This window comes from Ketobacter sp. GenoA1, from assembly GCF_003671475.1.
Classification (GTDB): domain Bacteria; phylum Pseudomonadota; class Gammaproteobacteria; order Pseudomonadales; family Ketobacteraceae; genus Ketobacter.
In genome coordinates this window covers 461,372-518,448 of record NZ_RCHM01000045.1, presented here as the reverse complement: position 1 = coordinate 518,448, position 57,077 = coordinate 461,372, and the positions used below count along the sequence as shown (strand labels likewise).

Annotated in this window: 53 protein-coding genes (2 of these 53 running past the window's edge); 24 read left to right on the top strand and 29 right to left on the bottom strand. The window is 54.8% G+C overall.

The window, feature by feature from the left end:
* The 3 genes from D9N13_RS22775 to D9N13_RS22765 form a co-directional block, all read right to left on the bottom strand.
* Positions 1-349, bottom strand: the 5' portion of a protein-coding gene (locus tag D9N13_RS22775) for an SDR family oxidoreductase (RefSeq protein WP_290594289.1). The gene continues 206 nt to the left of window position 1, outside the view; 349 of the gene's 555 nt are visible here — the first part of the coding sequence; its start codon is at positions 347-349; its stop codon lies off the left edge, out of view.
* Positions 350-527: 178 nt separating this feature from the next.
* Positions 528-1,841 carry an IS1380 family transposase gene (locus tag D9N13_RS22770; RefSeq protein WP_290594278.1) on the bottom strand — a complete coding sequence of 438 codons (1,314 nt, stop codon included), beginning with the start codon at positions 1,839-1,841 and terminating at the stop codon, positions 528-530.
* A gap of 70 nt (positions 1,842-1,911) precedes the next feature.
* A complete protein-coding gene (locus tag D9N13_RS22765) occupies positions 1,912-2,124 on the bottom strand; it encodes an SDR family NAD(P)-dependent oxidoreductase (protein ID WP_290594277.1) in 213 nt (70 codons plus the stop codon).
* A 205-nt stretch (positions 2,125-2,329) separates the two neighbouring features.
* Between D9N13_RS22765 and D9N13_RS22760 the strand changes: the two genes are divergently transcribed.
* Together D9N13_RS22760 and D9N13_RS22755 are read left to right on the top strand one after the other, a co-directional pair.
* The gene (locus D9N13_RS22760) at positions 2,330-2,842 is read left to right on the top strand and encodes a porin family protein (RefSeq protein ID WP_290594276.1); all 513 of its coding nucleotides are present in this window, start codon (positions 2,330-2,332) and stop codon (positions 2,840-2,842) included.
* A gap of 109 nt (positions 2,843-2,951) precedes the next feature.
* On the top strand, positions 2,952-4,085 hold the full coding sequence (locus tag D9N13_RS22755) for an HD domain-containing phosphohydrolase (protein WP_290594275.1): 1,134 nt from the start codon (positions 2,952-2,954) through the stop codon (positions 4,083-4,085).
* On the opposite strand, the gene D9N13_RS22750 is transcribed toward D9N13_RS22755, so the two are convergent.
* The 3 genes from D9N13_RS22750 to guaD all read right to left on the bottom strand — a co-directional run bounded on the left by D9N13_RS22750 (position 4,065) and on the right by guaD (position 7,805).
* Positions 4,065-4,379 (bottom strand): DUF2007 domain-containing protein, encoded by a 315-nt coding sequence (locus D9N13_RS22750; RefSeq protein WP_290594274.1) that lies wholly within the window; start codon positions 4,377-4,379, stop codon positions 4,065-4,067. The genes D9N13_RS22755 and D9N13_RS22750 overlap by 21 nt on opposite strands.
* Before the next feature lie 2 nt (positions 4,380-4,381).
* Positions 4,382-6,364 carry a sensor domain-containing diguanylate cyclase gene (locus D9N13_RS22745; protein WP_290594273.1) on the bottom strand — a complete coding sequence of 661 codons (1,983 nt, stop codon included), beginning with the start codon at positions 6,362-6,364 and terminating at the stop codon, positions 4,382-4,384.
* A gap of 106 nt (positions 6,365-6,470) precedes the next feature.
* On the bottom strand, positions 6,471-7,805 hold the full coding sequence (guaD, locus tag D9N13_RS22740; protein ID WP_290594272.1) for a guanine deaminase: 1,335 nt from the start codon (positions 7,803-7,805) through the stop codon (positions 6,471-6,473).
* Positions 7,806-7,980: 175 nt separating this feature from the next.
* On the opposite strand from guaD, the gene D9N13_RS22735 reads away from it, so the two are divergent.
* Complete coding sequence (locus D9N13_RS22735) at positions 7,981-8,691, top strand: outer membrane protein OmpK (protein WP_290594271.1); 711 nt, start codon at positions 7,981-7,983, stop codon at positions 8,689-8,691.
* A 71-nt stretch (positions 8,692-8,762) separates the two neighbouring features.
* Positions 8,763-9,524, top strand: coding sequence for a TIGR01458 family HAD-type hydrolase (locus tag D9N13_RS22730; protein ID WP_290594270.1), 762 nt, complete (start codon positions 8,763-8,765; stop codon positions 9,522-9,524).
* On the opposite strand, the gene D9N13_RS22725 is transcribed toward D9N13_RS22730, so the two are convergent.
* The 5 genes from D9N13_RS22725 to D9N13_RS22705 all read right to left on the bottom strand — a co-directional run bounded on the left by D9N13_RS22725 (position 9,440) and on the right by D9N13_RS22705 (position 16,437).
* Positions 9,440-12,535: an efflux RND transporter permease subunit gene (locus D9N13_RS22725; RefSeq protein ID WP_290594269.1), complete on the bottom strand. Its 3,096-nt coding sequence runs from the start codon at positions 12,533-12,535 to the stop codon at positions 9,440-9,442. The two genes, D9N13_RS22730 and D9N13_RS22725, sit on opposite strands and share 85 nt — an antisense overlap.
* Positions 12,535-13,710 carry an efflux RND transporter periplasmic adaptor subunit gene (locus tag D9N13_RS22720; protein WP_290594268.1) on the bottom strand — a complete coding sequence of 392 codons (1,176 nt, stop codon included), beginning with the start codon at positions 13,708-13,710 and terminating at the stop codon, positions 12,535-12,537. The genes D9N13_RS22725 and D9N13_RS22720 overlap by 1 nt, the downstream gene beginning before the upstream one ends.
* Positions 13,711-13,741: 31 nt before the next feature.
* The gene (locus tag D9N13_RS22715; protein ID WP_290594267.1) at positions 13,742-14,467 is read right to left on the bottom strand and encodes a TetR/AcrR family transcriptional regulator; all 726 of its coding nucleotides are present in this window, start codon (positions 14,465-14,467) and stop codon (positions 13,742-13,744) included.
* A 72-nt stretch (positions 14,468-14,539) separates the two neighbouring features.
* Positions 14,540-15,697 carry an iron-containing alcohol dehydrogenase gene (locus D9N13_RS22710; RefSeq protein WP_290594266.1) on the bottom strand — a complete coding sequence of 386 codons (1,158 nt, stop codon included), beginning with the start codon at positions 15,695-15,697 and terminating at the stop codon, positions 14,540-14,542.
* Between the two features lie 41 nt (positions 15,698-15,738).
* Entirely contained in the window at positions 15,739-16,437 is a 699-nt protein-coding gene (locus D9N13_RS22705; RefSeq protein ID WP_290594265.1) for a TetR family transcriptional regulator, read from the bottom strand.
* 225 nt (positions 16,438-16,662) lie between these two features.
* Here D9N13_RS22705 and D9N13_RS22700 point away from each other — a divergent pair, with 225 nt between their 5' ends.
* The 4 genes from D9N13_RS22700 (at position 16,663) to D9N13_RS22685 (ending at position 21,795) form a co-directional block, all read left to right on the top strand.
* Positions 16,663-18,183 (top strand): flavin-containing monooxygenase, encoded by a 1,521-nt coding sequence (locus tag D9N13_RS22700; protein ID WP_290594264.1) that lies wholly within the window; start codon positions 16,663-16,665, stop codon positions 18,181-18,183.
* On the top strand, positions 18,180-19,022 hold the full coding sequence (locus tag D9N13_RS22695) for an SDR family NAD(P)-dependent oxidoreductase (RefSeq protein WP_290594263.1): 843 nt from the start codon (positions 18,180-18,182) through the stop codon (positions 19,020-19,022). Before D9N13_RS22700 ends, D9N13_RS22695 begins: the two co-directional genes overlap by 4 nt.
* 103 nt (positions 19,023-19,125) lie before the next feature.
* Positions 19,126-20,742: a long-chain-fatty-acid--CoA ligase gene (locus D9N13_RS22690; protein WP_290594262.1), complete on the top strand. Its 1,617-nt coding sequence runs from the start codon at positions 19,126-19,128 to the stop codon at positions 20,740-20,742.
* A gap of 135 nt (positions 20,743-20,877) precedes the next feature.
* On the top strand, positions 20,878-21,795 hold the full coding sequence (locus D9N13_RS22685) for a metal-dependent hydrolase (protein ID WP_290594261.1): 918 nt from the start codon (positions 20,878-20,880) through the stop codon (positions 21,793-21,795).
* Between the two features lie 12 nt (positions 21,796-21,807).
* On the opposite strand, the gene D9N13_RS22680 is transcribed toward D9N13_RS22685, so the two are convergent.
* Positions 21,808-22,788, bottom strand: coding sequence for an NAD(P)H-dependent flavin oxidoreductase (locus tag D9N13_RS22680; protein ID WP_290594260.1), 981 nt, complete (start codon positions 22,786-22,788; stop codon positions 21,808-21,810).
* Positions 22,789-22,882: 94 nt separating this feature from the next.
* Here D9N13_RS22680 and D9N13_RS22675 point away from each other — a divergent pair, with 94 nt between their 5' ends.
* Entirely contained in the window at positions 22,883-23,689 is an 807-nt protein-coding gene (locus D9N13_RS22675) for a spermidine synthase (protein ID WP_290594259.1), read from the top strand.
* On the opposite strand, the gene D9N13_RS22670 is transcribed toward D9N13_RS22675, so the two are convergent.
* Positions 23,673-24,710 carry a class I SAM-dependent methyltransferase gene (locus tag D9N13_RS22670; protein WP_290594258.1) on the bottom strand — a complete coding sequence of 346 codons (1,038 nt, stop codon included), beginning with the start codon at positions 24,708-24,710 and terminating at the stop codon, positions 23,673-23,675. The genes D9N13_RS22675 and D9N13_RS22670 overlap by 17 nt on opposite strands.
* A complete protein-coding gene (rsuA, locus tag D9N13_RS22665) occupies positions 24,707-25,402 on the bottom strand; it encodes a 16S rRNA pseudouridine(516) synthase RsuA (RefSeq protein WP_290594257.1) in 696 nt (231 codons plus the stop codon). Before rsuA ends, D9N13_RS22670 begins: the two co-directional genes overlap by 4 nt.
* A 356-nt stretch (positions 25,403-25,758) precedes the next feature.
* Between rsuA and D9N13_RS22660 the strand changes: the two genes are divergently transcribed.
* Positions 25,759-25,911 carry a hypothetical protein gene (locus D9N13_RS22660; protein ID WP_290594256.1) on the top strand — a complete coding sequence of 51 codons (153 nt, stop codon included), beginning with the start codon at positions 25,759-25,761 and terminating at the stop codon, positions 25,909-25,911.
* 55 nt (positions 25,912-25,966) lie between these two features.
* On the opposite strand, the gene D9N13_RS22655 is transcribed toward D9N13_RS22660, so the two are convergent.
* A complete protein-coding gene (locus tag D9N13_RS22655; RefSeq protein ID WP_290594255.1) occupies positions 25,967-27,067 on the bottom strand; it encodes a choice-of-anchor H family protein in 1,101 nt (366 codons plus the stop codon).
* A 152-nt stretch (positions 27,068-27,219) separates the two neighbouring features.
* Between D9N13_RS22655 and D9N13_RS22650 the strand changes: the two genes are divergently transcribed.
* Positions 27,220-27,636, top strand: coding sequence for a hypothetical protein (locus D9N13_RS22650; protein WP_290594254.1), 417 nt, complete (start codon positions 27,220-27,222; stop codon positions 27,634-27,636).
* Between the two features lie 218 nt (positions 27,637-27,854).
* Here D9N13_RS22650 and D9N13_RS22645 read toward each other — a convergent pair whose 3' ends face one another.
* The gene (locus tag D9N13_RS22645; protein ID WP_290594253.1) at positions 27,855-29,816 is read right to left on the bottom strand and encodes an ATP-dependent helicase; all 1,962 of its coding nucleotides are present in this window, start codon (positions 29,814-29,816) and stop codon (positions 27,855-27,857) included.
* Positions 29,817-29,967: 151 nt separating this feature from the next.
* On the opposite strand from D9N13_RS22645, the gene D9N13_RS22640 reads away from it, so the two are divergent.
* Both D9N13_RS22640 and D9N13_RS22635 read left to right on the top strand, forming a co-directional pair.
* A complete protein-coding gene (locus D9N13_RS22640) occupies positions 29,968-30,876 on the top strand; it encodes a cation diffusion facilitator family transporter (protein WP_290594252.1) in 909 nt (302 codons plus the stop codon).
* A gap of 138 nt (positions 30,877-31,014) precedes the next feature.
* Positions 31,015-31,782 (top strand): TetR/AcrR family transcriptional regulator, encoded by a 768-nt coding sequence (locus D9N13_RS22635; RefSeq protein ID WP_290594251.1) that lies wholly within the window; start codon positions 31,015-31,017, stop codon positions 31,780-31,782.
* A gap of 73 nt (positions 31,783-31,855) precedes the next feature.
* On the opposite strand, the gene D9N13_RS22630 is transcribed toward D9N13_RS22635, so the two are convergent.
* Both D9N13_RS22630 and D9N13_RS22625 read right to left on the bottom strand, forming a co-directional pair.
* Positions 31,856-33,457 carry a phosphopantetheine-binding protein gene (locus tag D9N13_RS22630; protein ID WP_290594250.1) on the bottom strand — a complete coding sequence of 534 codons (1,602 nt, stop codon included), beginning with the start codon at positions 33,455-33,457 and terminating at the stop codon, positions 31,856-31,858.
* A 410-nt stretch (positions 33,458-33,867) separates the two neighbouring features.
* Positions 33,868-35,691: an acyl-CoA dehydrogenase C-terminal domain-containing protein gene (locus D9N13_RS22625; RefSeq protein WP_290594249.1), complete on the bottom strand. Its 1,824-nt coding sequence runs from the start codon at positions 35,689-35,691 to the stop codon at positions 33,868-33,870.
* Positions 35,692-35,938: 247 nt separating this feature from the next.
* Between D9N13_RS22625 and D9N13_RS22620 the strand changes: the two genes are divergently transcribed.
* Positions 35,939-36,271 (top strand): 4a-hydroxytetrahydrobiopterin dehydratase, encoded by a 333-nt coding sequence (locus D9N13_RS22620; protein ID WP_290594248.1) that lies wholly within the window; start codon positions 35,939-35,941, stop codon positions 36,269-36,271.
* On the opposite strand, the gene D9N13_RS22615 is transcribed toward D9N13_RS22620, so the two are convergent.
* From D9N13_RS22615 to sufB, 9 genes are all read right to left on the bottom strand, one after another.
* Positions 36,272-38,902 carry an EAL domain-containing protein gene (locus D9N13_RS22615; RefSeq protein WP_290594247.1) on the bottom strand — a complete coding sequence of 877 codons (2,631 nt, stop codon included), beginning with the start codon at positions 38,900-38,902 and terminating at the stop codon, positions 36,272-36,274. It abuts the gene before it with no gap.
* A gap of 243 nt (positions 38,903-39,145) precedes the next feature.
* The gene (locus D9N13_RS22610) at positions 39,146-39,691 is read right to left on the bottom strand and encodes a hypothetical protein (protein WP_290594246.1); all 546 of its coding nucleotides are present in this window, start codon (positions 39,689-39,691) and stop codon (positions 39,146-39,148) included.
* A 107-nt stretch (positions 39,692-39,798) separates the two neighbouring features.
* Entirely contained in the window at positions 39,799-40,233 is a 435-nt protein-coding gene (locus tag D9N13_RS22605) for a SufE family protein (protein ID WP_290594245.1), read from the bottom strand.
* A 31-nt stretch (positions 40,234-40,264) separates the two neighbouring features.
* A complete protein-coding gene (gene sufT / locus D9N13_RS22600; RefSeq protein ID WP_290594244.1) occupies positions 40,265-40,819 on the bottom strand; it encodes a putative Fe-S cluster assembly protein SufT in 555 nt (184 codons plus the stop codon).
* Complete coding sequence (locus D9N13_RS22595; protein WP_290594243.1) at positions 40,819-41,178, bottom strand: HesB/IscA family protein; 360 nt, start codon at positions 41,176-41,178, stop codon at positions 40,819-40,821. Before D9N13_RS22595 ends, sufT begins: the two co-directional genes overlap by 1 nt.
* Before the next feature lie 30 nt (positions 41,179-41,208).
* Entirely contained in the window at positions 41,209-42,432 is a 1,224-nt protein-coding gene (locus D9N13_RS22590) for an aminotransferase class V-fold PLP-dependent enzyme (protein ID WP_290594242.1), read from the bottom strand.
* A gap of 5 nt (positions 42,433-42,437) precedes the next feature.
* Positions 42,438-43,766, bottom strand: a complete 1,329-nt coding sequence (gene sufD, locus D9N13_RS22585) for a Fe-S cluster assembly protein SufD (protein WP_290594241.1) — start codon at positions 43,764-43,766, stop codon at positions 42,438-42,440.
* 12 nt (positions 43,767-43,778) lie between these two features.
* Complete coding sequence (gene sufC / locus D9N13_RS22580) at positions 43,779-44,531, bottom strand: Fe-S cluster assembly ATPase SufC (protein ID WP_290594240.1); 753 nt, start codon at positions 44,529-44,531, stop codon at positions 43,779-43,781.
* A 2-nt stretch (positions 44,532-44,533) separates the two neighbouring features.
* On the bottom strand, positions 44,534-45,973 hold the full coding sequence (sufB, locus tag D9N13_RS22575; RefSeq protein ID WP_290594239.1) for a Fe-S cluster assembly protein SufB: 1,440 nt from the start codon (positions 45,971-45,973) through the stop codon (positions 44,534-44,536).
* Between the two features lie 216 nt (positions 45,974-46,189).
* Between sufB and D9N13_RS22570 the strand changes: the two genes are divergently transcribed.
* The 3 genes from D9N13_RS22570 (at position 46,190) to D9N13_RS22560 (ending at position 48,870) form a co-directional block, all read left to right on the top strand.
* Positions 46,190-46,663: an SUF system Fe-S cluster assembly regulator gene (locus D9N13_RS22570; RefSeq protein WP_290594238.1), complete on the top strand. Its 474-nt coding sequence runs from the start codon at positions 46,190-46,192 to the stop codon at positions 46,661-46,663.
* A 147-nt stretch (positions 46,664-46,810) separates the two neighbouring features.
* Positions 46,811-47,563 (top strand): M48 family metallopeptidase, encoded by a 753-nt coding sequence (locus D9N13_RS22565; protein WP_290594237.1) that lies wholly within the window; start codon positions 46,811-46,813, stop codon positions 47,561-47,563.
* 83 nt (positions 47,564-47,646) lie between these two features.
* Positions 47,647-48,870, top strand: a complete 1,224-nt coding sequence (locus D9N13_RS22560; RefSeq protein WP_290594236.1) for an alpha/beta hydrolase family protein — start codon at positions 47,647-47,649, stop codon at positions 48,868-48,870.
* A gap of 49 nt (positions 48,871-48,919) precedes the next feature.
* On the opposite strand, the gene D9N13_RS22555 is transcribed toward D9N13_RS22560, so the two are convergent.
* Together D9N13_RS22555 and D9N13_RS22550 are read right to left on the bottom strand one after the other, a co-directional pair.
* The gene (locus D9N13_RS22555) at positions 48,920-49,051 is read right to left on the bottom strand and encodes a hypothetical protein (protein WP_290594235.1); all 132 of its coding nucleotides are present in this window, start codon (positions 49,049-49,051) and stop codon (positions 48,920-48,922) included.
* A gap of 151 nt (positions 49,052-49,202) precedes the next feature.
* Positions 49,203-49,508 (bottom strand): hypothetical protein, encoded by a 306-nt coding sequence (locus D9N13_RS22550; protein WP_290594234.1) that lies wholly within the window; start codon positions 49,506-49,508, stop codon positions 49,203-49,205.
* Positions 49,509-49,775: 267 nt separating this feature from the next.
* On the opposite strand from D9N13_RS22550, the gene D9N13_RS22545 reads away from it, so the two are divergent.
* From D9N13_RS22545 to D9N13_RS22515, 7 genes are all read left to right on the top strand, one after another.
* The gene (locus D9N13_RS22545) at positions 49,776-50,261 is read left to right on the top strand and encodes a YfiR family protein (protein WP_290594233.1); all 486 of its coding nucleotides are present in this window, start codon (positions 49,776-49,778) and stop codon (positions 50,259-50,261) included.
* A 2-nt stretch (positions 50,262-50,263) separates the two neighbouring features.
* Entirely contained in the window at positions 50,264-51,706 is a 1,443-nt protein-coding gene (locus D9N13_RS22540) for an ATP-binding protein (protein WP_290594232.1), read from the top strand.
* A gap of 114 nt (positions 51,707-51,820) precedes the next feature.
* Positions 51,821-52,261: a response regulator gene (locus tag D9N13_RS22535; RefSeq protein WP_290594231.1), complete on the top strand. Its 441-nt coding sequence runs from the start codon at positions 51,821-51,823 to the stop codon at positions 52,259-52,261.
* Positions 52,262-52,287: 26 nt separating this feature from the next.
* Positions 52,288-54,000: a GGDEF domain-containing response regulator gene (locus tag D9N13_RS22530; protein ID WP_290594230.1), complete on the top strand. Its 1,713-nt coding sequence runs from the start codon at positions 52,288-52,290 to the stop codon at positions 53,998-54,000.
* 124 nt (positions 54,001-54,124) lie between these two features.
* Positions 54,125-55,153 carry a hypothetical protein gene (locus D9N13_RS22525; RefSeq protein ID WP_290594229.1) on the top strand — a complete coding sequence of 343 codons (1,029 nt, stop codon included), beginning with the start codon at positions 54,125-54,127 and terminating at the stop codon, positions 55,151-55,153.
* Between the two features lie 129 nt (positions 55,154-55,282).
* Positions 55,283-56,227, top strand: a complete 945-nt coding sequence (locus D9N13_RS22520) for an ABC transporter substrate-binding protein (RefSeq protein ID WP_290594228.1) — start codon at positions 55,283-55,285, stop codon at positions 56,225-56,227.
* On the top strand, positions 56,224-57,077 hold the beginning of the coding sequence (locus tag D9N13_RS22515) for an EAL domain-containing protein (protein WP_290594227.1). Its footprint extends 2,008 nt past the window's final position; 854 of the gene's 2,862 nt are visible here — the first part of the coding sequence; its start codon is at positions 56,224-56,226; the stop codon falls past the right edge of the window. The genes D9N13_RS22520 and D9N13_RS22515 overlap by 4 nt, the downstream gene beginning before the upstream one ends.

The window sequence follows — 57,077 nt, the reverse complement described above, 5'->3', positions numbered from 1 at the left end:
GGGTGTTAACAGGCCCGGGGTTGACTGCGTTGACACGAATATTTCTGGGGGCCAGTTCAGTGGCGGCCGTACGTGTAAGAGAATTTAGTGCGGCCTTACTCGCAGCGTAGACAGCCGTATTTTGCATGCCGGTGTAAGCGTTGATTGAGCCAAGATTGATCACTGATGCTCCGTCATTTAATACCGGCAGAAATTTCTGTAACGTAAAAAATGCGCCTCTGAAATTGATATTCATAATGTCATCGAATTGGGCTTCCGTAAATTGCTCGATGGGAGCAAAAGCCGAAATGCCGGCGTTGATGAACAAAATATCAATACCTCCATGCCTGGATTTAACTTGCGTAGCCAGGCTTTCTAGCCTGCATATTTCACCAAACCATTTGAATGGTCAAGTTCATAGCTAATTGAATCTCTGACCCCTATAGATCGAGCGAATTGTCTGTAAAACATTCAAAGCGCGCGCTCAAGGCGCAACTTTCCCTTACCCCGTTATTTTTCAGCGTGCCGGGGACAGCACTCTCCATGCATCAGCTGCTATCGAGTATCGTTGCCGCATGAACAAACAGGGACTGATGAGGATAGGCTCTGCTGAGCATTATCTTTACGCGGCGCGTATTTCGCAGCACTACGCCACCGATCTTGAATAGCTTTAACCGGATCGTATTGACTTGCGCTTTCGCCAATGATGTATCGCGGAGTGCCAGGCTTCGCAAACGCTCCACCAGGGTATAGGCATAGCCGGACAGCAAAAGACGAAATTGATTGGGCCACCACTCATGACATGACGTTCGTCCCGAAAATAGTAGCTGCTGTTCCTTGATCCGGTTTTCCATATCACCGCGAGCACAGTACATCTTTGTGTAGATGTGCCTGGCGCTTTGCTGCAAGCTGGTGACGACAAATCGTGGATTGGCTCCTTGCACCCCGTGCTCTGCCTTGATCACAATGCGACGTTTACGACGCTTCCAGCTACGTGCCGAATAATGAAATTCATTGAATAGTCGCTGCTTCTCGCCAGTTAGCTCAAAAAAAGTTTCAGCGGCCGACCGGGTGCTTTCTGACAGGCTTAGTAAACGGCTGTTTTTGGCGATTCCTACGACGTAATCGACGTTATTGCGGTCACACCAGGCCAAAATCATCGGCTTGCAAAAGCCTGAATCACCCCGGAAAATAATCCGGATCTTTGGCCAAGCCTGCCGAAGCCGTTTGACTAACAAGGCCAATATGGCGCCCGCATGGTGTGCCGCTCCGCACGACGCCGGCCGCAAGTAACTAACCAACAATTGATGATCGCAAAAGACATACAAAGGCAAAAAGCAGTAGCCATCGTAAAAGCCATTGAAATATTTTCCAACCTGGTCGCCATGAACCGGGTTGTCAGTGGCGTCGAAGTCCAGAATCAACTGCTTCGGTGATTCCTCAAAACTGTTGATGAACTGATCCACCAGAATCTCGTGCATGGCGACCGCTGTGGCCCGATCTGCTCGTTGTTCCAGTCGGCACAATGTCGGGGCGCTACTGAGAGGTTGATCGTTCTCGGTAGCCGTCTGGAAGACGGTATCCCCGGATAATGCGCCGTGATCATTCAGATCTTCGTAGCCTGCCGCCATGGCGTAAATTCGCTGACGCAAAAGGCTCAACTGGCTATGCTCACAACGACCCTGAACGCGAGGGTCTTCGATAGCGCGATCCAGAGCCTTGGTCAATCCAATTTGGCGATCAACGCTCCGTAACAGCAACATTCCACCGTCCGAGGTGACTTCCCCGCCCTCAAAATTAACTTCAATCTTACGGCGTTTAACGCGTGGAAATTCCAGGCTGCTCTGGTAACATTCTGTCATGGCGGGATCGTCCTTATTCTTTGGCTTTAGCACCTAAATTATAAGGGTTAAACGGTTCCGCCTCCTTCTTTTAATGAAATATCCGGGCTAGATCGCTGACCTTTGCCTGATCGGCAAATATTGCATGCACACCTAGTTCGGATGCAACCTTATCCAGGGCCTCTCGATTGCGGCCAGTGACTGTGACATCTGCACCTAATTTTTTGAGCACTCCGGCTGTTGTATAACCAATGCCACTGGTTCCACCCGTGATAAGCGCTATTTTTCCGGTCAAATCAATCATCGTGATACGTCCTCTAGGTAATGTGTGTTTACACTAGAGGGTTAGATAAAATGGGGCGACCCGAATGTTGCTAATCGAACACTAAAAATTGGCTGCTTGCGTATTTTGTTGTGCCTGGCCGGCAAGAAACCAAGATCAGTCTGTTTTTTTACCCTCGTCTGTCTCTGTACATGAAACAAATCCGTTACAGAACAGGGCGTTTACTATGCATTATCGTATTGTGTTTGGGGCATTACTTATTTCATTGGGTTCCACTGCTTTTGCCAATCCCTATCTGGGGGGCACCGCCGGAAAGGTGGATTATTCCGACGACGAACTGAATAGTCCCACCGGCTTTGAGATCAAGCTGGGAGGCCGCGTTCACAGAAATCTGGCATTGGAATTATCTTACATCGATTTCGGGGATGCCGAAGATGATTTGGAACCGGTGTGGGAATACAGCATTGATGCGGTGGCGCTGGCCGCGCTGGCCGTGTATCCATTGAGTGAGGTGTTTGAGCTGAATATACGGGTGGGTGGCCACCACTGGGATACCCAGGTGCATGAGGCGGGCTTTGGCAAGGTCGCTGATTTGAGCGGTACCGATTTACACTATGGGGTGGGAATGGGGTTCAAACCCAGTGAGCACCTTCAGCTTGGTTTGAATTACATCCGTTATGAGGTAAAGACCGGGGATATCAATTATCCCAACGCCAGCTTTAATTATTATTTCAAATAGTTTAGGCGTATCAGGAACGCGCCTTATAGCAATAGAATCTATCAACGTACTCAAAACCGGCTGCCGTAATTTATACTGTAGTGATGATAGATCGGCTGAGAGGTTGAGCATGTTTGATCTGGAAGTGCTGCATCGAAGCAAGATATTGTTGGTGGATGACGATGCGACCAGTTTGCAGATTTTGCAGGTGATTCTGAAAAAGGATGGTTATCACAATGTGACTGCCCTGGATGACCCGACCCGGGTGGCATTGGAGTATGGCCAGCATGCCTATGATTTGATTGCCCTGGACATCCATATGCCGGTTATGAACGGGTTTGATGTGATGGCGGCATTGTCGGATTCCTTTGCTGGTGAGTTCATCCCCATCGTGGTGTTGACCGCCGATGAAGATCACTACACCCGTGATCTGGCGTTGGCCAGCGGTGCCCGGGATTTTATTCAAAAGCCGTTCAATCATCGTGAGGTGTTGCTGCGGTTTCGCAATTTACTGGAAACCGTGCACCTGCAGAAAGCGTTACGGCACCAGAACGAATTGCTGGAGGTAAAGGTGCAGGAACGCACCCGGCAATTGCATTATTCTCAGGTGAAACTGATTGAATGCCTGGGGCGGGCGGCTGAGTTTAAAGATAACGAAACCGGCGCCCATGTGATGCGCATCAGTAAGATGACCGGAATTGTGGCGCGGGCGCTTGGTTTACAGCCTCGGGATGTGGAGTTGGTTGAGCAGGCCAGCCCCATGCACGATATTGGTAAAATCGGGATTCCTGATCGGGTGTTACTGAAGCCAGGTAAGCTTGAAGGTGAGGAATGGAGCACCATGCAAACCCATGTTTCCCTGGGGGCACACATCCTGAGCGGCGATCATAACGATTCAGAGTTGTTGCGGGTGGCTGCGGAGATTGCCCTGAATCACCATGAGCGTTGGGATGGTACCGGCTATCCAAATGGTTTGAAAGGTGAGGAAATTCCACTGTTTACCCGCATCACCAGTGTGTGCGATGTGTTCGATGCGCTGACCTCCCGGCGCCCCTATAAAGCGCCCTGGCCGGTGGAAGAGGCCATTAAGTTCATTGATGATCAGGGTGGGCGGGCTTTTGACCCGACGATTGTCGCCTGTTTCAAGTCGCAGTTACACAAACTGCTGGCGGTGAAAGAGGCGTTTCCGGACCTGGATTCAGTGGGTGTTGTTCCGCAACCGTATCCCAAGCAGTCTGAATCCCTAACTGACAAGCATCACTAGCAGGAACGCTGATACCAGAAACAGAGCCATGATCAGCAGTGGTGAGGGTGGGTTTGAAGAGTGTGAATGTACCGGATTTTCGCCCCGGTTGCTTTCATAATCCAGCACCAGTTTGCGTGCTTTCTCCACATCCTCATCGGCTACCCGCACCAGGGCAAAATCGGCCATGCCGATCTCGCCGATTGCACCTTGCAAATAGTGTCCATCCACGTGGCTGTCCACACCCTGGGCGCGTAAATAACCGGAAAGAATATGAGCCTCAGCAATGTCTTTGGCACGATAGATGATCTGCATTATCAGTTTTTCTGTTGGCCGCTGTATAAGTAATAGTGGGTGTCTGGTTTGCCTTTGGCTGCGTACATGGCGATGTCTGCGGCACGGATCAATTCAACATCGTCCTTGCCGTCGATGGGGTACACCGCAATGCCGATACTGCAACCAACGGTAATAGGTTGCTCGTTTACCGTAAAGGGTTGTTGCAGTTGATGGGCAATTTTCTCTGCAATCTGGGTAGCGTAGTCAGGATCGTTCAGGTCTTCTACAATCATGACGAACTCATCGCCCCCCAGCCTGCCGACGGTATCACTCTCGCGGCTTGAACTGCTTAAACGCAGCGCCACCTGCTTCAGTAACTCATCGCCGATGGCGTGGCCGTATTGATCATTCACCGGCTTGAACTTATCCAGATCAATAAACAGCAGGGCGCATTGCGTTTTATGCCGATGAGCCCGGCTGATGGCGGTGCAAAGTCGATCCGAGAACAGGATGCGATTGGCCAGTCCGGTCAGGTGATCAAAGTGCGCCATGTTCTTCAGGTTTTCTTCCAGGTCTCTACGCGCGCTGATATCCGAAAACACGGCCACGTAATGACTGAATTGCCCGTCGTCTCCGGTAACAGTGGCTATGCTGGCCCGTACCGGTAGCAGATTGCCGTTCGCCAGTGGAATCTCCGTGTCATCCTGCCAGTAGTGGCGCTGTTGCAGTTTGGATTCAATCTTCTGTGCTTCGTCCTGGTCACTGGTGCGGTAGAAACAGGCCTTGGTGCCCACCAGTTCAGTGTTGGTAAAACCGGTCATTTTCCGGTAGGAGGCATTGGTGGTGATGATGTTGCGCTGTTGATTACAAATCAGTATGCCATCGCGGCTGGCTTCCAGTACGGTGGCGGATAACTGTATCTGTGCCTCCATTTTCTTCTCACTGGTTCGATCCACCATAAAGGCAAGCCCGCGATCCTGCTCGCCATGGAGCAGCGCTCCGCCTACGCAAACAGGGGTGCGTCTACCGGTTTTATGAAAGAATTCTTTTTCAAACGGCAGGCAATAGCCTTGTTCGGCAATTTGTTGCAAGGCATGGTCGTCAGAGGACTGGAATTCTGCCGGGGTCAGGTCACGCCAGTTGAGCAGGCCCTGCTGCAGTTCAGCCCTGGTGTAGCCAAGGATATCGAGGAACTGGTCGTTGGCATCATAGATCTCACCGTTTTCACGCCAGATCAGGATGCCGATGATGTTGGAGTCGTAGAGCGTTTTGAAGCGGGTTTCGCTGTCCCGCAGTTTGCTTTCAGCGTCGTCGATTTCTGCCAGCACACGGCGTGATATAAACCAGACCAGCAACAGCATTGTCATCAACATGCTCAAATTTACCAGAAGCAAGGTGCGTTTTAGCCAGCGCGCACCTTCGCTCAGCTCGCTGGAAAAATCGATTTCCAGTTTGTTCAGTCTGAGATCCAGTTGTTCGAGTTCCTGTTTGAAGCGGGAGAGGTCTGCATTGGAGGCGTGAAAATGTGCCTCGCGGATTCGATACGCCAGAGATCTCAACTGATCGATTTCAGCGTCGGCTGCGGTCCAGATAGCAATGGCGTTCTTCATGTGTTTGATGTTCTGAAACCAGACAAACAGATAAATCATGTTATCGATATCGTCGGGATGATTGCCGCCGGCGAGAAAGCCCTGGCGGGCATCAGCATAATTTGGATTTTTTTTCTGTAGTGCCAGCCGGGCAATGCGGTCGTTCAGGTTAATCTGGAGGGCGCGCTCAAAGCCTTCAAACAGGTAGTCTGAAGGGTTTTCAAGGTAGCGATACAGCAGCAGAACGGAATCCTTCTGCGCCTTGGCCCACAGGCCTTCGCCACGAACGTAGGCGCGCACGCCGCTCATCAGTTGTGCCTGTAAGGTACCGAGAACAAGAATAAGTAGGCTGACGGCAAGCAGCAGCCAAATAATGTGCTTGACCCGGCGCCTGATCAGCGGCGGGCTGCTGGCCGTGGTGTCCCGAATCTGCAAATGGAAAATCCCTGTATATGATCAGGTTATAGAGTGTCCGATGTCTTAATATGGCCGATTTGTACCGTAATGCAAGTGTTGCCCTTTTACTGCGAACGCAAACCATTTACTTATCTCTGGCATGGAGTTTCGATTCAGCCTGATGCACACAGCGGCCAAGGGAATAGGTCCTAGCCACCGCACGGTCGTCGCCCAGGGTGTTCAATGCAAACAGAACGTCCCGCGGTGTGTGGCAGTGTTGCATGCGAAAGGCCAGCAATGGGGTGGCATGCAGGTCCAGAATACAAAAGTCGGCTTCATAGCCCGGTTGCAGGCTGCCGATGGTGTGCTCCAGGTCGAGCGCTCTGGCACCGCCCAGGGTGGCCAGATAGAGGGCTTGAAACGGGTCCAGGCTGGCCCCCTGAAGTTGTTGGACTTTATAGGCCTCATCCAGTGTGCGCAGCAGGGAAAAACTGGTACCACCCCCCACGTCGGTACCCAGGCCAATGTGGACACCCCATTGCTGCAGTTTGTCCAGTGGAAACAGTCCGGACCCCAGGAATAAATTGGAGGTAGGGCAGTGGGCAATGGCGCCGCCGGTGGCGGCCAGACGCTGGCATTCGTCGTCACACAGGTGAATGCCGTGGGCAAATACACTGCGGCGGGTGAGCAATCCGGCTTGCTCATACACATCCAGGTAGTGTCGGGATTGGGGAAACAACGCCTTAACCCAGGCCACTTCTTCCTGGTTTTCAGACAGATGAGTATGCAGGTAGACGCCGGGGTGTTCCCGCAGTAGTTGTCCCGCCTTGTTGAGTTGCTCCTGGCTGCTGCAGGGAGCAAAGCGCGGGCTGACCGCGTACTGGAGGCGGTCCACACCATGCCAGCGCTCAATCAACATCTTGCTGTCCAGGTAGCTTTGCTGTGCCGTATCACAAAGCTCCTGGGGCGCATGCCGATCCATCATGACTTTGCCGGCAATCATGCGCAGGTTGCGTTGCTGGGCGGCCTGGAACAATGCGTCCACCGACTCCGGGTATACAGTGCCGAATACCAGTGCTGTGGTCGTGCCGTTGCGCAAAAGCTCATCCAGAAAAAATTCAGATACCTGAGCGGCGTAGGCTCTGTCCTGGAATTTCAGTTCGGTGGGAAAGGTATAAGTGTTGAGCCAGCTCAGCAGGCGTTCACCGTAGGCGGCAATCATTTCGGTCTGCGGATAATGAACGTGGCAGTCAATAAAGCCGGGGGTGATCAAATGGTGCGGAAAACACTCCAGGGAAATCCGCCTGGGCAAGCGTTCCAGCATGTCCGCCGCCGCGCCCACTGCCTTCACCAGACCCTGCTCTACCCACAAAATCCCATCTTCATGGAAGTGCCACGCCTGTTCTCCCAGCTGCAGGGGATCACCGACAAAATACAAAATAGCGGCGCGGTAGGCTCGTGAGTGTTCAGCGCTGGGCATGCAATGCTTCCTGAAATCGGATATCGGCTTATGGTAGCAGAAATTCTCGGGTAACTGTCTGCTGCGATTTCGGTGACCGGCCAGCGCAGAGAAACCGGTGTATCGCTGGCAACCGACTATACTCATCAGAAACCAGTATGCAAAGGGAAGTGGCGATATGGGCAGGTGTGCGTTCATGATCATGGGGGCAGGGCTGCTGCTGGTGTCCGGTTTTACATCCACCGGGGCGCAGGCGGAAATGGTTTGGAGTACGTTCAGTTTGAGCTATTTGCGGGGGGATCATTATCAAGTGGGTGATGATTCCAGGCGGGTATTGACGGTTGAACATGCCAGCAAGCATACCTGGGGTGATAATTTCTTTTTCCTGGATAATCTCAGTTCCGACGACGGCACCGTCAAAAACTATTTTGAACTGGCGCCGCGACTGAGCCTGACTTACGTAACCAATAAGCAGATGAGTGTGGGCATAATCAAGGACCTGCTGATTGCATCCACCTGGGAAAGTGGTGATGGGTTCAATAATTATTTGTACGGGCTGGGGATGGCGTTGGCTGTGCCGGGTTTCAGGTACTTTAATATTAACCTGTATCAGGTCGATAACGATTTGTGGGATGACGACGAACAGATGACCCTTACCTGGGGCCTGCCTTTTACCTTGGCTGGTGCCAATTTCCTCTTTGATGGTTTTCTGGATTACTCCACCGCCTCTGATAGCAATGCCCGGGAAATGAATTTCACCTCTCAGGTCAAATGGGATCTGGGCCCTTTGATTGGGGCCACAGCCCCTTTTTATGTTGGTATGGAATATGCGTATTGGAACAACAAATTTGGCATCGATGGCGTTAATGAGCGCAATCCCTGCTTGTTGGTGAAATGGCATTTCTGAGCTTGCTTTGATGAGCCGTGGCGGGGCCGTGTTAAGCTATGGGGCATGGATGCACTGCAGGAGGGGTGAACATGGCTTCAGACCGAAAAGCATTATTACTCGATCTCAGCGGCGTGATTTATGACGGCAGTCAATTGATTGCCGGTGCAACCGACACCATTGGGCAGGCCCGGGCACAAAATCTGATACTGCGGTTTGTCACCAATACAGCCACTCGTTCATCTTCCGCCCTGCTCACCGATCTGAAAGCGATGGGCATCGATGTGGCTGCTGATGAATTGTTTACCGCGCCGATGGCGGCGAAAGCCTATCTGCAGCAACAGGGATTGCGGCCGTTCTGCCTGTTGCACGACAATCTGAAAAAGGAATTCGACGACCTGCAGCAAACCAGGCCGAACTGCGTGCTGCTGGGTGATGCGCGGCAGGATCTGAATTACGACAATCTCAATGCGGCGTTTCGGTTGTGTAAAAGCGGGGCACCGTTGATTGGTATCGGTATGAATAAGTATTTCAAGGATGACGAAGGTCTGAAGCTGGATGCCGGAGGATTTATCCGTTTGGTGGAATGGGCCGCGGACGTGGAGGCGGTCATCATGGGTAAGCCCAGTGCTGCCTTTTTCCAGCAGGTGGTGGCGTCCACCGGAGTGCCTGCCAGCGCCTGCCTGATGGTGGGGGATGATCTGGTCAGTGATGTGATTGGTGCTGTCGATGCCGGTCTGCAGGGTTGTCTGGTGCAGACCGGCAAATATCAGGCCGGTGATGAAGCCGGATTACCCGCCGGAGCCTGGTTGGTGCCATCCATTGCAGAGCTGTTTGCCGGGGTAAATTCCTGATCGGTTTCCCGTGCCAGCCATAAATACACCGAAGGCAAAATGAATAAGGTGAACAGGGTGCCGATGGCCATACCCGCCACCAGAATGATGCCGATACTGTTGCGTGCCTCGGCGCCGGCCCCGGTGACCAGCACCAGTGGAAAATGTCCCAGTACGGTGGCGGCGGTGGTCATCAGCACCGGACGTAAGCGTAATGCGGCCGCAGCGCTGATGGCGGCTGATTTTGTGGCTCCCTGCCGTTGTTGTTCGTGAGCAAATTCCGTGATCAGGATACCGTTCTTGGCAATCAAGCCTACCAGGGTAATGAAACCGATCTGCGCATAGATGTTGACGGTGGTAAAACTCAGAAAGCTGAACAGCATGGCACCGGAGAGCGCCAGGGGGACTGATCCCATGAGTACCACCAAGGGCAGCCGAAAATTATTGAACTGAATCGCCAGTGCCAGATAGACCACCAGTATGGCCACCACCAAAACCGACAGCATGCTGTTACCTTCTTTACGCAGCTGGCGGGAAATACCGGCGTAATCCACCGTGTAGTTGGTGGGCAGAATGTCGGCGGCGGCCTGTTCCAGCGTGCTCAGTGCCTGACCATTGGTGGTGCCCGGCAGCAGGCCACCGTAGATGCGGAACGCCCGTTGTTGATTGAAGGTGCCCAGGGCCCGGGGACCGGTGACGGATTCCATTTCCACCAGTGAGCGTAATGGTACCAATTCGCCCTCAGGTGTGCGGATGAACAGATCCAGAACCGTGTCGGGTGTATCGCGGGCAAGCTGCTCCACCATGGGAATAACACGATAGGCTTTGCCCTGGGCATTAAACCGGTTGGCGTCCATCTCGGCCAGAAGCGAAGCCAGTTGCCGGCTCACATCATCGATGTCCATGCCCAGGTCCGCGATGCGATCGTGGGCGAAGCGCAGCCGGCTTTGGGGCAGGTTTACCGTCAGGTCGGTATCCACAAACATGAACTGCCCGCTTTCATAGGCGGCGGCGATCAGCTGGCGGGCGTAGGTTTCCATTTGCGGGTAATCATCCGGAGACTGTACCACCATCTCCACATCAAACTGGCCGGCCGTGGGCAGGCTGGGGAACAGAATCGGAAACACCTTGACCCCGGTGATCGCGGAGAGCATCCCATATACGGACGGCAGCAGCTCCTGTACCGACTGTTCGCGCTGATCGAAGTCCACCAGCTCGATGCCGCCGAAGCCACCATTGGGCGAGATGATTTGCCACACCATATCCAGCCCCGGCACGTTGTTTTGTATCAGGTCAATGACATCATTCATGTAATCGTCGGTATAGGCCAGGGAAGCCTGGGGCGGTGATTCGATGATGATATTAATGCTGTTCTGATCTTCGATGGGTGCCAGTTCCTTACCGGAAAACAGATAGAACGGTACCACCAGCAGAGAAACAAACAACGCAAAAAACAGGATCTGATTGCGCCAGCCAAAGCTCTTCATCAGCAGCGCCTGATAGCGTTGTCGCAGCCGTTCAAAGCCTGCGTTGACCCGTCGCGTCATGGCGCTTTCGCGGCCGTTGTCCGCACAGACCCAGGCGCTCATAATGGGGGAGAGCGTGATCGCCACCACCCCGGAAATAATGACGGCGATGGCCAGGGTAAAGGCAAATTCCTTGAACAGGCTGCCGGTGAAACCGGACACAAAACCGATGGGGGTGTAGACGGCGGCCAGAGTGAAGGTCATGGCGATGATGGGGGACAGTAATTCGCGGGAGCTGACCAGGGCCGCTTCCACCCGGGTGCGGCCTTCGCGCAGATGGCGCGCTACATTTTCCACCACCACAATGGCGTCATCCACCACCAGACCCACCGAGAGCACCACTGCCAGGATCGTCAGCAGGTTCAGGGCGAAGCCCATGGCATAGATGATGGCAATACTGCCCAGAATGGAGATGGGAATGGTCACCAGGGGCACCAGCGCCGTGCGGAACGATCCCATCAGCAACAGTACCACCAGACCCACCAGCAATATGGTTTCAAACAGGGTGGTGAAGATTTCTTTGAGGGATTGCCGCATGTAAATGGTGCCGTCGTAGCCGGTGTTGATGGACAACCCTCTAGGCAGGGATTGATTAATACTGGCCAGGCGCTCGTACACTTGGTCGCCGATGGCTATTTCGTTGGCGCCGGGCAGGGGCCAGATGGAAATGTAGACCGTGGTGTCCTGATTGTAGCGGGCTTTGATGGTGCCGCGGGTTTCACCTTTTTCCACCCGGGCAATATCCCCCAGCCGGATCACGCCGTTGTTGATGTTGGAGATGATCAATTGCTCAAAGTCGGAGACCGTTTGCAGGGTGGCGTTACTCAGCAGGTTGAACTGCTGGGCCGCGTTTTCGGTTTTACCTATGGTGGCAATGACGTTGTTGGCGCGGATGGCGTTCATGACGTCATCGGCACCCAGGTTCAGGGCGGCCAGTCGATCCGGGTCTATCCACACGCGCATGGCCGGGGAGCGGCCACCTTCCAGGCCCACCCGCTGGACACCGTTGATGGCAGCGAACAATGGGTTAACCTGCCGCTCCAGGTAATCGGTTAGTTCGGAGCGGGTCCAGGCCTCACCGTGCACGTCCAGATAAAAAAGTGCCGCCGGGCGGTCGGCGCGCACCACCTCCACGGCAGGGTCTTCGGCACCGTCGGGCAACTCGTAACGCAATTGTGCCAGGCGGGTGGAAAGTTCCGCCAGGGCACGGGTGCTGTCTTCGTTCAGTTCCAGCCAGGCGGTGACGGTGCTCAGGCCTGCAGTGGTGGTGCTGTCCACATAATCCACACCGGGAATGGTCATGGCGGCCTGCTCGATGGGGTCGGTGATAAAGCCCTGTACCACCTCGGCGGATGAGCCCGGATAGGTGGTGGTGATCACCAGGGACGCGCTTTCAATCTGGGGAAACTGCAGCACCGGAATCTTGCTGGCGGCGGCCAATCCCGCCAACAGGAGCACCACCGAGATGACGATCGCCAGCAGCGGACGTTGTACGAAAATATCCATTACAGGTTACCCTCGTCCTGCCGCCGTGATGCGGTGTCGGTGGCTACCTCCGGCAGAGCCTCGGACATCGGCGCAGATGGTTTCTGGCCGGGCCGCTCGCGGGCAAACACCAACAAACCTTCGTGCAGTTTAAACGCTCCGGCGGCGGCCACTTTGTCTCCGGCCTGCAGGCCGCTTTCAATGAGTGCCTGTTTGGCGCCCAGGTGTTTGATTTTGACCTGGCGCCGGCTCGCCCGGTAGCCCTGGTTGGCGTCGTCTTCCAGCAGCACATAGACGAACTGCCCAAGGGGGTCCTGCTGAATGGCCAGTGCCGGTACCTGCAGTACGGATTCGGTGTCGGCCACCGGTACTTGCACATTGACCATGGTATTGGCGCTGAACTGGCCGCGGGGGTTGGGCAATCTGGCGCGATACTGACGGCTGCGGTTGGCGCTTTCGATGATGGTGTTTTCCGCCACCACCACCGCCTGCCCCTGATGTTGGTTGTTGGCCTCACCGATGGTGGTCACGGTGACTTCGGTGTTGTCCGCCAGGGGGCGATAGAATTGCGGTACCTTGAAGTCCACCCAGATAAAATCCTGCTGGCTGATGAGCGTGGTGATGAAGGTGTTGTCCATCAGAAACTGGCCCACTTCAAAGGTGTGCAGGCCCGCTTTGCCAGCAAAGGGCGCACGCAGGGTTTTCTTTTCGATGGTGCGCTTTAAAGCTTCCCGTTCAGCGCGGGCGGTGCTCAGGTCCGCTTTGGCGCGATCCAGTTGATCCTTGCTGGTGGCTTTGGATTGAAACAGGCCCTGGGAGCGTTCGTACACCGATTGCGCCAGCTCCAGCCGGGCCTGGGCCGCCTGCAGGTTGGCTTCTTCTACCGCCGTGTCCAGTTGCAGGAGCACCTGACCCTGGCGTACGCTGGCGCCGGATTCGAAACCGACCCGGGTAATTTCGCCCGCCAGCTCATTGCGCAGATCCAGCCGTTGTGGTGCCACCATTTCGCCGATGACACGAATGGCGGGGGTGTATTGGGTGGTGGCCACCACAGCCAGCTCAACCGATTCCGAGTGTTCAGGAAAAGATTCCCCAAAGGCGATGGCGGCCCGGATTTCCAGGACTTTAAACGCGGCCAGTGCGGCAAAGATCAGTACGCAGCTTAAAGCGGTAATGCCCCATTTTCGTAAACTCATGGTGTTGGTCCCTGTGTTATGGTGCACCTGCCTAACGCAGGCCGTGTTCCTCAAGCAGCCGGCAGGTGGAGGCCAGCAATGTTTCCGTCAATGGTGTTGTCCATGGGTAGGTGTTCATCATGCGTGTTATGCTGCGCACAATGACAGAATCGCTTTCCAGCCGGCCGGAGGGTTGTACCTCCTGATCCAGCAGGTGACGGGCATTGCGTTGCATCTGCACCTGGGTGTGGCCAACGCAGATGGACCACATGCTGGTGACCAGCTCATGGGCGATGGCCTCCTGCTGTGCTTGATCCACCTGCAGTTCTCCGTCCCGACAGGCGCGCAGGACTTCCTCCCGGAACAGGTCTTCCACGGCGATATCAATGGTGATGAACTTTTCCAGCCAGCCCGCCGAGGCCCGCTTCAGGATGGCTTCGTTGCCCAGCAGGGTCTCCAGCTGGGGGGCGAAACCGAATGGGGAAACCAGGCTGTGGTCCATCAGTTGCACTGCCGGGATACGGGCCACCGCCGGCAAAGGCAGGGCGAAGATCTGTTTCACCACGGCCATGAAATGCACCTGGTAGTGGTAACCCAGTGCCACCAGCACATCTTCCTTGCTTTGGATGTGTTTGTAGATGGAGCCCATGGACAGCCCCGCAGCCTTGGAAATGCCCGACATGGTGAAATCCAGCAGGGAGCTGGCTTCAATGCAGGCGGCGGCGGCTTGCAGTATGCGGTTTTCCTGCTCCTGGCAGGAGAATTTCGGGGCTGGCATAGGGTATGAATACTATTCGAATGATGTTCGAATAGTATTCATACCGGCCCCCGAAGTAAAGTGAATTTTCTGTTACCAGAGTGCGCGGTAGAGGGATGCCATCTCTTCAAGGCTGGGAACGCGGGGGTTGTTAGCCGGTGATCCGGAAGCCATCGCCTGCTCGGCCATCACCGGAACTTTGTTAAAAAACTCTGTTTTATCAATGCCATACTCTTGGGGGGTGGGCACCTGCAAATCCTGGTTCAGGGCCTTCAGTTCCTGTAGCAGCTTCTTGTTGGCGATCAGTACATTATCACCGGCGGCGGCAATGCCCATGGCCACTGCGCAGTCAGCGTAGCGCCGGGCGGCGCAGTCAATGGAGAACTCGGTAACGCTGGGCAGCAGCATGGCATTGGAGAGCCCATGGGGAACATGAAAGTGAGCACCAATAGGGCGGCTCATACCGTGCACCAGGGCTACGGAGGCGGCGGAGAAGGCAACACCCGCCAGGGTCGCTCCCATCATCATGGCCTCGCGGGCGGATTCGTCCCTGCCATCGTGAAAGACCCGGCGCAGATTGGGGGCCAGCAGGCCCATGGCCGCCAGTGCCTGGCTGTCACTGTAGGTATTTGCCTTGCGGCTGACATAGGCTTCAATGGCGTGGGTCAGGGCATCGATGCCGGTGTCGGCCGTGATTCTTGGTGGCGCGCTCATGGACAGGGTGTAATCCACCAGTGCTGCCACCGGGAGAAAGCCCATGCCCGCACACAACATTTTTTCATCTGCCTGGTCATCGGTGATGATGGTGAAACGGGTCATTTCCGAGCCGGTGCCGGCGGTGGTGGGAATGGCGATCACCGGTAACCCGCTTTCGGCCACGTTGCGGGGAAACTTGTAATCGGCCATGGCGCCGCCGTGGCGCGCCAGTATGGCAATGGCCTTGGCGCTGTCTATGGGGCTGCCGCCACCGAGGGCGATAAGGCAGTCGTAGCGGCCGGCGTTGGTCACGCGAACCCCGGCCTCAATGGAGGCAACCGTGGGTTCCGGTACCGTATCGGCAAACACGTCACTGGCGATACCGGCTTCTGCCAGTAGCGCTTGCAGGCGGGTGATGTAACCCAGTTCCACCATCATGTTGTCGGTGATCAACAGCGGGCGCTCGCAGCCCAGCTGCCTGACAATGGTGGCCACGGCTTCGGTGGCGTTTTTCCCCACTTGCAGAATTCTGGGTAAGATAATGGTGGCTGACATAGCGCTTCCTTTGTGCGGTGCCTTGGTTTTACTGATGCCGGCTACAACGCTTGCATCAGAGTGGGGCCGTGGCCATGCAGTACGGCGCTGCCCATGATCAGGGCGGTAATCATTTTCTCTGCTTTCAGGCAAATCTGTTCACGGCGTTCAGGTTGTTCAATGTAGTCCATGGACAACTGAAACATCTCCCGGCTGATGGTTTCCGAGATGTCATACAGGTGACTGCGCTCCAGCGCCGGCATCAGCCGCAACTCTTCAATATCATCCGCCATATCCTGGGCAAAATCTTCCATTACCTGACGCAGGGCCTTGCGCAGTACGGGGGAGGCCCCGTGCAGCTCGCGGATACCCAGAATAAAGGCGTTGGGGTTGGCGGCCACATAGTCGAAGAACAGTTTCACCGTGGCCTGGTTTACCTGGGTTGCTTTCGCCAGGTTGAGACGGGGGTTGTCTTCCCAGGATTCCAACTGGGTGCCTGCCGGTGCCACCGACTCCGCCGCGCGCCGCCGCAGATCCCGCAGTGGTTGGCGGATTTGCTTGGTCATTTCTTCAATGATGGCCATGCCCAGTTCATCGAAATCCTTGAAATGCCGGTAGAACGTGTTGGGGTTCAGGCCGGCTTCACGGGCCAGTTCCCGCAGGCTCAGGGCATTCAGGCTGCGGGTGCTGGCGTTCAACTTGAGGGCCGCTTCCATCAGCAGGCGCTTGCCCTGGGCCAGAACGGATTTGGAAAGACTCATCTTTGGTCTACTTTTAATCAATTGTATACATCAATGTGATGAATTGTACCGGCTCTTGACCAGAAAGTATACGCTTGTATACTTGGCCTTGTGAGGTAGACACATGTCTACCGAGATTTTATTACCGGGACTCCCCAGGGGAGTACATGTCGGATCGCATGCTGGCAGCAGCGGGCCCGCCCAATGGGGCCACCGACACACCATAACAATGATCAGGACTACAACATGAGCAAGCAGTCAGTGGAACATCATAAGGTGGCGATCATCGGCACCGGCTTTTCCGGCCTGGGTATGGCCATTCGTTTGAAGCAGGAGGGAGAGAACGATTTCATTGTTTTTGAAAAAGAGGCTGGTGTGGGTGGCACCTGGCGCGTGAATCATTATCCGGGATGCGCCTGCGATGTGCCTTCTCATTTGTATTCTTTTTCGTTTGCCCCCAACCCCAACTGGAGCCGCATGTTTGCGCCGCAGCCGGAAATCAAAAAATATCTGGAACACTGCGCCCATCATTATGATGTGATGCCCCATGTGAAGCTCAATAACGCTGTTGCCGGCGCCCATTGGGATGACGGCAAACAATTGTGGATGGTCACCGACCAGCAGGGTAAGCAGTACAGCGCCGAAATTCTGGTGGCGGGTGCGGGTGGGTTATCCGTGCCGGCCTACCCGAACATTCCCGGCCTGGATAAGTTTGAGGGCAAAGCCTTCCATTCCCAGGATTGGGATCATCAGTATGACCTGAAAGGCAAACGGGTTGCCGTCATCGGCACCGGTGCCTCGGCTATTCAGTTTGTACCCGAGGTGCAGAAAGAAGCGGCGCAACTGGATCTGTATCAGCGCACGCCACCCTGGATCATCAGCAAGCCGGACCGGGCCATGAAGTTTGCCGAAAAAGCGTTGTTCAAACGCTTTCCCAAAGCCCAGCAGTTATTGCGGGAAAAAATCTACTGGACCCTGGAAAGCCGCGTCGTGGGTATGTTGATTAATCCGCGCTTAATGACCATCGCCAAGCGCTGGGCTCTTAACCACATTCGTAATCAGATCAGTGATCCGGAGTTGCGCAAAAAGGTGACCCCGGATTACACCATCGGCTGCAAGCGCATCCTGATGTCGGATAACTACTATCCGGCACTGGACCAGCCCAACGTGGACGTGATCACCACCGGTATTCGGGAAGTGACCGCCAACAGCGTCATCACCGTGGACGGCGAAGAACGAAAAGTGGACGCCATCATCTACGGCACCGGTTTCAGAGCCACCGATCCCATTCCCAAAGGCCTGTTTTTTGGCCGTGGCGGCGTGGATATGGTGGATACCTGGCCCGAAGGTCCGGAAGCGTACAAAGGTACCACCATTGCCGGGTTCCCGAACTTCTTTATGTTAATGGGCCCCAACACCGGATTGGGGCACAACTCCATGGTGTACATGATCGAGTCGCAAATCAATTATGTAATGAGCGCGATGAAATTCATGGGGAAAAAACGCATCCGGCAGATCGATGTGGCGCCCACGGCACAAGCCCGCTACAACGATCGTATCCAGAACAAACTGCAGGGATCGGTGTGGAACAATGGCGGTTGCCAGAGCTGGTATCTGCATCCGGTCAGTGGAAAAAACGTGACGTTATGGCCCGGCTTTACCTGGCAGTTTCGTCAGCAAACCCGGCGTTTTGATGCCGACGCATACCTGTTCAACGGCGCAGAAGAAACCACATCAACACCAGACACAGTAGGGGCATCCGCATGAAATCATTCAACAACAAAGTGGCCGCTATCACCGGAGCGGCGTCTGGAATAGGTCGCGCTCTGGCCCTTGAACTGGCCAAACAGCATTGTCATCTGGCCCTCTGCGACGTGGACGACGCAGGATTGGCAGAAACCGCCAAGCAGGCCTCCGCATTGGGTGTTAAAGTAACCACTGCCAAGGTGAATGTGGCGGATCGCGATGCGGTGCATGCCTGGGCCGACCAGGTGGTGCACGATCACGGCAAGGTGAACATGGTCTACAACAACGCGGGTGTCGCCCTTGGTGGTACGGTGGAAGACACGGATTATTCCGATTACGAATGGATTGTGGGTATTAATATGTGGGGCGTGGTGTATGGCACCAAAGCGTTTTTGCCCTACATCAAGCAAGCCGGTGAGGAAGGGCACATCGTTAACATCTCCAGTATATTCGGCCTGTTTGCGCAACCCACACAAAGCGGTTATAACATGTCTAAGTTTGCGGTGCGTGGGTTTACCGAATCCCTGCGCCAGGAGCTGGATCTGGAAGGCGGTAAGGTGTCCTGTACCTGTGTCCACCCCGGTGGTATCAAAACCAACATTGCCCGCAATGCGCGGATGAGCAACAGTGTGGAAAAGCTCACCGGAAGCGCCAGCGCGGAAAAGATGCGTGACCAATTTGAGGCACTGTTCCTGACCACCTCCGAGAAAGCCGCCCAGGTAATTCTGGGGGCAGTGAAAGCCAACAAGCGGCGGGCGTTGATCGGTCCGGATGCGCGGGTACTGGACATAATGCAGCGCACACTGCCGGTGATATATCAGCGGATAGTGACCGCTTCGTTCAAGATGGCCAGTCGCTAAGCTGCAATAATGGAACACCACCCGGGCTGAATAGCCCGGTTTTTTGTTGTGTAGAGATAATAAAAAATTAACGGAATACAAACCCCAACGCGAGGAGAACACCATGCACGGATTGATGATGGATACCCAACTCTCCATTTCGTCTATTCTGCGTCACGCTGAAAAAGTTCATAAACACTGCGAGATCGTCAGCCGTAAACCGGAGGGAGGCATCTTTCGCTACACCTATGCGGATGCCGGCAGGCGTGCCCGGCAGGCGGCTAATGTGCTGGCCCAGCTGGGCGTTCAGCAGCAGGACCGGGTTGCCACACTGGCCTGGAATACACACCGCCACTATGAGTTGTATTTTGCGGTGTCCGGCAGTGGCGCCATTCTGCATACGGTGAATCCGCGCCTGTTCCCCGAGCAGATCGTCTACATTCTCAATCATGCCGAGGACGAAGTGCTGTTTCTGGATCTGCAGTTCGTGCCTCTTATTGAAGCCATACGGGATCAGCTGCCGCATTTGAAACACATCGTGCTGATGGTGGATAAGGCCAGCATGCCGGATTCCAAGCTGGACTTGTTGTGCTATGAGGCATTGCTGGAAGCCGCCAGCGCCGAGTATGAGTGGCCCAGTTTTGATGAAAACCTGGCCGCCACCCTGTGTTACACCTCCGGTACCACCGGCAATCCCAAAGGGGTGCTGTACAGCCACCGTTCCACGGTGATTCACGCGTTGGCCTCCGTCAGCAACGATGCGTTGGGGGTTTGCAATCGGTCGTCGGTTTTACCGGTAGTGCCCATGTTCCATGTGAATGCCTGGGGCGTGCCCTATGCGGCCACCGCCGGTGGAGCCAGGTTGGTGTTGCCCGGCGCCGGTATGGATGGTGCCTCCCTGTATGAACTGATCGACAGTGAGAACGTTTCATTGCTGCTGGGGGTGCCCACCGTATGGTTGGGGCTGCTGCAGTACTGTGATCAGGAAAACCGCAAGCTGGCCTCGGTGGAAGAGGTGGTCATAGGCGGCTCGGCGGCGCCCATGTCCATGATCAGGGCGTTTCAGGAAAAACACGATGCCTTTGTTATTCATGCCTGGGGCATGACCGAGCTTTCCCCCATGGGTACGCTTAACAGCATGAACACCTACATGGCCGGATTGTCGCAGGAGGAGCGCTATAAACTGCAAACCAAGCAGGGGCGCCCCATCTACGGTATTGAAATTCGAATTGTAGACGATGCCGGGCAGGAACTGCCCCACGACGGTAAAGCCTTTGGCCGCCTGCAGGTGCGCGGCCCCTGGGTGGCCAGCAGCTACTATAAACACGATGATCAATCCGACTGGCAGGACGGTTGGTTTGATACCGGTGATGTGGCCACACTGGATGCACAGGGCTACATGAACATCGTGGACCGGGCCAAGGATGTCATCAAATCCGGCGGCGAGTGGATCAGTTCCATTGATGTGGAGAACATCGCCATCGGCCATGACGCGGTTGCTGAATGCGCGGTGGTGGGTGTACCGCATCCGAAATGGGATGAACGCCCGTTGTTGCTGGTGGTACTGAACCCCGGCGCCAGTCTGACCAAGGAAGCCATGCTGGAATACCTAGCGGACAAAATCGTGAAATGGTGGATGCCCGACGAAGTGTTGTTTGTTGAGGAATTGCCGCACACCCCCACCGGTAAGTTACTGAAGCGTCAGCTGCGGGACCAGTATCAGTCTGTGTATACCCAGTAGTTGCCCTCAGCCCAGCATGCTGCTTGCAGGGTGCTGGGCTGTCGCTTTGGCACAGTACATCGTCATCCATTCACCTAACGTCTTGAGCGCTGCTGAACTAGTCTTAATAATGGATTAAAACAGAGGCAGCAAACTATGTTAGGTAACGTGTTTAGTAAGGCGCAGGGCCGGCGTCGCACCCGCACACCGGCCGCATTGAAAATCATTGCCCGCAGTGTGCGCTTTGATTATCTCGGTGCCATGCGCCAGCAACGCTACTGGCATGACAATGATCCCGTAAAAACGCATTTTTTCAATGCCTTGCAGGCTATGTTCCCGGAAGGGGAGCGCTTTTTCATGGATTCGGCGCGGGACGTGCGTGATGCCGTGGGAAAGGATAACCTGCCTGCGGAATTACTGGAGCAGATTCAATTGTTCATCCGCCAGGAAGCCATGCACGGGCGGGAGCACGACGGTTGGAGTCAGGCCCTAATCGAGATGGGCTACCCCGCCATGCAGATGTTCGATGAAAAACTGAAGCGTGATAATAAGTGGTCCCGCAAGCACCTGACACCATTGACACGCCTGGCCATGACGGCGGCTTCTGAGCACTTCACTGCCTCCCTGGCGCACCTCTTTATTTACCATCGTCCGGATTTGATTGAAAAGGCCGGTTCACCCTTCCGGGAACTGCTGATTTACCATGCCATGGAGGAGGTGGAACACAAGGCGGTATGCTACGACCTGTACCAGGAAGCCGGTGGCGGTTACTGGAAACGGGCCTATGCCATGGTGTTTGTCACCCTGGATCTGCTGGTGCGACTGCGCAATCGAATGCGTTATCTGTTGCAGCAGGATGGCCTGTGGGATGCGCAGCATCGGGCAGCGGTACGCCGGTTGCTGTGGGGAAAGGATGGCATCATGCGCGCGCTGGCACCGTTTTTACTGCAGTATTTCCGCCCCGGATTTCACCCCTGGGAAACCGATGAGCGCCGCGATCTGCTGGAACGTTTCCATAACGAAATGACGTTGATTGACGAGATGCAGGCACAACAGGCGGCGGATGCCGCCTGATACAGCAGTGTATTATCGGTAGATTTCCAGTGCCTTGGCCTGGGTCTGAATGGCGTTGCGGAATTCGTCGCTCATGCGGCCGATCAATTCCGCCACCGGCACCACATCATGGATCCCGGCACAACCCTGGCCGGCGGACCAAACAGTTTTCCAGGCCTTGGCTTCGTCGCTGACGGGTTTCAGTTTGGTGCCGTAATCCACCTCGCCGGGCTGCCCCAGCTTATCCATTGCGTAGCCGTTGGCTTCCATGCTGGGCCGCATAAAACTGGCAGGAATACCGGACACGGCGGGGGTGTGTACTATGTCCTTGCTGCCGCAGTCATTGATCATCTGTTTGTATTCAGGCACCGCCTCACTTTCCACAGTATTGATGAAGCGGGTACCCATATAGGCCAGATCCGCTCCCATCTGCAGTGCGGCCGCCACATCGGAACCACTGTTAATACAACCTGCCAATAACAGGGTTTTATCAAAAAAACTGCGGATTTCCTGCACCAGCGCAAACGGATTGGTGGTACCCGCGTGGCCGCCGGCGCCACCACACACGGCAATCAAGCCATCGACACCGGCTTCAGCGGCTTTTTCCGCATGGCGGCGATTGGTGACGTCATGGAAGACCACGCCGCCGTAGCTGTGCACGGTGTCCACCAGTTCTTTCACCGCACCCAGAGAAGTGATCACCAGGGGCACTTTGTGTTTTGCGCAGATTTCCAGATCCGCCTGTACCCTGGGGTTGGTCTTGTGCACAATCAGGTTAATGCCATAGGGCGCGGCCCTGTTACCGGTTTGTTGTTCAAACTCCGAAAGTTCCCGCTCAATCTGCAGCAGCCATTCTTCAAAGCCCTCGCTGCTGCGCTGATTCAGCGCAGGCAGGGTACCGACCACGCCGTTCTTACAGTTCTCAATCAACATTCTGGGGCCGGACACCAAAAACATGGGGGCGGCCACTACCGGTAACTTCAATCTGCCTTCAAAGCTGCTTGGAATCGGCATGGATTACACCTTTACTCTCAAATTAATGTTCAATTTATTGAAGGCAAAAGAATAACATGTAAAAGCTCAGCGCGGGAAAGCGGGAAACGCTACAATGGCGGTTTCCGCCGTGTTTTTTCGTGAGGATTTATGTCAACAGCAGGCAGTCATGGCCGTTCTGTTTGAGCAGTACCACCAGGGGCGTCAGTATCAGGTGCGCAGTGCCGGCCGCACCCGGCGGCTGTATACCGATGGGGTTTTCCACAGCCAGTACAACCCTGCCCATTGCGGCGTCACCGGCAGCGTGTGGGATCTGTTGTTCTTACCCAGCCAGTTCTATTCGCCACAGGCAATCCGGCGGGTGCTGGTTTTGGGTGTGGGGGGTGGTGCGGTTATTCATATGCTGAATCAGTTTGTGCGGCCGGAACAGCTGGTGGGGGTTGAGCTGAGTGGCCTGCATATTGAATTGGCGCAGCGCTATTTTGATCTTGATTATGACAATCTGGAACTGATACAGGCCAACGCCATCGACTGGATCATTGACTACCAGGGGGCGCCTTTTGATCTGATCATTGATGATCTGTACTTTGAAGTGGACGGTGAGCCGCAACGTGCCATCAGCGCCGATGCCAGCTGGTTTGATCTGCTGATGGAGCACCTGACGGATGACGGCGCCCTGGTGATGAACTTTGTGAATTATCGGGAGTGGCGCGAGAGTGCTTATTTTTCCGCAGCGTTTGTGCAGGAATCCTTTGCCTCGGTGTATCAGTTTGCAACACCCACCTGCCACAACGCCGTGGTGGGTTTTTTGCGTATACCAACCGAAACCCGCATGTTGCGTCAGGCCTTGAAACTGCAACCGGGGCTGAACCCTGAACGCAAGTCCTGCCGCCTGCGGTATGCAGTCAAGAAGATAGCTTGAATACTTTAAAGCTTTTGTCGCGATAAACCGTTTCAATACTTTTGAAATAGGAAGGGGCGATGGCTTCCACCGGTATAAATTGATTGACCACCACAAACGCAACGCCATTGTTTTTCAAATGATGGCGTGCACTGCGCAGAAATTTTTCCGTTAAATCCGGTTCCGTATCGAAGCCCTTGTGAAACGGCGGATTGCATAACACCACGTCGTACTGGTGATGAAGGTCACAGGCGCAATCGTCTGCACTGACCTCGCCCTGGATGCCATGGATTTCGAAATTGTGACGGCAACTGGCGATGGCGGCGGCGTTGTTGTCGGTGGCCATGATCTGTCCGGCGCCCAGGGCCCAGGCCATGACAGACAGGTAGCCGTAGCCGCAACCCAGATCCAGCAAGGTGGCGGGGGCCCCGGCAATATTGACGTGATCAGCAAACGCATTCACCAGCAGTTCACTGCCCTTGTCAATCTTGTTCCAGCCGTATTGCCCGGGTTTGCTGAACAGGGCAAGGTTGCGTTGCTCGCCGATGCAGGTCAGTTGCCGGTACTCACGGTCATCCAGGGGTTCACCTAACTCCGTCACCCTGAATTGCGCCAGCTTCAACTGGCGTTCGCCTTTGCTCACCTCAGCCTTGCAACCCAGGTACTGCTCCACTTTGCTGATGTAGGTTTTGATGCCTTCGTTCTTAAAGCCGCATAGCAGCAGTGAGCCCTTGGCGTTTAACGAGGCCGGGGCCTGATTGATAATGTGGTGCACCACGGCTTTTTCCTTGGACACCCGGTAGGCAATGACATCAAACCGAGTGTTGCACGCGCTGATATCCATATCATTGAAAATACAAGGAATATTGTTGTCCTGTGCGGACCGGTATACATCGTAGCGATTGGTGAGCAAGCTCAGATCCGGCAGGGTTTTCAGGGACAGCAGAAGTGAACTGTCCAGGTGTTCGTCGGCCACCAGCAGGCGTTGGCCGGAGCTTTCCGCCAGGGCATCACAGATAAAGTCCAGTGCGGGATCCGTCATGACAATTGTTCAATCTCTTCCGTGGTAAGGGGGCGATACGCTCCGGCAGCCAGTTGCGGGTCCAACTGAAGTGAGCCGATAGCACAACGGTGCAGTGCCAGCACATGGTTACCGATGGCCGCGAACATACGTTTTACCTGATGATACCTGCCTTCATAAATGACCAGTTCAACGTGGTGTTCATCGGTAATATGCAGTTGTGCCGGGCGGGTTCGTTTGTGTTCATTGCGCAATAAAATGCCGTCAGCAAATTGCGCTTCAGCCTGTGCCGAGATGGGGTGTTGCAGTGTCACCTGATAACGCTTGGGCATTTTATGTTTGGGGGCGGTGATACGATGGCTCCATTGACCATCATCGGTGACCAGAACCAGGCCGGTGGTATCCATATCCAGGCGCCCAGCCACGTGCAACTGGGTAACATCGTCTTCTTCATTGAACAACCCGATTACAGTGGGATGCTGTGGGTCGCTGTTGGCGCAAACGCAGCCGAGCGGTTTGTTCAACATAAAATAGCGTGGCCCCCTTGGAGCAATAGGCAGACCGCCCAACCGGATATCCTGTTGCGGGTTGACGTCTTGCTGCGGATCACGGGCAGCATGGCTGTCCACCAGTACATCGCCCTGTTTGATCGCCAGCTTGGCTTCCTTGCGGGACAAGCCGGAATAATTGCTCAGATATTTGTCAAGTCGCATGAAGGTGTTGTCATGAAGGTTTTGTGACGAGAATAAGAAATCCATTGGGATATAGTGTGTCAGTTATTGAGCTACTTCGTCTAGGTTGTTATGGAGATGAGGGGAGAATTGTACGTCATTTAGACTGATTCGTTACATGATCTTTCTGAATCGGCTATATGAGTAATTTATCAGCTGAGAAAAATCCCTGATGGATCAGGGCTATTGCGTGGCAAAGGTAAAGTTAACGTCAGCTTTTGTGGAAAACTGCCACGCGAGTTTTCGTTTGCAGGTTCACAATCCCCCATTAAACTGATCAGTACTAAATCACAGACACACCGATCAGGACGTTGGGTGCATCAGCAAGGAGGGGTTTTATGAACAACGTAAAATTTTTGGATTGGTTGGGCTCTACCGCATTGACCATCGCGTTGTTGTCAGTACTGCTGCTGTTTGTTCCCGGATTGGTTCGCGCCGACAGCGCCGTCGCGCTCGAGTCACAAGATTTTATTGGTCGTGCCGACCTTTGAAAGACCGGGGAAAGCCACAGATTTCAGTGTGCAGTCTGAAACCTGTGGCGCTCGATTATTTATTGCTTTTATTCCTGTGTGCCGCCAGAAGAAACAGGCCAAGCAGAAACAACAGAAACAGGCTGCTGCTGCCACCACTGCCGGACACCCGATATTCCTCTTCCACGGTAACGCTATAGTCGTTGTCCCAGTCATTATCCCAGTCAGTGCTTTCCATGGTCAGTGGCGTGGTAGAGGGTGCCGTGCTGCTGAGTAGAAGGTTCTCCGTTTCTGCATCAAAAATTTCAACCCCCAGTTGATAGGTGGCGGGATCGAAACCGTAGTCGAGCACCACGCGGGTCGTGTAGCGATCGTTGCTGCTGTAGTCGTAAAGGCGGAACAGGTTACTGGTGGAGATGTTGTTCCACCGGCCATAGCCGTCAATCAGGCTGAGGCGCACATAGACATTGCGCTCCTGCCCCGGCGCATCGGCATCCAGTTCCACCTCCAACTGGGTATAGAAGCCGTCGCCATCCTGGTCTGCGCTCAGTTCAAACCCAAGTTCATACAGTGTGACCTGATCATAGCCGGCCTCTTCTTGGGTGTTGTCTTCGAGAAACAGTGAGCTCAATCGTGAATCGTTGTCGCCATCGTACTGCAGCAGCAAGCTGTCGGTTTCCGCGGAATAAATATTAAGGATCAGCTCATAGGCCTGGCTGGGATAACCTTCGGTGAGCAGAACCCGGGCCTGGTAGGTGTCGTCGCCACTGTCACCACTTAACGTATAGGTTTCCGTTTGAAACAGAATCTGGCGGCTGGCTCCCGCCAACTCACCCACCACATAAATATCCTGGCGGTAAAGCTCGCTGTCGATATCAAAATTCACTTCGAACTGGTGGTAGTAGCCATCGCCATCGGTATCCGCAACCATATTGAACCAGACATCGTACACGCGTACGCCGCTTTCGCTGTAGCGGTTGCTGGTGGTTTCCAGCGACAGCCCCCGCGCAACACCCATGGTTTGGGTTTTCTCCGGGTTGCTGATGATGCTGCCACTGATTTTACTGCCTGTACTGTTGCCTGAATCCGTGGCGGTTAAGGTTGCCGCCTGGGCCTGTGGGTTGCTGGCCAGTATCACCAGCAGCAGGGTCACTATTACAAACGCCATCTTGTACATGTTATCGCTCCGTTATTGCTCTTCACTCTTGGCTTTGATTACAACCCGGAGCGGCTGAATTTATCCTGAACCACCACTTGTGTTCGATTCAGGTTGGATTCAGTTAACGGGCATTAGCATGGGTGATACGTTCAAACAAAGGAGATTTCCTTATGTGGTATAAAAAGAGCATCATCCCGGCAGCCGCGTTGCTGGTAGCGGCCTCCACCTTCAGTGCCAATCAGGCCTATGCCTTAAGCGATGACGAAGCCGCGGTATTGGTGGGCTTGGCGGTGGGAACCGTGGCTGCAGTGGCGGTCAAGCATCATCGGGATCACGATCGTTATGACCGCGAGTATCGCTATGAGCAGCGCTATCGTGACCGTTCCCATCACCATGGACACCGGCGGGCACCACAGCGGGTGGAGCACTATGTGATTCACAACCCGCCGCAATACGGTGGCCACCCCGGTAAACACAAAGGGCATTATAAACACCATGATCGCGATCACCGGCGACACGGGAGCCGGGGGTACGAGCGCAGCGGATATGAATACGAGTACGAGTACAAGAAACGGGTTCGATTTTAAGTAGACGCCTAATTTAAGTAGACGCTTTAACAGGAGACCACAGAAAGAGGGGGGAATATCAGTTCCCCCCTCTTTCTGTGTAGGCGCTGTACTCAGTCACATCAGGCTAATTCACATTCAGTGTTGAACATTCGGGGCATCGGAGAGCGAACAGCTTTGCTGATCCTGGGCAATGGCAACCAGATGGGTGCCGCCTGCTACCTTGCGCAAAGGCCGCTCTAATCGAAATCCAGCAGCTCATCCAGTATGGAGCCGCCGCCGTGACCCTGGTGGTAACCATAATGCTGGTATTCCACCAGCTCCGATGGCAGGTACTCCAGAAAATAACTGCTGCCGACACCCTGCACAAAGGAGCCACCGTGGAACAGGGTGCGGTTGTCGTCGCCGGAACGGGTGATGATCAGTTCGTTCTGGGCTCGGGTCAGCGCCACATACAGAATGCGGCGTTCCTCCTCTTCGGCGTCACGGTCACCCAGGCTGCGCATGTGCGGGTACATACCAGGCTGTACCCCCAGGCAGTAGCACACCGGGGCTTCGGTACCCTTGGCACTGTGCACCGTGATCAGGGTAACGCAGTCCTCCTGCTCGGTTTTTTCCGCCTCGGAGTTGGACACCGGATCCAGAGTATAGGCCTCCACAAAGCCCAGCAGATCCTTGTAGCGCAGTGCCAGTTCAGACAGCAAACGCAGGTCTGCCAACCGGCTTTCCCAGCGATCGTAACGCTGGGAAAGCGCTTTGCCCAGGTGTTCAGCACCGACCTTCAGCGCAGTATTCGGCTCAGAGCGATATTGCTGTATCAGGGCGATGCCCTGGCGCACGTCTTCCCGTTTGGCCAGTGCGGACTCCAGCACCTGCAGCGGGTTGGCGGCGGGTTCCAGCGCAATCAGTTGCTGTACGATCCTGGCGGCGGTGGCATCACCGATGCGGGGCCAGCACTTCAGATAACGCATCCATGCCAGCTCGTCATAGGCGCTGATGGCGGCGCGGCACAGGGACAATAGATCCTTTACATGAGCGGCTTCCAGCAGGCTGGTGCCACCGACAAACTGGTAGGGAATATTGCGCTCAATGAGGGCCCCCTCCAGTGTTTTCGCTGACCAGGCTGAGCGCACCAGCACCATGTGGTCACGCCAGCCGGCACCGGCTTCATGACGCTCCTGCAGATCAGCGGCGATCCAGGCCGCTTCGTCAAACTTGCTTTCAAAATCCACCAGCACGGGTTTCAGGCCGCGGCCGCGATGGGCGTGCAGATCCTTGTCGTAGGCAATGTGGGATTGCGCCAGCAGCCAGTTGGCAATGTCCAGAATCTCCTGGGTGCTGCGGTAATTCTCCTGCAGTTTCAGGGTGGCGGCGCTATCAAGGCGGGCTTCGAATTCGTGCACATTGCGGAAATCGGCACCCCGGAACGCGTAGATGGACTGCGCGTCGTCGCCCACGCAAAACAGTTTGGCGCCCGCTGTTCCGGGTTGGGTGAGGGCCTGCAGGATACGCCATTGCAGGGGGTTGGTGTCCTGCATTTCATCCACCAGCACGTGTTGGTAGAGTCCGGCGATGCGCTCGCGCAGCTTGTCATTGTTTTCAATGCCCTGCACAAATAAATGCAGGATATCATCGTAATCCAGGTAGTGGCGTTCCCGTTTACGCTGCTCATAGTGTTGGGCGATCTCTATGAGCCGGGCCATGGTGTTGTCGTCCAGTTCGGTGAACTGCAGCAGGTAATCCTGCAGGTCCAGGCAACAGTTCTTGGCGTAAGAGAGATAGTTGAGGATGGTGGCGGCTTTGGGGAAATCCCGCTTTTCACCTTTTTTCAGACGTTCGCCGCGAATCAGCTGCAACAGGCTCTGGGCATCGTCCCGGTCGATTACGGTACGTTCCTCGACGCCAAAGGGTTTGGGTACCCGGCGCATTACCTGCAGGCAAAAGTGATGGAAGGTGCCGGCGGTGATGCTGTCAGCCACGTTACCCACTTCATTGTGCAGACGCAGCAGCATCTCCTTGGCGGCGCGGCGGGTAAAGGTGAGCATTAACAGGCGCTCGGCGGGGGCGCCTTGTTGGATCAGAAACAGGATGCGGCCAATGATGGTGCGGGTTTTACCGGTGCCGGCACCGGCCAGCACCAGCAGATGGCGGGCGGAGCCTTGATAATGGGCGGCAGCGCTTTGTTCGGGATTCAGTTTCATGGGGGGATCATATCACAGGGTTTTAGGATAGCAGTGGCCAAGGCGGGTGGGCTGGGTATAATGCAGGCCGACAGGTAAGCTGGCCCGCCTGATCCGGTTTTAGCCGTTTAGTTCGTTCATTAGAAATTCCTCCATCAGAAAAGGATCTTGCATGTCTCACGGAGCCGATTCCCTTAAAAGTATTCTGTTTGCCCTGTGTGCCAACACCGCGATCGCCTTGGCCAAGCTGGCTGCGGCCCTGGTGACCGGTTCCGGCGCCATGCTGGCGGAGTCCATCCATTCATTCGCCGATGCGGGTAACCAGAGCCTGCTGATTCTGGGGCTGAAACGGGCCAAGATCCCGCCCAGTGAGGATTATCCACTGGGCTATGGCAAGTCCATTTACTTCTGGTCGTTTATCGTGGCGATCATCCTGTTCAGCCTGGGTGGGCTGTTCTCATTGTACGAGGGCTGGCACAAGCTCAGTCATCCGGAACCCCTGACCTATCCGCTGGTGGCCATCGGAGTGTTGCTGTTCGCCATCCTGGCGGAAGGCATTTCCATGTGGGGCTGCCTGCGGGAAGTGAACAAGGTGCGTGGCGGACGCTCTTACTGGCGCTGGTTCCGGGAGAGCCGGCAAAGCGAGCTGCTGGTGGTGTTCGGTGAGGACCTGGCGGCACTGGCGGGGCTGGTGTTTGCGCTGGTGGCGATTCTGGTGGCGCTGATCACCGGCAACCCCGTCTATGACGCTATTGGTACGCTGGTGATCGGCGTGTTGCTGCTTTTAATCGCCATTCTCATCGGCAATGAGGTGCGGTCGCTGCTGATCGGGCAGAGTGCAGATCCCCTGCACCGGCAACAGATGCAAACCTGGTTGGAACAGCGCCCCGAGATCGACAAACTGTTCAACCTGCTTACCATGCAGATGGGCAATGATCTGATGGTGGCAGTGAAAGCGCAGATGGTGGAAACGGGATCGCAGCAGGGGCTGGTGGAGGCCATTAACGGGTTGGAAGCGGAATTCCGGAAACAGTTTGCCGGTGTGCGCTGGCTTTTTTTCGAGCCTGACTGTCGGGATTAGGCGCCCCTGCAGCTGACCTGTCATGGGGTACAGGCCAAGGGGTTTACCAATCGGCCGGTGAAACCGTTATACTTTGGTGCTTGGCCGCAAGCGCTGAGCCGGGCTGCTGCCCACCTATAAAAATAAGGATGAAGTCGCGTGATCGCAGATAAACGAGCAGAGCACAAAGCGGATACCCGTGAAAAGCTGATTCTGGTTGCCATCAAAATGTTCGCTGAACAGGGCTTCAGCGGTGTTTCCATGCGCAACATCAACAGCGCGGCGGGCACCCGGAACTCCTCTGCAGTGCATTACCATTTCGGCAGTAAAATGGGCATTATTGAGGCCGTGATGGAGAAGCTTAATGCTCAACTGCGGCCCATCTTCGATCAGGTCACCGATAGCCTGGACGAGCGTGCCGCCGCCGGCAAATTAACGGCCGAAGACATCGCCATGGCAATACAGCTGCCGTTTTGGGTGCTGAACTGCACGCCGGAATACGGCCGTTATGCGGTGAAACTGAGTGCCCGCCTGATGCTGGAAGCCGATGCCGAGCTGAAAGTGCTCTACAATCGTTACCTGCACGAACCGGTGGGTCGCATCATGAGCCTGATGAGCCAGCTACAGCCGGAAAAAAATCCCCATCACCTGCGTTTTCAGATCGTACACTGTTTTATGTCCACTATCTCCGGTATGTCCACCATTGATCTCATGGATAACACACCGCTGGGGGACGTGCGCTTTGAACAGGATGTGGAGATGATGATGGTGTACGTCTTTCATGTGGCGCGGGGATTAGGGTGCGAGAATCCGGACTATGGCAGTTTTGATATGGTGTTCTGGTCGCAATTTTCTCACTACATCCAGATGGCGCCCGAAACGGCCACTGAACCCGACCCGGCCCTGACCGTGGCTCCGATCCCCTAAGCCTGCCAGCGCACAATGGCAGCACCACAATGACAGCCTCAGCCGATGGCTGATGAAGGAAGGCAGCGCTTGGTTAGAGCGTGCCTTCTTCTTCCTCGTCATTTTGTGTCTGTCCTTCGGGTACCCAACCCAGGCTGTTGCCATGGGTAGCCAGGATAAAGCTGCTCAGTTTTTCAATGGTGGGTAATTCATACAATACCGATATGGGGATATCCAGCTTCAACTGTTGCTTGATGCGGAACTTCATTTCAGTCACTTGCAGGCTGTGGCCCCCCAACTCGAAAAAGCTTTTCTGGGGGGCGATTTCCGTCACCTGCAGTAGGTCTTTCCAGATGTTGCGCAATTGATCTGACAGGCTGGGGCGTTGTGCCTGGTCGCTCTGGTGATCCTGTTTCAACAGGGCCAGCAGATCCCGTACCAGGAATTGTATCTGATCACGGCCCATTCTGGCGGCATCGTAATGGATGCTCAGGTCGATTCGCTGTACCTGCTCAATAATATGAATCTCAAACGGCGCCAGCATCAAGCCGGCATTGCAGTGGCGCACTGCCAGTACGTCCAGATCCGGTGCCTCTGCACCATCCACATCAAACCAGTGATAGTGCACCAGGGGCACGGGGGCCCCGGACTGACACAGGTGATGCGCCAGCTGTTCAGACACGGGTGAGAAACGGGTATGCAGGTTGGCGAACTGATTGGCGGCGTTGAATACCTGGCCTTCAAATTTCTGCGCCTGCATGGGCACGTAATAGGGAAAAAAGCCCAGCAGATTTTCAAAAGCGCTGTCTTTCAGGCTGGGATCCGAGAACCAGTAGGTAATGTCCTGGTGAGCAAGCCAGTTATGCAGGCAGCGGTTGATGGCATCACACAGCCACTGCTTGGCACTTTGCCCGCTGGGCAGGTGGGCCTCCAGAAACTCGGTATCCAGTTGCTCGGTATGCGTGTGACCGTCATAACACAGCGCGGTGCTTTCCAGCTCCTGCAGTGCTTTGGGGGCCAGGCGGGTCCACTCCTTGGTGAGGAACGGCTTATCCAATACCTGGCTCGACCAGTTGGCGAAGCCCTCCTGTGTACACTGGGCGGGCAGTTCAATCTGGTCAATGGGGGTGAACAGCATGGCCAGCAGTTGATTACCCAGGCGCAGCAGGGAATAGCCGTCCAGTAACAGCGGGTGGCAGGCTAAAAACAGATGGGATGCGGAGCCCTGCTGCACCAGCATCAGGATCAGTGCCTGGTGTTCACTATTGCGGCGTTGCAGCTGGGAGCGAATTTCCTCTATCTGGTCGCGGGCATCCGCAAGGCTGATATTGCCAAGCTGCACGGATTCGATGCTGACGCCATCGCCGGCTGTAAAGCGATTGCTATCCGGATTAAAACGCGCGCTGAGCATGGGGTAGGTGGCCTGCAATTGCTGCATTTTGTCCTGCAGATCGGTGACCGACAGGGCACCGGTAAACACCAGTTCTACCAGGCGGCTCTGGGAACGGCCGTCGATCCGCGACAGCAGGCATTGCTGATGGGGTGACAGTTGCAACGGGTCGGTTTGTCCGGGCGTGGAGGATGACACCGGACGCCGCGCGCTGTTGAGCTTCTTCTGACGGATTTTTTCAAACAACAGCTGTCGTTGTTCCGGACTGAGGTCGGCGAATTGAGACAGGGCGTTGTTGGAGGTCATGGTCGTACCTTTCATTGTCGTCAATTTTTATAATTCTTCTTGTTAACGATCATACTGCGGTGGCCTCTGGGATTGGCCGTTACCGACATGAGAATGTTCGCCTGGGAAAAGCCAGCATTATACGTCATACCAGTTTGGCCCAAGATTGTAATATATGGCCCTTCTTGAGCAGAAACTTGCGTATTTTTTTGTAATGGAACCCAATTGGTGTAACCAATGTGAATTAGTTGCCCATCTGATTCCATCATACTGAGAAAAGGAAACGCGATAGTAGAGTAATAGTGCAAAACTTTGTTCAACTAAGTAACAAAAGTTTACATTTTCCTGCGCAAAAAAAAGCCCTCCTGAAGGAGGGCTATAGGTAACCCAGTGCGAGGTGGGTTGAAAAAAGTTAATGTGGATCTGACCCATCAGTCCAGGAACGAGAAGTTTTCCTCTTTCATCTTCATCAGGGATTTGGGTGAAGCCATCATGCATTCCGCGTGCGCTTTGGCACGGGGTAGCAGTCGCTCAAAATAAAAGTCGGCAGTTTGAATCTTGGCTTTGTAAAATTCCGGATTGTCGGTGCCCTCTGCCAGTTTTTCATAGGCAGCCTGCGCCATCATGGCCCACATGTACGCCATGCTCACGTAACCGGAATACATGAGGTAATCCACGGAGGCAGCCCCCACCACGTCAAAGTTTTTGCGGGCCCGCATGGCCAGACGCACACTGTACTGCTGCCAGTTGGTGGTGTATTTGAACAGCGGCCAGATAAAGCGGTTCATTTCCTTTTTATGGGGGTTGCTGGAAATCAGACCGTTGTCTTTACAGAATTTCAGTACATCCAGCGAGAAGGTTTTCAGGGTTTTCATTTTGCCCAGCAGTACTTTCCGGCCCAGCAGGTCCAGCGCCTGAATACCGGTGGTACCTTCATATAGAGTGGCAATTCGGGTGTCCCGCACGATCTGTTCCATGCCCCATTCCTTGATATAACCGTGGCCACCGTAGACCTGCATGCCCAGGTTGGCCGCTTCATAACCGGTTTCGGTGAGGAATGCCTTCAGTATCGGGGTCAGGAAGCCCAGCTGGTCATCGGCCTCGTTGCGCACTGCTTCGGTTTCACCGAACAGCATGAAATCAGCGTACTTCGCGGCATAGTAGACCATGGCGCGGCCCCCTTCGGCGAAGGCCTTCTGGGTCAACAGCATACGGCGCACGTCGGCATGGCAGATGATGGGGTCGGCCACCTTGTCAGGATGCTTCTTGCCGCTCAGTGCGCGCATGGAGAGGCGATCCTTGGCATAGGGCAGGGCCCCCTGGTAAGAAAGCTCAGCGGCACCCAGACCCTGCAGGGAGGTGCCAACCCGGGCGGAGTTCATGAAGGTAAACATGCATTCCAGGCCCTTGTTCGGTGGCCCGATCAGGTAACCCTCGGCTTCTTCAAAGTTCATGACGCAGGTGGCGGAAGCACGGATGCCCATTTTGTGCTCGATGGAGCCACAAACCACATGGTTGAAATCCCCCAGATTGCCGGCGGGGTCACATTTCACTTTGGGCACGATGAAGAGGGAAATACCCTTGGTGCCCGCAGGTGCGTCCGGCAGGCGGGCCAGTACGATGTGGATAATGTTTTCGGCCATATCGTGATCACCGGAAGAGATGAAGATCTTGGTACCGGTAATGGCGTAGCTGCCGTCATCCTTGGGCACGGCCTTGGTTTTCAACTGGCCCAGGTCGGTGCCGCAGTGCGGCTCGGTGAGGCACATGGTTCCGGACCAGGTGCCTTCGCACATCTTGGGCAGGAAGTGGTGCTTTTGTTCTTCGGTGCCGTGCAGGTAAATGGTGTTCATGGCCCCCAGGCTCAGGCCCGGGTACATGCCCCAGGACCAGTTGGCCGTGCCGATCATCTCGGATTTCATGACACTGAGGGACAGGGGCATGCCCTGGCCGCCGAATTCCTCCGGATGGGACAGGCCCTGCCATCCACCCTGGCAGTATTGATCATAGGCTTCTTTGAAGCCCTTGGGAGTGGTGACCTTGCCATCTTCGAACTGACAGCCTTCCTGGTCCCCGGTCTGGTTCAATGGAGACAGCACCTGTTCACAAAACTTGGCGCATTCACCCAGAATGGCATCCACCATATCCGGTGTGGCGTTCTCAGCGCAGGGCAGTTTGCTGTAATGCTTTTGATAGTCCAGAACGTCGTTCATGACGAAGTTCATGTCACGTAAAGGCGCTTTATACTGAGGCATCGCACTGTTTCCTGTAAGGTAGCGGTTGAACCGAGAGTTATTTTCAGGTGCGCAAGTGTGCACCAAGGGCCTGGAATCGCCATTGGCACATTTGATTGCACCCGGTGTCACTTTGGCCAACACTCGTTTTAATGGGGTCATAATGGCTCGCTGAGAGCCCCGCCCGGTGCTTGGGTGTATAAAATTCAGACAGTTGGCGGTGCTTGAGACCTCTGTAAACAATAGTTCACTTAAGTGAGGAATTGTTATGAGCTTGAAAGCAGAACCCTGTGAAGCCTGCCGGGCAGATGCCCCAACGGTGTCCCGGGATGAGCGTTCGGATTTGCTGCAACAGATCCCGCAGTGGCGGATTGTCAGCGAGGCGGGCGTGGACAAGCTGCGGCGGGAATTCACGTTTGCGGATTTTGCGGCGGCACTGGCCTTTACCATTCGGGTGGGTGAGCTGGCGGAAACCGTCAATCATCATCCTGCCCTGCTGACCGAGTGGGGCAAGGTTACGGTGAGTTGGTGGAGCCACAAGCTTGGCGGCCTGCACCGCAACGATTTTCGCCTGGCCGCGAAAACCGATGAACTGCTGTGATCATTTAATGCTTTTGATGCTGTGGGTCGGATTCAGTTTGGCTGCATAGTTGGCAAGCCAGGTGAAAAACTCATTGGCCGGCATGGGGCGTGCAATATGGTAACCCTGGGCCAGATCACACCCCATTTCTTTTAGTTTGTTGAGTGTGTCTTCATCTTCGATGCCCTCGGCCACTACTTCCAGGCTCATGTTGTGACCCATGGTGAGTGTGGTGTGCACGATGACCTGATCATCGCTGTTCTTGGCCATCTCCATCACAAAGCTGCGATCGATTTTGATTTCATTGACCGGTAATTTTTTCAGGTAGGACAGTGAGGAGTAACCGGTGCCGAAATCATCAATAGATAGGCGAATGCCCACTGCACTCAGCTCCCCCATCACCCGCATGGCATCATCCGGGTTGTGCATCACGGCGGTTTCGGTCAGTTCCATGATTACTTTGTCCAGGGTGATATCGCACTCCTGGGCAATTTTACAGATCTGATCCTTGAAGTGGGGATCCTGCAGATTACGCGCCGAGATATTGATGGACAGGTTGATGTCATAACCCTGGTCAGACAGGCTCTTTTTAAAGGCAAATGCCTTGCGGCAGATCCAGTAAGTGAGGGGTTGAATGACGCCGGTGCGTTCCGCCAGGGGGATGAATTCATCCGGGGGAATAAAGCCGTATTCAGGGTGAATCCAACGTATAAGCACCTCGGCACCGGAAACCTGCAATGTATCCAGGCAGATTTGAGGCTGGAAATACAACTGCAGCGCGTCTTTCTCAATGGCGTTACGCAATTCACCCAGCAACGAAATGCGGCGTTGGTTGTAGGGATCGATTTCCTGGGAATAGATAGCAAATTTTTCGTTGGTGCTGCCGGCTGCTTCCAGGGCGATGTGGGCGTTGCGCAATAAATTTTCGCTGCTGCTGCCGTGAGCGGGATGAAAAGCAATGCCGGCGGTGGCGTCCACATCCAGCGTCAGGCCCTGATATTCGAATGGTTTCTCCATATCGCGCAGCAGGCTCAGCACCAAGGCATGTACCAGATCAGGATCCAGTTCCCGGACGATCAGCGCAAAGCTCACCCCCTCCACGTTGGCGACATAATTCAAACGGGCATCGGTGTCTTCGATGGGCACAATGCGCTGGATGCTCTGACTCAGTGAATTGAGGCGCTCTGTCAGCACATAGAGAATGGCATCACCGTTACTGTGGCCCAGGGTTTTATTGAACTCATGAAAATTATTGATGCTGAGCAGGATTACCGAAAATCCGGGTGTGTTGTCTTCCTGCAACAAGGAGTCCAGCGTGCTGCGCAGCAATGTGCGGTTGGGCAAGCCGGTGGTGCGACTGTGCAACGCCCGATGCATGAGCCGATCTTCAGCCTCTTTCAGACGCACAATGGCTTTGTGTTGCTCCTGCAATGCAGAGTACTTGGCTTTACGCTCGAAATTGATGCGATCTGCCAGCCCCAAAGAGAGCAACAGCATTTCGGCTGCGGAACCGGCCAGGATCGCATTGTTGGTGATGGCATTGGAAGGCAGCAGCCCCAGCAGTACCAGGGTGAACATGACGATGCCCACAATAAGCAAAGCCCAGGCCAGCAGGAAAAAGCCGGCAGGCCGCGAACCCTTGAGCCAGCAGTGAAATACAAACACCGGCATCACAAGGGTGATGATGGTGACATAGGTGGAAACCTGGCTGCTGAGGAAATAGTCGGTGCTCAGACGCAGCGCGCCCAGTATCAAGCCTACCGCCGCGAGACTGTTGATAACGGTGTTGATGTAGCGCCCGTACTGTTCGGTCTTAATAAAATGTTTGACGAACATCAGGCCGCTGACAGAGGCCATACAGGCAGAAAGCTGGGTGACGTATTCGTTAACCAGCGGCGCGCCGCTCCACAGCAACAGAAAACCAAAACCGGTAAACGTTTGAAAGGTAAGAAATGAAAATCCTATGTAGGCGATGTAGTAGAAGTACGCACGATTACCGACGGAGAAAAACAGGAACAGGTTGTACACCATCATGGCCAGCAATATGCCAAAGAATAACCCGAATACATGATTGTGGATCAGCTCTTTGTAGACGAAATGTAACGGTTGGGAGAGTTTCATAGGCAGCTGGACACTGCCCCCGGCACGTTTGGCATTAATGTAGATGTCGTATTCGCTGCCGGATTTCAGTTTCAATGGCTGGGCGAAAAAGCGGTGGGGCAGCATACGATCCATCATCGGCAGGGCATAGCCAATCTCGAAGTGCTGTTGTATGTCTCCGTTTTTTACCACAAAAATATCGAAGCGCTGCAGCAGGGGAAAAGCGGACTCCAGTACCCAGGTTTGGCTCAGTTCTTCATCGTCGGCCACAGTGACTTTGAAGTGTGCCCAGATGGAACTGTCGGTGTGCCCCAGGTTAATTACGTCCTCATTGGCGGGCGTAAATAAAATACTGTTATTTGTAGTGATTTCGTTAATGGTGAGTTGATCACCCTGATCCTCGAACATTTCGATGTGCTGGCGCTGCAGCTCAAGTTCTTCAACGTCCGGTGTCAGCTGAACGGCGGTAACCCCAAAACTGATGCTGCTGCTGCAGATCAGGCACAGGGCCAGTACTGCCCTAATCAGGTTATAGTGTTGAATCAAAACCAAAATTTGTTATCCGCGGTGCAAGGTGACAAAACATTCAATTCTAACTGGACTGTTGCATCCGGAGACGGTTGATGACAACCACATGTGAAGAATGACGGCCCACTGCTCAGTATAGTTCAAACTTGGCTCGCGCCATGGCTATCAGAGTGGAGAGATTAGAGGAGGCGGGCGCGTCAGGGTGGGCCGTCGGCTTCCTGACGCTTTTGAAGGGATTAAGTCCTGGGAGTCAAAAAACGGTGGCGATTAATCCTGGGCGCCGAATACCGATTCCAGTAACGGCTGATTGCGTTTCACCGCCTGTTTGTCGCCCTCGGGAGCCTGTTTGGCCGCTTTCAGTGCCTTGCTGCTTTCTTGCAGCATCTGCTCCATCATGGCCTTTTGTTCCGCCGGCATCATGCCGCTGGCCATCATGGATTGCACCTGTTTCAGCTGTTGCTCAACTTCCGCTTCGTTGCCGGCCATTTCATTGGCCATATAGGCTGTCATGATACGGTCACCGGTGGCAGACCATTTGTTCGGGTCGGAATAACCGTTGTCGTCCAGTACTTCAACCAGTGCGTTGTAGTGTTTGTTGGTGCGGGTTTGCTCCATCATCTGGCTGAAGACGCGGCTGTACTCGGTGCTCTGGGTGTTGGCATCCAGCTCGTCTTCAATGTGCTCCTTTTCGGCCCAACTGACGATGGCCTGATAGGCTTTGGTCCATTTCTGGATCTCGGCGTCGGTCAATCCTTCGGCCTGTGCCAGCGTAGCGGTGCAGCAAAGCAGAATGATACTCAGAATGTGGCGCATAATGGGTGTCCTTACTGAATGGGTGATGGGTAAAGATTATGCGTACTTGGGCACGGGCTGGAAAGTAATTCTGTCACTAAATCCGCAATGGGGGCGCAGACCATGGATCACAGCTGTGCCTGCGCCGCCGCCCTGATTTTGCCAACCATGGATTTGAGGCCATTGCCCCGGGTGGGGCTCAGGTGTTGGATCAGCTGGGTTTTACTGAAATAATCGTCCACATTGAAGTCGATGATTGCCTGCGGGCTGTGCTGATTGAAGGCCGCCATTACCATGGCCGCCAGGCCGCGCACAATGTGGGCGTCGCTGTCCACCAGAAACTGCAGGGTATTGTTGTCGGCGTTATAGTGGGCGCTGATCCAGACCTGGCTCTGGCAACCGTGAACGAAGTTGTCTGCGGTCTTCTGTTCCTCTGGCATGGCCGGGAGTTTTTTGCCCAGATCAATGATGTAGCGATAACGATCCTCCCAGTCATCAAAGAAGGCCAGGTCTTCGAGTATGTCGTCACTGGTAATGTCGGTGCCGAAGGGGTTGTCGTTCATGCCACTGCCTTGGATGTGAGGTTGGTGTGAATTAGAAAATGCCCAGCTCGAGTTGCGCTTCTTCGGATATTTTATCCCGTGACCAGGGCGGGTCAAACACCAGCTTGACGTCCACTTCGTCCACATTGGGGACTTTGTTGAGACGATAGCGTACATCGTTGGCCAGCACCTGGCCCATACCACAGGTGGGTGAGGTCAGGGTCATGGTGACGGTCACCAGATCGTGGCCCGCGGATTTTTCGCTGATGTCGACATCGTAAATCAGGCCCAGATCCACTATGTTCACCGGTATTTCCGGATCGTAGATGGTACGCAGGGTTTCCCAAACGTGTTCGGACAGCGGCGCGCCGGGTTCCACCTGGCCAAAGTCCAGTTCTTCAACCTCCAGCCCCAGTGCATCGGCATCGGTGCCATCCACCCGTGCCAGATTGCCTTTGAAGCTCACCGTATAATTGCCGCCACGGGCTTGTGTGATTGTAACGAAGGCATTTTTGGGCAGGGTGATGGGTGTGCCGGAGGGTACCGCCCGCGCCGGACAATCCCGCATCACGGGGACCATGCGCTGTTCAACGGAGGACGGCAGCATTACTTGGTCACCGAAAAGCTTTCCCCGCATCCACACTCTGAGGTGGCATTGGGGTTGCGGAATTGCAGAATGGCATTCAACCCCTGCTTGACGTAATCCAACTCCGTGCCCTGCAGCACCGGTAGGCTGTCCTGATCCACATAGACGGTCAACTCGGGGGAAGCCTGGATGATGAGATCATTTTCTGCCGGGGCGTCCACCAGTTCCATCTCGTACATGAAACCGGAGCAACCACTGGGCTTAACGGCAATCCGCACGGCTGTGGCTCCGTCTTTCCTGGCCACTTCTGCTGCCATGTGGGCAATGGCAGCCGGGGTCAGAGTGATGGAGTTTTCGGGAATAAATGTTTGAACGGTCATAGTGCTCTCACCCTATTCCTGTTGTGTCTCTTACAGTAAAAACGTTTTCGATTTTGCCAGCGCTGCAAAAAAGCGCTCCACGTCATCCTGCGTGTTATAAAACGCGAAGGACGCACGCACAGTGCCGGGAATGGCAAATTGATCCATAATCGGCATGGCACAGTGATGGCCGGTGCGCACCGCAATCCCTTGTTGATCCAGCAGGGTACCCAGATCATGTGGGTGTGCGCCTTCCAGCAGGAAGGAAAACACCCCAGCCTTGCTTTGTGCCCGGCCGATCAAGCGAATGTGGGGATCGTCGGCGGCCCGATCAAGGGTTGCCTGCAACAATTGGTGTTCATGGTTGGCCATCAGCTGGCGGTCAAACTGATTCAGATAGTCGATGGCCGCTGCCAGGCCGATGGCGCCACCGATATTGGGGGTGCCGGCTTCAAACTTGTAGGGCAACACATTGAAAGTGGTGCCATCGAACGACACTTTCTCAATCATCTCGCCGCCGGACTGGTAGGGCAGCATGGCTTCCAGCAGCTCTGTTTTACCATAGAGCACACCAATGCCGGTGGGGCCATAGACCTTGTGGCCGGAGAAAGCGTAAAAGTCGCAGTCCAGATCCTGTACGTCCACATTCCAGTGGGGGGTGGCCTGAGCGCCGTCCAGCAATACCCGCGCACCCACAGCATGAGCCTTGGCGACGATGCTTTTTACCGGGTTGATGGTACCCAGGGCATTGGAGACGTGCACCACGGACACCAGCTTGGTGTTTTCCGACAGCAGCGCCTCGAATGCAGCCAGGTCCAATTCGGCATCATCCGTAACCGGGATGACCTTGAGGTTGGCACCGGTCTGCTCTGCCACCAATTGCCAGGGCACGATGTTGGAGTGATGCTCCATGGCGGAGATAATAATGTCGTCACCGGGCTTGAGAAAGGCCCGACCGTAGCTGTGCGCCACCAGGTTGATGCTTTCGGTGGTGCCGCGGGTCCAGATAATCTGGTTGCTGCCCGGGGCGTTGATAAAGCGCTGCACGGTTTCCCGCGCCGCTTCGAACTCGCGGGTTGCCAGATCACTTAAGGTATGGGCACCGCGGTGCACATTGGAGTTAATGGTGGAGTAATAACGGGTCAACGCATCCAGCACCGCTTGGGGCTTCTGGGTGGTGGCGGCATTGTCCAGGTACACCAGTGGCTTGCCTTTCACTTCCTGCTGCAGGATAGGGAAGTCGGCCCGGATGGCATCGATATCAAAGCTGCGCATGCCGGTTACTCCAGGGACCATAGGTTGTTGAGTTTATCCACGTCATTGAAAAACTCTGCCAGCCGCTGGCGGGCCAGCTCAATGACGGCCCCATTGGGAAACTGCTCCACCATCTCATTCACAAAGCCCAGGCAGAGCATGGCTTCTGCGGTGGCGCGGTCAATACCCCGCGATTGAAAATAAAACAGGGATTTATCATCCAGTTTGCCAATGCTGGCACCGTGTGAGCACTTCACATCGTCGGCGTATATTTCCAGCTCCGGTTTGGTGTCCAGCTCTGCCTGTTTCGACAACAACAGATTTTTGCTGTTGAGGTGCGCTGCTGTTTTCTGTGCATGTTGGTGAATGTGTATGCGGCCATTGAATACGGCGCGGCTGCTGTCAGTGATGAAACCTTTGTACTCGGTGTCACTGTTGCAGTGCGGCGCAGCGTGTTCCAGGTTCAGATGGTTGTCGATATGCTGTTTGTGTTTACTGAGGAACACACCGTTAAGGCGGCAATAGGCATTGTTGCCGTTAAAACTCACATTGATATCATTGCGTTTCAAGGCACTGCCGAACGCCAGGGCATGTTGTTCGTAATGACTGCCCTGCGCCAATTTGATGTGCAGGCCGTTGATGTGGGTGAGGCTTTCGTGCTCCACCTGCAGGCGCGTATGCACCATGCGCGCATTGGGGTGCAGGCTGACTTCCATCATATGGTTGTGGAATACGTTGGTGGCCCCCAGGCTGTCGAACTGCTCAATCAGCTCCAGCGATGAACCGGCTTCGGCACACACCAGCACACGGCTTTGAGCCAGGCTGGTATCGGCTTCGGCGGTGCTCAGGTAAACCAGTTGAATGGCTTGCTGCACCTTGAAATCAGCGGGTGCGTGAATCAGCAGACCGTCGGCAACGCTGCTGTAGTTCAAGGTGGCAAAAATGTGCTCTTTGGGCTCGAACCCGGTGCCCAATTCAGCGTTGATCAAATCGCGCTGGGTGTCATTGGCATTGCTGAACAGGGTAATGATGCCCTGGTTTTCCAGATCGCTGAAACGGGACAGGCCGGGGGTAAAATGCCCATTGATAAACACCAGGCGACTGACATCGCCCAATGGGCCGATGCGGGTTTCTGCGGCGCCTGCGTCCACGTCCCCTGCTGCCTGGTTTGCCAGATAGGCATTGTTCAGCAAGGGGGTGAGCGGGGTGTATTTCCAGGCTTCGGTTTTGCGGGTGGGGATATCCAGGTCCGCAAAGGTCGCCCGGGCTTTCGCCGGCAGACTTAACCAGTCCAGTGAGGATTGGTGCTGCCAACTGTTCTGTGCCTGTTGTTTCAATTCGTTGGGTGTAATCATGACTGCTTGCCGTTATTGAATCCAGCTGTACCCTTTTTCTTCCAGTTCCAATGCCAGTTCGCGGCCACCGGACTTGACAATTTTTCCGCCTGCCAGAACGTGTACGTAATCGGGCACAATGTAGTTGAGCAGGCGCTGATAGTGGGTTACGACAATGAAGCTGCGTGCCTCATTGCGCAGGGCGTTAACCCCTTCCGCCGCCACCTGCAATGCATCAATGTCGAGACCGGAATCGGTTTCATCCAGCAACGCCAGGCTGGGTTCCAGCAGCGCCATCTGCAGAATTTCGTTACGCTTTTTTTCGCCGCCGGAAAAGCCCTCGTTGACGCCCCGTTTCAGAAACTCCGGTTTCAGTTTCAGTTCCTTGCAGTGCTCGCGGGCCAGTTTCATAAACGCGGGGGCGTCCAGCTCGTCCTGGCCGCGGTGTTTACGCACGGCATCCACCGAAGCCTTCAGGAACTGCATATTGCTGACGCCGGGTATTTCCACCGGATACTGGAACGCCAGAAAAATGCCTTCCCGGGCCCGCTCTTCCGGTTCCAGTTCGAACAGGTCATTGCCCTTGAAGGTCACGCTGCCGCCAACCACCTGGTAATCGTCCCGGCCTGCCAGCACATTGGCCAGGGTACTTTTGCCTGAACCGTTGGGGCCCATGATGGCGTGGACTTCACCGGGTTTCACGGTCAGGGAAATGCCGTCGAGAATGGTCTTGCCATCCACTTCGGCCACCAGATCTTTCACTTCTAATAATGGGGTTGCACTCATGATTAACCTACTGCACCTTCCAGACTGACTTCCAGCAGCTTGCCGGCTTCCACCGCAAACTCCATGGGTAATTCTTTGAAAACTTCTTTACAGAAACCGTTCACGATCATGGAGACGGCTTTCTCTTCATCGATACCCCGTTGCCGGCACAGGAACAGTTGATCGTCACTCACCTTGGAGGTGGTGGCTTCGTGCTCCAGAATGGCATCGGGGTTTTTGTTTTCGATATAGGGGAATGTGTGGGCGCCACACTGATCACCGATCAGCAATGAATCACACTGGGTGTGATTGCGGGCACCGTCGGCCCTTGGCGAAATGCGGACCAGGCCACGGTAGGCGTTCTGGCTGCGGCCGGCGGAAATACCCTTGGAGACAATGGTGCTCTTGGTATTTTTGCCCAGGTGAATCATCTTGGTGCCGGTGTCCGCCTGTTGATAGCCGTTGGTGAGGGCCACAGAATAGAATTCACCGATGCTGTTGTCGCCGCGCAGAATCACGCTGGGGTATTTCCAGGTAATGGCGGATCCGGTTTCCACCTGGGTCCAGGAAATTTTACTGTTGGCGCCGTCACAGACGCCGCGCTTGGTCACAAAGTTGTAGATGCCGCCTTTGCCGTTTTCATCACCGGGATACCAATTCTGGACGGTGGAATATTTGATGTCGGCGTTACCCAATGCCACCAGTTCCACCACCGCCGCGTGTAGCTGGTTTTCGTCGCGCATGGGCGCGGTGCAACCTTCCAGATAAGACACCTGGCTGCCCTCGTCCGCCACGATCAGGGTGCGCTCGAACTGGCCGGTATTGAGTTCATTGATGCGGAAATAGGTGGACAGCTCCATGGGGCAGCGGGTGTTCTTGGGGATGTAGACAAAGGAACCATCGCTGAACACCGCGGAGTTCAAGGCTGCGTAGAAGTTGTCCTGTTGCGGCACCACACTGCCCAGGTATTTCTGGATCAGCTCCGGATAATCCCGAATCGCTTCCGATATGGAGCAGAAAATGACGCCTGCCTTGGCCAGGTCATCCTTAAAGGTAGTGCCGATGGAGACACTGTCGAAGACGGCGTCCACCGCCACCCCCGCCAGTTTGGCGCGCTCATGGAGGGGGATGCCCAGCTTTTCGAAGGTCTCGAGAATCTCCGGATCCACCTCATCCAGGCTTTTGGGGCCGTCGTTTTTTGATTTCGGCGAGGAATAGTAGCTGATGGCATCGAAGTCCACCGGCGGGTGTTTGAGATGGGCCCAGGTGGGTATCTCCATTTCGCGCCATTTGCGGTAGGCTTCCAGACGCCATTCCAGCATCCATTCCGGCTCGTTCTTTTTCGCGGAAATAACGCGCACCACCTCTTCATTGAGGCCGGGAGGCAGGGTTTCGGATTCGATGTTGGTGACGAATCCTGCTTCATATTCACGACGGATCAAAGCATTTATTTCGTCGCTCATGGCGTGTCTCCGCTGATAGCTGGGCGTGCCGGGCTCGTGGCCGCACCTTGGGCGGGCACACGGCAAAAACCCTAAGCCAGTAAGGCTGGAGGGTTGGCAATCTGGTTTTAAAAAAGGATCTCTCTACGGCAAACCAGACTAAAATAGTCGGCTTTGAAAATCAATACCGATTTGGTATTCTTTCCGGGAATCCCACTCAAACCGGGCGCGCATTGTATGTTACGGATCAGCAAAATGACAGATTATGCATTGGTGATAATGAACCGGCTGGCGAAATCGCCGGTGCAGCAGCAGCGCATGGAAGAGTTGGCAGAGGCCACCAAGCTGGGCTTGCCGACGGTGCGTAAACTGATGCGGCAGCTGGTGGCTGCTGGACTGGTGCGCTCGGAACGGGGGGCGAAAGGGGGGTATCAACTGGCGCGGTTGCCGGAAATGATCAGCATTGCCCAGGTGGTGTCCGCCGTTGAAGGTCCGCTGGCCATTACGGAGTGCTGCGATGATGACGGCGGCTGTGAGCTGACCGATGGTTGTGAAGTGGCCTATCATATGCCCACCATCAACGAGTTGATTGCCCAGATCCTGAATACGATTTCGCTTACCGACATGGTGGGGATGGGGGCCGGGGTGCACCACAATGTGCAGACCATTTTGTCCCGTCTCACTGAACGCAATGCTCCTCCCCTGGTATAACGCTTGCCCGGGCAGGGTGGTACCAGCACCTGCTTTACACTTGCATTAGTGCCGCTTCTTTTTAGACTATCCCTTTTCGCTTTGCCCGCATGCTGTGTGGATGCGGTTACTAACACCCATTGAGTACCCATTAAGTAGAGAGACCCTATGAAACAATTAACCTGTGTGGTGGCCATGATGGCCGTACTTGGCGCATCCGGCTGTGCCCAGGACGGCAGTTTCGACAGCAATAAAGCCATGGCGGTGGGCATGGGCGTGGCCCAGGCGGTGACGCTGAACGAAGAAAGCGTCAAGCAGACTGCCAGCCTGGCGGCCAAGGAAATGGACAGCAAGAATCAGGTGGCCGGGGCGTCGAACCCTTATTCCCGCCGGCTGGAGAACATTACCGCCGGGCTGGATAATTACCGTGGGCTCAGCTTTGACTTCAAGGTGTACCTGGCGCCGGAAGTGAATGCCTTTGCCATGGCGGACGGCACCGTGCGGGTGTATTCAGGGTTGCTGGACGCCATGCCCGATGATCAGGTGTTGGCGGTAATTGGCCACGAAATCGGTCATGTTTACCACAAACACAGTTATGAGCAGATGCAGCAGAAGATTCTCACTGATTCCGCCATGCAGGCTGCGGTGTCCGTTGGAGGCACTGTGGGAGAACTGACCCAGGGACAGTTGGGCCAGCTTGCCTATGTAGCGGTGAACGCCCGCTTCTCCCAGCAGGATGAGCTGGAGTCGGATACCTTCGCGGTGAAAATGCTGAAGAATCTGGGCCAGGACCCCTATGCCATGAAGCGCGCCATCCAGACCCTGGAGTCAAAATACGGGTCCGACAGCAGTTTTCTCAGCTCCCATCCGTCCAATAAAGAACGTATCAAGCGCATCCAGAAGGCCATTGACCAGTTGTAGGCGCGACCCAGGGGCAGGAGTCATCAGCACAACCCTCTGAACCCGCTATACTTTTTGGGTCAACGGTACAGAGGAGTGGGGTGATGACATCTGCCTATCAGACGGTTTCCCGAGTGGCCAACGAGACTTACGGTCACGCCCGCCGGATCATGCCGCCGCAGCCCTGGTGGGATAACCTGGAGAGCAGCTTCCACAAGTTTCCCGACGATTTTGAGCTGGATTTGCCGACTCAGATCCTGGTGGACGGTACCGCCGGAATCGACTTGGCGGTGCGCACCGCAGTGGCATCCCTGGTGTCGGTGCTGGCGTTGCCGCTGTCGGCCAACCCCCTGCGTTTGATGCAGGATCTGGAGGACGGTGTGCTCTACCGCGAGCTGGCTTCCAGTCATCAGGTTGAGCGCTTTTTTGCCCCTCCCAACCGTCAGGTGGAGGTGCGGGAGCGCAAGGCCGGCTGGATTCATTTTCGCCCCCCCGACGGTCAGTGCCGGGAGCTGGTATTCCAGAGTCCGTTCGAACCGGTGAATCCGCGCCTGCGCCGACGCTATCTCAAGAATCGTCACAATCTGCAGGCGGTGGCCCAGTACTGGACCCACGATGACGGCCCGCGCCCCACCATTTGCGTGGTGCACGGCTTTATGGCCGATCCCTACTGGGTTAACAGCCTGTTTCTGGGGTTGCCCTGGTTCTACAGTCTGGGTTACGACATTCTGCTGTATACGCTGCCTTTCCATGGCCATCGCCAGGGGCCTTTCTCACCCTTCAGCGGGCATGGCTACTTTGCCAATGGGCTCTCTCATATCAGTGAAACAGTGGCCCACTCCATTTATGATTTCCGCCTGTTTCTGAACTATCTGGAACAACAGGGGGTGCCCCGGTTCGGGGTTACCGGAATCAGTCTGGGAGGCTATACCAGTGCCTTGCTGGCAGCAGTGGAAGAGCGTCTGCAGTTCAGCATTCCCAATGTGCCGGTGGTTTCCCTGTTCGATCTGATGTTGCAATGGTTTCCCGCCAGTGCGGTGATCAAAACCGGATTGCGCCTGAGCGGGGTATCCATCAAGGATGCCCGCCACATCATGGCGGTGCATTGTCCGCTCACCTATGAGCCGATTATTCCCAAGGAGCGCTTGATGATCATTGGTGGGGCCGGGGATCGGTTTGCGCCGCCCAAGCATGCCCGCCTGTTGTGGGATCACTGGGATCGTCCGGATATTCACTGGTTTCCGGGCAACCATATTCTGCACCTGGATCAGGGCAAGTATTTAAAGGACGTTGCCCGTTTTCTGCAGCGAATCGGCTTTGCGGACTAAGCTGAATCGGGCCACCGGTTACGGCGGCCTGCAGTGTTGCCGGGTGTGGTCAGTGGGCTTTGCGTTTTTCGCGTTCCTTCACTTTTAGATCGTGCAGTGCGTAGTAGATCACGTAGCCACCGACGGCAATGGTGCCGGCCAGCACCAGCAATCCTGCTATAACCGTTTCGTCTATGTACATGGCAATAGTCCCTCATTGATGTATTGTTGTGGTAACCAATAATCTAGCTCAGTGACGGGCTGACTTCACTGGTTTGGGACTAACGGGTCTAACGGCCGGGTTTGTTAGGCTTGCTGGTTGTTAACCTCATGACATGGGCCGGTATTAGGCGCTAGAGATAGGTGTTGACCCTGGATTTGGCTTCATATAGGCGGTCCGCCAGGGGTTTCGGTGTTTTGGCGATCCATTCGTCAGCCTGTGCATCCAGTTGCCGGCGCAGTTGTTCCAGGCGGCGTTTCTGGATTCTGGCTTTCAGCTCCAGGCGGGACAGTTCCCCGCTGAGTTTTTCCTTCTCGGTCATGACAATGGCGATCAGGTTGTGTCGGTTCACCTGGTCTGTGATACCGTATCGGCTGAGGTAGTAACCGGCGGTATCCAGTTGTTTCAGGCCGAAATTGGCAATGGGTTCAAGGTTCATGGCAGGTTTGCCTCGTAATGGTTCCTGGCGGCGAGTCAGGAAAGTGGTTAGCGAAAGAGTTGCTGCCAAGCTACGCTGAAAAATTAGAACTATCCACCTAACCGGCGGGTAGGGTAATCAAGAGACTAATTTCACCTAAAAAAAGCAAGGCGATTCATGTGGTTGCAAACTATACTGAATCTCTAAACACATGGAACCGAATAGGATTGGTGCTTGAAGGGGATCGACAGGCCTGGGCAAACAGGCCGGCGACTGCTTTGGGGGTTCGTGGCTTACCTTGGATTATTGATCAGTATTCCAGGGCACGCGGAAGAGGAAGCCCGGCTTAAAGCAGCCTTTATCTACAATTTTACCAAGTATGTGACCTGGCCCCTGTCCATAGAGCAGGCCAGCGGGAAGCTGCGTGTCTGCGTTCTGGGCAAAGAGGCCTTTACCGACGAGTTGTCCCAGTTGAGCGGCCGCGAGGTTCGAACTTTTTCACTGGAGGTGGTGCCGCTGCAGGTAGCGGATTCACTGGACGGCTGCCATGTGCTGTTTGTCTCCGGGGTGAATCCGCGCAAGGCACTCAACACCAGCATCACAATGCCGATTCTCACCATCAGTGATGAACCCGATTTTGTCAGCCGGGGGGGCATTATCGGCCTGGTAACCGAAGGTCGCCGCATCCGCTTTGATATCAACCTGGGCACCGCCCGGGAAGCACAGCTGCAAATCAGCTCACGTTTACTGCAATTGGCGAGAAGGGTGGAGTAGTCGTGCTGAAGTTACTGGGTTCGTTCTCCATCAAACAAAAATTAACCATGGTGATTCTGCTCACCATTTTTGCCGGCGTGGTATTGATCGGCATGTTCTTTATGGGCTACGAGCGCATGCAGAGCCGTGAACAACTGGTGCATGAGATCACGGTGGTTACCAAAGTATCCTATTCGCAAATAGTGGCTGCGCTGGCCTTTGAGGATCTGAATACGCTGCAGGAAAGCGCTAACAGCCTGGATTATGATTACACCATCGATGTGGTGTGTATCTACGATGGGGCGATGAACCTGAAAGCCCGTTCCTTTCCCGGAACCTCCCGCGCCGTGCCCTGTCCTGACAACCCTCATGCAGACAGCACCGGGTTCCTGCAGGACAAATATCACCATATTGAAGACATGTTCTCAGAGTCGATGCGGGTGGGCACGATTTTCATCAGCGCCAACATGGATTATGTGAACAGCCAGATGCAGCGTTACTTCTACATGATGTTGACTGCCCTGGGCATTATCTCGGCGGTGTCCGTGCTGGTGGCGATGGTGCTGCAGAAGGCGGTGACGGAACCCATTTTTGATCTGGCGAAAACGGCCACCAGCATCGCCAGGGACCGTGATTTCAGCCTGCGGGCAGACAAAATCAGTGATGATGAAATCGGTCAGATGGTGGATGCCTTCAATGCCATGCTGGCGGCTATTCAGCAGCGGGATCTGGAGTTGCTGTCCCATAAATCCGAGCTGGAATCGAAAGTGGAGGAAAGAACCGCAGAGTTGAAAGCCGCCAACCAGGAGCTGGAGGCGTTCAGCTATTCCGTGTCCCATGATTTGCGTTCGCCCCTGCGGGCCATCGATGGGTTCAGTCAGGCACTGCTGGAGGATTATGCGGATCAGCTGGACAGCGCTGCCATGGGGTATCTGGAACGGGTGCGCATGGCCAGTCAGCGCATGGGTGTGCTGATAGACAGTATGCTGTGGCTGTCTCGGGTTACCCGACAAGAGATCGTTACCCGCACGGTGGACTTCAGCCTTATGTGCGAGGAAGTGGTACGGGATATTCAGGATCGGGAACCGGCGCGGACGGTGTCTGTGACCGTACAGCCCAATATGAGTTTGCGCTGCGATTCCCGGCTGATGCGTATAGTGGTAACCAATCTGGTGGATAATGCCTTCAAATACACCCTATATACGGCGTTACCCAAGATCGAAATCGGTTGCAGGGAGGGTGTATATTACATTCGGGACAATGGCGCCGGCTTTGATATGCGTTATGTGGATAAGCTGTTTGGGGCCTTCCAGCGGCTGCACAGCAAAGATGAGTTTGAGGGCACCGGAATCGGCCTGGCTACGGTGGCTCGTGTGATACACCGTCATGGGGGGGATATTTGGGCCGAGAGTGAGGTGGGGGCAGGGGCGACGTTTTACTTCACTGTACCGTCGGATCGGTTCTGAGCGTTGTTAATTGTGTTTGAAAGCCGATCTAAACTCGTTGACTTGGTCTGTCCCAGATTATATTTTGACTGAATTGATTTCGTATTCTGGTAGTTGCTATCGGAATTGGCCGTTATGAGTAATATGACTATTCTACTAGTTGAAGACAATGCGGACGACGAGCTGCTAGCCTTGCGTGCGCTTAAAAAGACGGATGTGCCCAACGATGTCGTGGTAACACGGGATGGGCAGGAGGCGCTGGATTATATTTTTGGCCAGGGCAAGTTTCAGGGGCGTGATATCCGGTTGTTGCCGAAAGTGGTGTTTCTGGATTTGAAGCTGCCGAAACTGGATGGGTTGGAAGTTTTACGCAAAATCAGACAGGATGAGCGCACCAAAAGGCTGCCTGTGGTTTTGTTGACTTCATCCGATGAAGTGCAGGATATGAAGGCCGGCTACGACATTGGTGTTAACAGCTACATCAACAAACCGGTGGATTTTGACGAGTTTGTGTCCCAGGTTAAGTTACTTGGCCAGTACTGGTTGGGTGTAAACCGCGTTCCCGCTCTATACTAATAAAAAACATCGTCCAGGGGGATGATTTGGAACGCTTCCTCAAAGTGCTTATCGCAGATGATTCCGAAGACGACGCACTGCTATTGATCCGTGAGCTGCGCCGAGGCGGTTTGCGCTGCGAATTTGAACGGGTTGAGAATGCTCAAGGCCTCAAGGCCAGCCTGAATCGACAGGATTGGGATCTGGTGGTAACCGATCACAACATGCCCTCCTTCACCTCATCCGAAGCGCTAAAAATTACCAAGGCGGTTCAACCGGAAACGCCGGTTATTGTGGTATCCGGTGCCATCAGTGATGATGTGGCGGTCAATTCGATGAAATCCGGTGCGCAGGATTACATCATGAAGGACAACCTGGCGCGGCTGGTGCCGGTTGTGGAGCGCGAGCTGAGAGAAGCGCAACAGCGATCCGCTCACCGGGCCGCGGAAAAAAAAGTAGCGTATCTGGCCAATCATGATGTACTCACGGATCTGATCAATCGCGAGCAATTCAAGGTTCACCTGGAGCAAGCATTGACGTCGGCCCTGAATCATGGCGTGGAGCATGCGTTGGTGTACGTGGATCTGGACCAGTTCAAAATCATCAATGATACCTGCGGCCATCTGGCCGGGGATGAGTTGCTCAAGCAAATCGGTGTGTTGATAAAATCCATCCTCGGGGAAGCGGATTACATCTCACGCATGGGTGGGGACGAATTCGGTGTATTGTTGATGGACTGCACGTTGCAGGAAGCCATCGCCATGGCCGGCCGTATCCATGAAGCCATCAAGCAGCACCGTTTTTTATGGCATGAGCAAACGTTTACGGTGTCATCCTGTGTCGGGGTGGTGCAAATCAACGCCAGTAGTAGCACCGTGGAAGAATTGCTGGCCAGCGCCGATATGGCCTGCTTTGCAGCCAAGGACAAAGGGCGCAGTTACATTCAGGTATACGATCTGAATGATGAGGATCTGACGCAACGGCGGGATCAGATGCATTGGGCATCGCGCATTCGTCAGGCCCTGGATAACGACCAGTTTGTGTTGTACAAGCAAGCCATTGTCGGGTTGTCAGAGCCGGTGTGTCATTATGAGTTTCTGGTGCGCATGAAAGACGGTGAGCGTATCGTGCCGCCCGGGTTATTCATTCCTGCCGCAGAGCGTTTTAACCTGATGACGCTGATTGACCGTTGGGTTATCAATCATGCGTTTGCCTATGTTCAGAACAGCTTAAAGGCACAGAAGAACGTGCCGCCTGCGGTGCAGCATGACAATGAACATCAGGCCGGACTGTATTTTATCAATTTATCCGGATCCTCCCTCAATGACGAAGTGTTTTTCGATTTTGTCAAGGAATGCAAAACCCGTTATAGCATACCGGCAAATTGCATCTGTTTTGAGATTACCGAAACCACTGCCATTTCCAATATTGAATCTGCGTCGGTTTTTATTGCTGAAATTCGCGAATTGGGTTTTCTGTTTGCGCTGGACGATTTCGGCGTGGGCATGAGTTCCTTTGCTTATCTCAAGGCGATTCCGGTGGATGTTTTGAAAATTGACGGTGGGTTTGTACGTAATATGTTGGATGACGCAATGGATCTGGCCATTGTCAGCGCCTGCAACGCAATTGCACACTCTGCCGGTTTGAAAACAGTGGCGGAGTTTGTGGAAAACAGCGAAATTGAAATGCGTCTGCGGGAGTTGGGTGTGGACTATGCCCAGGGCTACGGAATCGAGAAACCCAGACCCTTGGATGATTAATCTGTCCTGCCGATGGTTGCCCAGGTCATCGTACCGGGGTCGCACATTGGGACTCTGCCTTACCCTGCTGATATTGTGCAATAGCCAGGCTGCGGAATACCCGGGTTCAGCACCTTTGCTGGCTATGTCCACAGTCTCGGTGGCTGAACCGGAGCCGGGGCAGGTGGCGATTCCCCACCCCCCATCCAACAGCTTTGCCCTGGACCCTGCGGAGCTGAATTCTGATCCATTTCACGACTATCCCCAGTTGAAAGACCAATACGTGCCCTATGTGGAGCCTGGTTACGTGGACAGAAGCGTGCGCTATCTGTTGAGTTCCAGGCGCTCCATTTCCTCTGCCGTGTCATTGATGGGAGAGCGCATGGATGCGTATTTTGCCGGCGAACAGTACGTGATTGAGGAAAACAATACCTACCTGCGGTTGCGGCTGTCGCAAAAATGGATTGAGGGGGGGCACCTGGAGCCGGAGATGGATTACAAATTCCGGCTGGATCTTCCCGGTACCAAAGAACGCTATCGCCTGGTGTTGGCGTACCAGGAGGATAACGAACAATCTTTGGAGGAGCGCACGATTCCCAGCGAGGCAGCGGGGCCGCCGCAGGAACAATCGCTGTTTGCCGGTTTGCTGCGTACTCTGGGCGATGTGGGCGGTGATTGGGAGACCAAGTTAAGTGCCGGTATTAAGGTGAAGCTGCCGCCGGACCCGTTTGTGAGGGCGGTGGGCAAACGTTTCGCGTCACTGGGGGAGCTGTGGGAATTTGAGTTGCGCAGTGGTGTGGAATGGTTTAATTCCAGCGGCGTGCACGCCGAAACCGATTTTATTTTTGAGCGTCTGGTGGGCGAGAATCTGCTGTTTCGTTCAGCCACCTTGTTTGATTGGCGGGATGAAGATGACACCTTGGAGTTCGGCCAGAAATGGAGCTTGTACGATGAACTCAGCCCGCGGGACGCCATTGCCTATCATTTAGGGGTTTACGGTAACAGCTATAGCCATTCCAGGATCAATACCTATTTCATCAGTGCCGATTACCGCCGGGATCTTTATAAGGATTGGTTATATATGAACCTGGTTCCGGAGTTGGCGTTTCCCCGCAAAGAAGGCTTCAGTGGCGTGGCGTCCATTACGGTGTCTTTCGAGATTTTCTTCCGTTAAGCAGGGCTGTATCCGGTTTTCTGGCCCCGCGGTTTCCCCGCCACCCATACCCCCAAGTTTTCTGCAACTAAACCGCTTCGTTGCTATAGTGATATTAATGGAGAAGTATGCGGGAAACCTTCTGAATCAATGAACTACCTGAAACCCATCCTCGCTTGGGTACTGTGTCTGAGCCTGGTCAGCTGCAGCTCAAATGATAATCGCCCTTTGAAAGTGGCAACTAACCTATGGCCCGGTTACGAGCCACTGTATCTTGCCCAGTACCTGGGTGTTTTCCACCAGGACATTGAAGTCATTCAATTGTCTTCTGCCACGGAAGTCATGCGGGCGATGGCTCACGGCAATCTGGATGCGGCCGCCTTGACCCTCGATGAAGTGATCAGTTTGAGGGCGGGAGGGCTCGACATTGAGCCGATCCTGGTGTTGGACTACTCCCGCGGCGGGGATGCCATAGTGACGCTGCAGCCGAAACGGGATTCGTTGGTGGGCATGCGCGTGGGGGTAGAGAACACCGCCCTGGGTGCCATCGTACTGTCAGAGGCGCTGAATCAGGCGGGGCTGACATTTGACGATGTGGTCATCATCAACGTCAGCCCCGATGAACACGAAAAAGCGCTGTTACAAGAGAAGCTGGATGCGGTGGTGACCTTTGAGCCGGTGCGCACCCGCTTGCTGCGCCAGGGTGCTAAGGTGCTGTTTGATACCCGGCAGGCGCCGGATCTGGTGGTGGATATGCTGGTTGCACGACGTTCCGCCCTTGAGGCCCGCCCCCAGCGCTTCAAGCAACTGGTGGCCGGCTATCTCAAAGCCCGTCACTACATGCAGACCAATCAGAGTGAGGCGGAGGTCTTTTTCAGTAAGCGCTTAAGCCTGGACCGAGATCAGTTGCAACAGGCATTCGAGGGTTTGTATCTGCCTACGTTGCAAGATAATCGGGAATGGTTCAGCGGCCAACCCAGTACCTATCACCAGGTGTTTGAGCGCATTTTGGGTATCATGCAGGCCCGGGGGCTGGTAGAGGGCGATCCGCTGCCGGGTGACCCGCCGTCTTGGCTGCTGGAGGTATCCGGTTGAGGTATTTCAGGCACTCGCTGGCTTGGGTGGTGGTGGGGGTGATCTCCACCAGTTTCATGCTGTTGTCGGCGCTGTTTTCTTTCAACCAGTATGCAGTGCTGAAGCAGCACGCATTCGAGGAAGCCAGGGTTAATCTAAAAACCATTTTGATGGTGGCCCAGGCCCGCTTTGACAAGGAATTCCGTCAGGGCGATCTGGAAAGTGTCGAGCGCGAAGTAATGGCCTTGAATCTGTTGGATGATGTGCGGTTGTCGGCGGTGATCAAATCGGACGGTGTCGTTAAATACTCTTCCAGTTTCGTGGTGCTCAATCAACCCGCTGCGAGTCAACTGCCGCAGTTTGATGAAAACGTATTTCGTCGCGTCATTGAGAACCGCGCTCCGGTGATCACTACCAATACGGAACACGATATTCTGTTTGCCTACTATCCCCTGGTGATGAGCTTCAAGGATGTTGGTTTGCGCCCGGACACGGTGGGTGGATTGTACGTGGAATGGAGCCTGTATCGTCCCTATCTCAATATCCGTAATACGGTCTGGCAAAACCTCATGTTCCTGTGGGGCATCATGGCACTGGTTTTGGCGACACTATTGGTGGTGCTGAAGATGATTGTCCTGTCGCCCCTGCAGGCGCTGACCCGCAAAGCCGACCGGGTTGCGTCCGGTCAGGAAATCGAAGTGTTTCACCCCAAGGGCTTTGCGGAGCTAGGCGAGCTGGCGTCTGCACTCAATCGAATGAATCGAAACCTGATGCAGAGCCTGAACGACGTCAAGATCAGTGAACAACGCTGGGTGTTTGCATTGGAAGGTGCTGGAGATGGTGTTCAGGACTGGAATCTGCGTACGGGCAA

What these genes read in the sequence shown, in the direction of transcription:
- guaD (WP_290594272.1), bottom strand. Translation starts at nt 7,805, where the DNA reads ATGCCCAGCGCTGAACACTCACGAGCCTACCGCGCCGCTATTTTGTAT.
- D9N13_RS22725 (WP_290594269.1), bottom strand. Translation starts at nt 12,535, where the DNA reads ATGGATATTTTCGTACAACGTCCGCTGCTGGCGATCGTCATCTCGGTG.
- D9N13_RS22675 (WP_290594259.1), top strand. Translation starts at nt 22,883, where the DNA reads ATGGCGGTTTCCGCCGTGTTTTTTCGTGAGGATTTATGTCAACAGCAG.
- D9N13_RS22690 (WP_290594262.1), top strand. Translation starts at nt 19,126, where the DNA reads ATGCACGGATTGATGATGGATACCCAACTCTCCATTTCGTCTATTCTG.
- D9N13_RS22630 (WP_290594250.1), bottom strand. Translation starts at nt 33,457, where the DNA reads ATGACCTCCAACAACGCCCTGTCTCAATTCGCCGACCTCAGTCCGGAA.
- D9N13_RS22685 (WP_290594261.1), top strand. Translation starts at nt 20,878, where the DNA reads ATGTTAGGTAACGTGTTTAGTAAGGCGCAGGGCCGGCGTCGCACCCGC.
- D9N13_RS22655 (WP_290594255.1), bottom strand. Translation starts at nt 27,067, where the DNA reads ATGTACAAGATGGCGTTTGTAATAGTGACCCTGCTGCTGGTGATACTG.
- D9N13_RS22705 (WP_290594265.1), bottom strand. Translation starts at nt 16,437, where the DNA reads ATGAGTCTTTCCAAATCCGTTCTGGCCCAGGGCAAGCGCCTGCTGATG.
- D9N13_RS22680 (WP_290594260.1), bottom strand. Translation starts at nt 22,788, where the DNA reads ATGCCGATTCCAAGCAGCTTTGAAGGCAGATTGAAGTTACCGGTAGTG.
- sufB (WP_290594239.1), bottom strand. Translation starts at nt 45,973, where the DNA reads ATGAGCGACGAAATAAATGCTTTGATCCGTCGTGAATATGAAGCAGGA.
- D9N13_RS22720 (WP_290594268.1), bottom strand. Translation starts at nt 13,710, where the DNA reads ATGAGTTTACGAAAATGGGGCATTACCGCTTTAAGCTGCGTACTGATC.
- D9N13_RS22755 (WP_290594275.1), top strand. Translation starts at nt 2,952, where the DNA reads ATGTTTGATCTGGAAGTGCTGCATCGAAGCAAGATATTGTTGGTGGAT.
- D9N13_RS22560 (WP_290594236.1), top strand. Translation starts at nt 47,647, where the DNA reads ATGACATCTGCCTATCAGACGGTTTCCCGAGTGGCCAACGAGACTTAC.
- D9N13_RS22550 (WP_290594234.1), bottom strand. Translation starts at nt 49,508, where the DNA reads ATGAACCTTGAACCCATTGCCAATTTCGGCCTGAAACAACTGGATACC.
- D9N13_RS22650 (WP_290594254.1), top strand. Translation starts at nt 27,220, where the DNA reads ATGTGGTATAAAAAGAGCATCATCCCGGCAGCCGCGTTGCTGGTAGCG.
- D9N13_RS22695 (WP_290594263.1), top strand. Translation starts at nt 18,180, where the DNA reads ATGAAATCATTCAACAACAAAGTGGCCGCTATCACCGGAGCGGCGTCT.
- D9N13_RS22565 (WP_290594237.1), top strand. Translation starts at nt 46,811, where the DNA reads ATGAAACAATTAACCTGTGTGGTGGCCATGATGGCCGTACTTGGCGCA.
- D9N13_RS22770 (WP_290594278.1), bottom strand. Translation starts at nt 1,841, where the DNA reads ATGACAGAATGTTACCAGAGCAGCCTGGAATTTCCACGCGTTAAACGC.
- D9N13_RS22750 (WP_290594274.1), bottom strand. Translation starts at nt 4,379, where the DNA reads ATGCAGATCATCTATCGTGCCAAAGACATTGCTGAGGCTCATATTCTT.
- D9N13_RS22710 (WP_290594266.1), bottom strand. Translation starts at nt 15,697, where the DNA reads ATGTCAGCCACCATTATCTTACCCAGAATTCTGCAAGTGGGGAAAAAC.
- D9N13_RS22730 (WP_290594270.1), top strand. Translation starts at nt 8,763, where the DNA reads ATGGCTTCAGACCGAAAAGCATTATTACTCGATCTCAGCGGCGTGATT.
- D9N13_RS22765 (WP_290594277.1), bottom strand. Translation starts at nt 2,124, where the DNA reads ATGATTGATTTGACCGGAAAAATAGCGCTTATCACGGGTGGAACCAGT.
- sufD (WP_290594241.1), bottom strand. Translation starts at nt 43,766, where the DNA reads ATGATTACACCCAACGAATTGAAACAACAGGCACAGAACAGTTGGCAG.
- sufC (WP_290594240.1), bottom strand. Translation starts at nt 44,531, where the DNA reads ATGAGTGCAACCCCATTATTAGAAGTGAAAGATCTGGTGGCCGAAGTG.
- D9N13_RS22760 (WP_290594276.1), top strand. Translation starts at nt 2,330, where the DNA reads ATGCATTATCGTATTGTGTTTGGGGCATTACTTATTTCATTGGGTTCC.
- sufT (WP_290594244.1), bottom strand. Translation starts at nt 40,819, where the DNA reads ATGCTGCCGTCCTCCGTTGAACAGCGCATGGTCCCCGTGATGCGGGAT.
- D9N13_RS22620 (WP_290594248.1), top strand. Translation starts at nt 35,939, where the DNA reads ATGAGCTTGAAAGCAGAACCCTGTGAAGCCTGCCGGGCAGATGCCCCA.
- D9N13_RS22570 (WP_290594238.1), top strand. Translation starts at nt 46,190, where the DNA reads ATGTTACGGATCAGCAAAATGACAGATTATGCATTGGTGATAATGAAC.
- D9N13_RS22735 (WP_290594271.1), top strand. Translation starts at nt 7,981, where the DNA reads ATGATCATGGGGGCAGGGCTGCTGCTGGTGTCCGGTTTTACATCCACC.
- D9N13_RS22715 (WP_290594267.1), bottom strand. Translation starts at nt 14,467, where the DNA reads ATGCCAGCCCCGAAATTCTCCTGCCAGGAGCAGGAAAACCGCATACTG.
- D9N13_RS22525 (WP_290594229.1), top strand. Translation starts at nt 54,125, where the DNA reads ATGTCCACAGTCTCGGTGGCTGAACCGGAGCCGGGGCAGGTGGCGATT.
- D9N13_RS22700 (WP_290594264.1), top strand. Translation starts at nt 16,663, where the DNA reads ATGAGCAAGCAGTCAGTGGAACATCATAAGGTGGCGATCATCGGCACC.
- rsuA (WP_290594257.1), bottom strand. Translation starts at nt 25,402, where the DNA reads ATGCGACTTGACAAATATCTGAGCAATTATTCCGGCTTGTCCCGCAAG.
- D9N13_RS22605 (WP_290594245.1), bottom strand. Translation starts at nt 40,233, where the DNA reads ATGAACGACAACCCCTTCGGCACCGACATTACCAGTGACGACATACTC.
- D9N13_RS22535 (WP_290594231.1), top strand. Translation starts at nt 51,821, where the DNA reads ATGAGTAATATGACTATTCTACTAGTTGAAGACAATGCGGACGACGAG.
- D9N13_RS22610 (WP_290594246.1), bottom strand. Translation starts at nt 39,691, where the DNA reads ATGCGCCACATTCTGAGTATCATTCTGCTTTGCTGCACCGCTACGCTG.
- D9N13_RS22660 (WP_290594256.1), top strand. Translation starts at nt 25,759, where the DNA reads ATGAACAACGTAAAATTTTTGGATTGGTTGGGCTCTACCGCATTGACC.
- D9N13_RS22640 (WP_290594252.1), top strand. Translation starts at nt 29,968, where the DNA reads ATGTCTCACGGAGCCGATTCCCTTAAAAGTATTCTGTTTGCCCTGTGT.
- D9N13_RS22520 (WP_290594228.1), top strand. Translation starts at nt 55,283, where the DNA reads ATGAACTACCTGAAACCCATCCTCGCTTGGGTACTGTGTCTGAGCCTG.
- D9N13_RS22595 (WP_290594243.1), bottom strand. Translation starts at nt 41,178, where the DNA reads ATGACCGTTCAAACATTTATTCCCGAAAACTCCATCACTCTGACCCCG.
- D9N13_RS22555 (WP_290594235.1), bottom strand. Translation starts at nt 49,051, where the DNA reads ATGTACATAGACGAAACGGTTATAGCAGGATTGCTGGTGCTGGCCGGC.
- D9N13_RS22625 (WP_290594249.1), bottom strand. Translation starts at nt 35,691, where the DNA reads ATGCCTCAGTATAAAGCGCCTTTACGTGACATGAACTTCGTCATGAAC.
- D9N13_RS22670 (WP_290594258.1), bottom strand. Translation starts at nt 24,710, where the DNA reads ATGACGGATCCCGCACTGGACTTTATCTGTGATGCCCTGGCGGAAAGC.
- D9N13_RS22645 (WP_290594253.1), bottom strand. Translation starts at nt 29,816, where the DNA reads ATGAAACTGAATCCCGAACAAAGCGCTGCCGCCCATTATCAAGGCTCC.
- D9N13_RS22590 (WP_290594242.1), bottom strand. Translation starts at nt 42,432, where the DNA reads ATGCGCAGCTTTGATATCGATGCCATCCGGGCCGACTTCCCTATCCTG.